Annotated in this window: 40 protein-coding genes and 1 pseudogene; 29 read left to right on the forward strand and 12 right to left on the reverse strand. The window is 65.3% G+C overall.

The window, feature by feature from the left end:
• Positions 1-252 precede the first annotated feature (252 nt).
• The gene (locus V5E28_RS40140) at positions 253-1,464 is read left to right on the forward strand and encodes a hypothetical protein (protein ID WP_336215000.1); all 1,212 of its coding nucleotides are present in this window, start codon (positions 253-255) and stop codon (positions 1,462-1,464) included.
• Here V5E28_RS40140 and V5E28_RS40145 read toward each other — a convergent pair.
• The 5 genes from V5E28_RS40145 to V5E28_RS40165 all read right to left on the reverse strand — a co-directional run bounded on the left by V5E28_RS40145 (position 1,391) and on the right by V5E28_RS40165 (position 7,019).
• Positions 1,391-2,245 carry a hypothetical protein gene (locus V5E28_RS40145; RefSeq protein WP_336215001.1) on the reverse strand — a complete coding sequence of 285 codons (855 nt, stop codon included), beginning with the start codon at positions 2,243-2,245 and terminating at the stop codon, positions 1,391-1,393. The genes V5E28_RS40140 and V5E28_RS40145 overlap by 74 nt on opposite strands.
• Before the next feature lie 95 nt (positions 2,246-2,340).
• A complete protein-coding gene (locus V5E28_RS40150) occupies positions 2,341-3,888 on the reverse strand; it encodes a CBS domain-containing protein (RefSeq protein WP_336215003.1) in 1,548 nt (515 codons plus the stop codon).
• 309 nt (positions 3,889-4,197) lie between these two features.
• A complete protein-coding gene (locus tag V5E28_RS40155; protein ID WP_336215004.1) occupies positions 4,198-5,376 on the reverse strand; it encodes a hypothetical protein in 1,179 nt (392 codons plus the stop codon).
• A gap of 27 nt (positions 5,377-5,403) precedes the next feature.
• On the reverse strand, positions 5,404-6,837 hold the full coding sequence (locus V5E28_RS40160; RefSeq protein ID WP_336215006.1) for an N-6 DNA methylase: 1,434 nt from the start codon (positions 6,835-6,837) through the stop codon (positions 5,404-5,406).
• Entirely contained in the window at positions 6,834-7,019 is a 186-nt protein-coding gene (locus V5E28_RS40165) for a hypothetical protein (RefSeq protein WP_336215007.1), read from the reverse strand. Before V5E28_RS40165 ends, V5E28_RS40160 begins: the two co-directional genes overlap by 4 nt.
• 714 nt (positions 7,020-7,733) lie before the next feature.
• Here V5E28_RS40165 and V5E28_RS40170 point away from each other — a divergent pair.
• Positions 7,734-9,449, forward strand: coding sequence for an N-6 DNA methylase (locus V5E28_RS40170; RefSeq protein ID WP_336215009.1), 1,716 nt, complete (start codon positions 7,734-7,736; stop codon positions 9,447-9,449).
• A gap of 40 nt (positions 9,450-9,489) precedes the next feature.
• Here V5E28_RS40170 and tnpC read toward each other — a convergent pair whose 3' ends face one another.
• Positions 9,490-10,947 (reverse strand): IS66 family transposase, encoded by a 1,458-nt coding sequence (gene tnpC / locus V5E28_RS40175; RefSeq protein ID WP_336215011.1) that lies wholly within the window; start codon positions 10,945-10,947, stop codon positions 9,490-9,492.
• Between the two features lie 69 nt (positions 10,948-11,016).
• Between tnpC and V5E28_RS40180 the strand changes: the two genes are divergently transcribed.
• Both V5E28_RS40180 and V5E28_RS40185 read left to right on the forward strand, forming a co-directional pair.
• A complete protein-coding gene (locus tag V5E28_RS40180; RefSeq protein WP_336215012.1) occupies positions 11,017-12,642 on the forward strand; it encodes a type ISP restriction/modification enzyme in 1,626 nt (541 codons plus the stop codon).
• Positions 12,643-12,977: 335 nt separating this feature from the next.
• Entirely contained in the window at positions 12,978-14,258 is a 1,281-nt protein-coding gene (locus tag V5E28_RS40185) for a tyrosine-type recombinase/integrase (protein WP_336215014.1), read from the forward strand.
• A 196-nt stretch (positions 14,259-14,454) separates the two neighbouring features.
• Here the strand turns inward: V5E28_RS40185 and V5E28_RS40190 are convergent, their stop codons facing one another.
• Entirely contained in the window at positions 14,455-15,546 is a 1,092-nt protein-coding gene (locus V5E28_RS40190; RefSeq protein ID WP_336215015.1) for a quinone-dependent dihydroorotate dehydrogenase, read from the reverse strand.
• Between the two features lie 194 nt (positions 15,547-15,740).
• Here V5E28_RS40190 and V5E28_RS40195 point away from each other — a divergent pair, with 194 nt between their 5' ends.
• Genes V5E28_RS40195 through V5E28_RS40205 form a run of 3 tightly spaced genes read left to right on the forward strand, consistent with a single transcriptional unit; the run spans position 15,741 to position 18,345 of the window.
• Complete coding sequence (locus V5E28_RS40195; protein ID WP_336215016.1) at positions 15,741-16,481, forward strand: TauD/TfdA family dioxygenase; 741 nt, start codon at positions 15,741-15,743, stop codon at positions 16,479-16,481.
• Entirely contained in the window at positions 16,478-17,467 is a 990-nt protein-coding gene (locus V5E28_RS40200) for a hypothetical protein (RefSeq protein ID WP_336215018.1), read from the forward strand. The genes V5E28_RS40195 and V5E28_RS40200 overlap by 4 nt, the downstream gene beginning before the upstream one ends.
• Entirely contained in the window at positions 17,464-18,345 is an 882-nt protein-coding gene (locus V5E28_RS40205; RefSeq protein ID WP_336215019.1) for a class I SAM-dependent methyltransferase, read from the forward strand. Before V5E28_RS40200 ends, V5E28_RS40205 begins: the two co-directional genes overlap by 4 nt.
• A gap of 457 nt (positions 18,346-18,802) precedes the next feature.
• On the opposite strand, the gene V5E28_RS40210 is transcribed toward V5E28_RS40205, so the two are convergent.
• Entirely contained in the window at positions 18,803-19,000 is a 198-nt protein-coding gene (locus V5E28_RS40210) for a hypothetical protein (RefSeq protein WP_336215020.1), read from the reverse strand.
• Between the two features lie 176 nt (positions 19,001-19,176).
• Between V5E28_RS40210 and V5E28_RS40215 the strand changes: the two genes are divergently transcribed.
• The 3 genes from V5E28_RS40215 to V5E28_RS40225 all read left to right on the forward strand — a co-directional run bounded on the left by V5E28_RS40215 (position 19,177) and on the right by V5E28_RS40225 (position 24,079).
• Positions 19,177-19,932: an AbiTii domain-containing protein gene (locus V5E28_RS40215; protein ID WP_336215022.1), complete on the forward strand. Its 756-nt coding sequence runs from the start codon at positions 19,177-19,179 to the stop codon at positions 19,930-19,932.
• Between the two features lie 393 nt (positions 19,933-20,325).
• On the forward strand, positions 20,326-23,475 hold the full coding sequence (locus V5E28_RS40220; RefSeq protein WP_336215024.1) for a DEAD/DEAH box helicase: 3,150 nt from the start codon (positions 20,326-20,328) through the stop codon (positions 23,473-23,475).
• A 25-nt stretch (positions 23,476-23,500) separates the two neighbouring features.
• Positions 23,501-24,079, forward strand: a complete 579-nt coding sequence (locus V5E28_RS40225) for a restriction endonuclease (protein ID WP_336215025.1) — start codon at positions 23,501-23,503, stop codon at positions 24,077-24,079.
• 147 nt (positions 24,080-24,226) lie between these two features.
• Here the strand turns inward: V5E28_RS40225 and V5E28_RS40230 are convergent, their stop codons facing one another.
• The gene (locus V5E28_RS40230; RefSeq protein WP_336215026.1) at positions 24,227-25,978 is read right to left on the reverse strand and encodes a DUF6119 family protein; all 1,752 of its coding nucleotides are present in this window, start codon (positions 25,976-25,978) and stop codon (positions 24,227-24,229) included.
• Between the two features lie 445 nt (positions 25,979-26,423).
• Between V5E28_RS40230 and V5E28_RS40235 the strand changes: the two genes are divergently transcribed.
• From V5E28_RS40235 to V5E28_RS40260, 6 genes and pseudogenes are all read left to right on the forward strand, one after another.
• Positions 26,424-28,205, forward strand: coding sequence for an N-6 DNA methylase (locus tag V5E28_RS40235; protein ID WP_336215028.1), 1,782 nt, complete (start codon positions 26,424-26,426; stop codon positions 28,203-28,205).
• Positions 28,206-28,228: 23 nt separating this feature from the next.
• Positions 28,229-30,175, forward strand: coding sequence for a type I restriction-modification system subunit M (locus V5E28_RS40240; RefSeq protein ID WP_336215030.1), 1,947 nt, complete (start codon positions 28,229-28,231; stop codon positions 30,173-30,175).
• Positions 30,172-31,416 (forward strand): restriction endonuclease subunit S, encoded by a 1,245-nt coding sequence (locus tag V5E28_RS40245; protein ID WP_336215031.1) that lies wholly within the window; start codon positions 30,172-30,174, stop codon positions 31,414-31,416. The genes V5E28_RS40240 and V5E28_RS40245 overlap by 4 nt, the downstream gene beginning before the upstream one ends.
• Positions 31,417-31,418: 2 nt before the next feature.
• Positions 31,419-34,559: a type I restriction endonuclease subunit R gene (locus V5E28_RS40250; RefSeq protein ID WP_336215033.1), complete on the forward strand. Its 3,141-nt coding sequence runs from the start codon at positions 31,419-31,421 to the stop codon at positions 34,557-34,559.
• 32 nt (positions 34,560-34,591) lie between these two features.
• Positions 34,592-36,214 carry a serine/threonine-protein kinase gene (locus V5E28_RS40255; protein WP_336215035.1) on the forward strand — a complete coding sequence of 541 codons (1,623 nt, stop codon included), beginning with the start codon at positions 34,592-34,594 and terminating at the stop codon, positions 36,212-36,214.
• Between the two features lie 185 nt (positions 36,215-36,399).
• Positions 36,400-37,204: pseudogene (locus tag V5E28_RS40260) on the forward strand (transposase family protein).
• Here V5E28_RS40260 and V5E28_RS40265 read toward each other — a convergent pair.
• Positions 37,205-39,217 (reverse strand): ATP-binding protein, encoded by a 2,013-nt coding sequence (locus V5E28_RS40265; RefSeq protein WP_336215037.1) that lies wholly within the window; start codon positions 39,215-39,217, stop codon positions 37,205-37,207.
• A gap of 529 nt (positions 39,218-39,746) precedes the next feature.
• Between V5E28_RS40265 and V5E28_RS49780 the strand changes: the two genes are divergently transcribed.
• Together V5E28_RS49780 and V5E28_RS40270 are read left to right on the forward strand one after the other, a co-directional pair.
• Entirely contained in the window at positions 39,747-40,055 is a 309-nt protein-coding gene (locus tag V5E28_RS49780; RefSeq protein WP_442945940.1) for an integrase core domain-containing protein, read from the forward strand.
• 183 nt (positions 40,056-40,238) lie between these two features.
• Entirely contained in the window at positions 40,239-40,622 is a 384-nt protein-coding gene (locus V5E28_RS40270) for an SSI family serine proteinase inhibitor (protein ID WP_336215038.1), read from the forward strand.
• Between the two features lie 80 nt (positions 40,623-40,702).
• Here the strand turns inward: V5E28_RS40270 and V5E28_RS40275 are convergent, their stop codons facing one another.
• Positions 40,703-42,133: an XRE family transcriptional regulator gene (locus V5E28_RS40275; RefSeq protein ID WP_336215040.1), complete on the reverse strand. Its 1,431-nt coding sequence runs from the start codon at positions 42,131-42,133 to the stop codon at positions 40,703-40,705.
• A 294-nt stretch (positions 42,134-42,427) separates the two neighbouring features.
• Between V5E28_RS40275 and V5E28_RS40280 the strand changes: the two genes are divergently transcribed.
• The 10 genes from V5E28_RS40280 (at position 42,428) to V5E28_RS40325 (ending at position 54,861) form a co-directional block, all read left to right on the forward strand.
• Entirely contained in the window at positions 42,428-42,706 is a 279-nt protein-coding gene (locus V5E28_RS40280) for a hypothetical protein (protein ID WP_336215042.1), read from the forward strand.
• Positions 42,660-43,235, forward strand: coding sequence for a DUF6879 family protein (locus V5E28_RS40285; RefSeq protein ID WP_336215043.1), 576 nt, complete (start codon positions 42,660-42,662; stop codon positions 43,233-43,235). Before V5E28_RS40280 ends, V5E28_RS40285 begins: the two co-directional genes overlap by 47 nt.
• Positions 43,236-43,261: 26 nt before the next feature.
• Complete coding sequence (locus tag V5E28_RS40290; RefSeq protein WP_336215045.1) at positions 43,262-44,107, forward strand: DUF5753 domain-containing protein; 846 nt, start codon at positions 43,262-43,264, stop codon at positions 44,105-44,107.
• A 97-nt stretch (positions 44,108-44,204) separates the two neighbouring features.
• Positions 44,205-44,636 carry a hypothetical protein gene (locus V5E28_RS40295; RefSeq protein WP_336215046.1) on the forward strand — a complete coding sequence of 144 codons (432 nt, stop codon included), beginning with the start codon at positions 44,205-44,207 and terminating at the stop codon, positions 44,634-44,636.
• Between the two features lie 103 nt (positions 44,637-44,739).
• Entirely contained in the window at positions 44,740-44,913 is a 174-nt protein-coding gene (locus V5E28_RS40300) for an FxLD family lanthipeptide (RefSeq protein WP_336215048.1), read from the forward strand.
• Positions 44,914-44,980: 67 nt separating this feature from the next.
• A complete protein-coding gene (locus V5E28_RS40305; protein WP_336215049.1) occupies positions 44,981-48,079 on the forward strand; it encodes a lantibiotic dehydratase in 3,099 nt (1,032 codons plus the stop codon).
• A complete protein-coding gene (locus V5E28_RS40310) occupies positions 48,076-49,332 on the forward strand; it encodes a lanthionine synthetase C family protein (RefSeq protein ID WP_336215050.1) in 1,257 nt (418 codons plus the stop codon). The genes V5E28_RS40305 and V5E28_RS40310 overlap by 4 nt, the downstream gene beginning before the upstream one ends.
• A 24-nt stretch (positions 49,333-49,356) precedes the next feature.
• Positions 49,357-51,606, forward strand: a complete 2,250-nt coding sequence (gene fxlM / locus V5E28_RS40315) for a methyltransferase, FxLD system (protein WP_336215051.1) — start codon at positions 49,357-49,359, stop codon at positions 51,604-51,606.
• Position 51,607: 1 nt separating this feature from the next.
• Positions 51,608-52,723, forward strand: a complete 1,116-nt coding sequence (locus V5E28_RS40320; protein ID WP_336215052.1) for a hypothetical protein — start codon at positions 51,608-51,610, stop codon at positions 52,721-52,723.
• Positions 52,724-53,760: 1,037 nt separating this feature from the next.
• Positions 53,761-54,861, forward strand: coding sequence for an AfsR/SARP family transcriptional regulator (locus tag V5E28_RS40325; protein ID WP_336215053.1), 1,101 nt, complete (start codon positions 53,761-53,763; stop codon positions 54,859-54,861).
• A gap of 30 nt (positions 54,862-54,891) precedes the next feature.
• Here V5E28_RS40325 and V5E28_RS40330 read toward each other — a convergent pair whose 3' ends face one another.
• The gene (locus V5E28_RS40330; RefSeq protein WP_336215055.1) at positions 54,892-55,278 is read right to left on the reverse strand and encodes a hypothetical protein; all 387 of its coding nucleotides are present in this window, start codon (positions 55,276-55,278) and stop codon (positions 54,892-54,894) included.
• A gap of 273 nt (positions 55,279-55,551) precedes the next feature.
• Here V5E28_RS40330 and V5E28_RS40335 point away from each other — a divergent pair, with 273 nt between their 5' ends.
• Positions 55,552-56,343, forward strand: a complete 792-nt coding sequence (locus V5E28_RS40335; protein WP_336215056.1) for an ATP-binding protein — start codon at positions 55,552-55,554, stop codon at positions 56,341-56,343.
• The last annotated feature ends 1,328 nt before the right edge of the window (positions 56,344-57,671 follow it).

Below are 57,671 nucleotides of genomic sequence, written 5' to 3' on the forward strand. Positions count from 1 at the left end.
CGCCGCCTCGCGGAGGGCGAATCGGTCACCGCCAAGGACAGTGATCTAGCTCGTACCGTGTATGCACTCCGGGACAGGGGACTGGTTTCGACCCCACGGAGAGACGGGGTCTGGATCGCCGAGGTAACCGAGGCAGGACGCTTCTACCTCGAGCATGGCTACTACGAGGGCGCTGCGGCTCTGACATCTCCCCCCGTGAGTTCCAAGGGAGGAAGACGAACTGCCGATCTAAGGTTGCCATCACCTCACGCTTTGGCGGCTGAACTGATCAGGCGCTTGCAGGACGAAGGGGGGACGCTGCATGTCCGTGACCCGGACGAGGCCACCAGGGCGCTTCATCGACGGGCCTTGGACGCGGCCAAGCGCCAAGGATTGATCCCTGAAGGCTTCCGCCTCCTACATACCGGTCGCGACCGCGGGGATCTCATCCTCCGGCTGGAGGATGCCGCCCATCCCGACGAGACGGACTGGAATCGCATCCGATTGAGTGCCCGCGACCTGATCACCGACCCTCACGAGCTTGCGGACTGGCTTAGGGAAGATCGTCGTTCGATCGACGTCACCGACGCGACGATCGGCCGCGCGCTGGAAGTGGTACGCGCCTTAGCAGAGGACCTGTTGAAGCGGGGCCATTGCATCGGCATATCCAGGCGGGGCAAACCACGCGGCCTCCAAGCGCACGCGCGTGGGCACCAGTACGCGCTGAACATCAAGGAGGAACTCGACCGCGTTCCTCACGTGTACACCGACGAGGAACTCCGGAGCCGAAAGCTCTACACCTGGCAACGGGTCACGCCCGAGTGCGACGAGGTCCCTTCGGGCCGGCTCAGGCTCGAGCTGGGGGAGGGGCGCGGTCTGCAGTGCTGGGCGGACGATAAGCGTTCACGTCTGGAGGACAAGATACGAGCGGCCGTCAAGGAGATTGAGCGGCGCGCTGAGGCTGACCAGCAGGCGCGCCTGGCGCGAGAGAAGGCTGAGCGGGAACGCGCTGAGAAGTGGCGACGCCAGGAGGAGGAACGGCACCGACGGGAGGCGGAGCGGCAAGCAGCGCGCGATAAGGAACGTGCGCAGGCTGCGGACCAGGCAAGGGAGGAGCATAGGCGGCGAGTCTTCGGCCAGGCGCTGGAGGGATGGGCCTGCGCCGCGGAGATCCGCGAATTCTGTCTGGGGCTGGAAGCACTTGCGGCGATTCTGCCTGCACAGGAGGCAACGATTGCGCAGTGGGTGACGTGGGCGCGAGCACAGGCAGATCACATGGATCCCCTGCACACGCCGAGCGTGCTGACCGAGGCGAACTTCGACATCGAACCGACGCCGGAGGCCCTGCACCGCTACCTACGGGAGGAGAGTCGAGGCGAACGAGAATCACGACCAGAAGAACCCGTCGGCGTCAGGTACGACGATCTCTATCCATCAGCATGGCGATGGGGACGCCCAGGTCGCTCTCAATGGTGGCGGCGGTAGCCGCGGCCCCGCGCTTGCGTAATGCCTCGACCGCCCGGTCCAGGAGCTTGCCAAGCCGCACAACTTCGTTGCGCAAGGCGATCAGCTCATCGAACCGCCCAACGGCTTCCTGCCCGCACCACTGCCGCACCAAGGCGTGCACAGGTTCGCGCTCGCGCAGCCGTACGTTGCGTTCCTCGCGGGCGTCCTCCCAGGATGGCCGGTAGGGGTACCCGTAGAGGATCTCCGAACGCAGTTCTGCTTCTTCCCGGTGGATCGCTTCTATGATCCCTTCGGAGAATGTCGTAGCGATCGTCGGCATCAGCCGCCGTGCTGCTCGCCAAGGGCTGATCAGCGTCCCATGGCGATCACGAAAGGCGAGAGGGTCGTCGGCTAGTTCTTCGACGGTGAGTCCCAGGCGATCAGCTACCCCAGCAGGCTTGTCGATCCGCAGGACCCCCGTCTCGGTCTTGCTTCGTCCGAGGATCACCCGTCGGCCAAGCCCGCAGGCCTTCACGACGAGCAACGCGGCTTCGTACTCCACCGTGTCGCCGGCAGCGGACGATACTTCTCTGACGGCCAAAAGGCGCCGCTCGTCGTTGAGCCGCGGTTCGATGTCGGTCCAGCGGTCGAGCAGAGAGGTGTAGGAGACCCATTCCTGTAGCCCGGCGTCGTCGCCGTCCAGCCGGCGGATCCTGATTGAGTCGTCGCTATCCCGAATCTTCACGATCGTGACGCGGTGCACGGGATCGGCCAGTGCCCTCGGCCGCTCGCGATAAGCCCACTCTTCCCCAATCTCCATGACTGACATTAACCCGGAGTTTGTGACCGTGTGGATACTTCACGTGACATTCGCCAGATGGGCGCGCTGAGCTGTGATCCTCCGTGCGTACCTGTTCATGGTCTGGGATCAACCGTGCGTAGCAGGCTGAGTAGTCCTTCGATGGTCCCGTACTGATCATGAGAGAGCGGATCCGGGGTGAAGTGCATCAGGTCGTTGCGGATCTCTCGGACTTCGTCCAGGTGCGCAAGGAAGAGTTGGTGATCGAGCTGCCACTGCAGAAGAGACCAACGTTGTGGGTCCTTGAGAAGGAAGATGTAGTCACCGAAGGTGAGATCGGCGGCTCGGTGCACCTTTGATTTGCGGTGTGGTTGTACGGCGTCTCTGAGGTCGTCCACGGTGAAGACCTCGTCGGTGACCCGCCGGAGCCTGTTCTCGGCTTCTTCGATGAGGACGAAGGGACGGGCGAGGCTCCCGAACTGGCCGGTGAGGTCGGCGGCGGTGAGGATACCTGTAACGTGCAGGCGATCGGCGTCGCGCACGAAGATGAAGCCGTCGGCGTAGATGGCCTCGATCTGATCGAGTAGAAGCGCGTCATGGTCTACGACCCGGGCCGAGACAGTAGCGGCTTGGAGGGAAGGCTGGTTTGCAGCGATGTGAGCGCGGCCGATGGACTCCCAGCTGATCGCTCCGTGGTAGGTGCCGTCGGAGTCGATCACAGCGATCTGGGAGAACCGGCGTTGCACCATCAGAGTTTTGGCGTAGGTCAGGGTGGCCGTGCTGGGTACGGAGACTAGCGGCGTGGGCAGGCTGCCCAGGCGCAGGCTCATATGCTCGGGTTCTGAGACGTCCTCGGTGTTGGTGGTGTCGTCGACGGTGGTGGCGCCTGAGCCGGGTTCGGTGCCGAGGGGAATGAGGGCGATCTCGTCGCTGACCGTGCCTTCGGTGAAGGGCGGGCGGGTGGTCAGTCCTTTGTTGGCCAGATCGGCTTTGATGGTGGCGATGACGGGGCCGGTACGTCGCCGTTGACCCCAGTGCTCCAGCAGACTGCGGATGGTCATCTGGCGTGGACTGGCGGGGTCGCGAGAGGCCGCGTCTTCGAGGAGTTCGTCTGCGCTGGTGACTTCTTCCTCGCCTGCCAAGCCGGGATCGACGCCGGTGTCGGCGATGTCGGCGATCCGGCTGGCGGCGTTGTTGCGCGTCAGTCCGCAGACGGTGAGCAACGAGCTCAGGCTGGCGCGCAGGTCGGGTCGGATGGCTGTTAAGGGCACGTCCCAGCGGAGCCAGTCGACCGTGCGCACCTGTTGGAAGTCTTCCGGCTCGTGCGCTCGGTACTCATAAGAGCCGGTGACTTTGCCGATGGCGATGTGGCCGGCGGGCGATTTCAGGGGCATGACCACCAGGTCTCCGGCACGGATCTCGGTGGTGAATCGCCAGAGTTGCCCAGTCCAGTTGGAGATAACGTTTAGAGCCGCCGTGGGGAATGCCAGGCGTAGAGCCTGGGCCAGCTGTTCTCGATTCGGGTAGCGGCTGAGGTCTCCGGCCTCATGCCAGCCTACGATGACCAGCCCTTCGCGCAGCGCCCGCGCTTCGCGTTGCCCTTCCCGGCCACCGCGAATCATCCACGCGCGTGGCTCGGCAACCAGTCGGACGTCTTCGCACATACATTGCCCTTTCTAGACCAGAACATTCGGAACCTGTCATACGGATGACGATGAAACAAGGGGGAAGGCGGATCATCCTGAATTGTTAGCTTTGGTTGCTCAACGGACGAGCAGCCGCTTGAGAGCCGGCGCGATAATCGCAGGCCGAGCCCGAAAGCATCCGCAGTAGCGCTCCTGGAAGCCTGTTTGTCATCGATAATTAGCCTCGAATTTGAGGTCTCATCGCCACGCTCATCGAAACTGCTTTCCGATGTCCCATCCTGAGCGATTCTCACTCGCTCACTTGTTCCTCTTCGTCGGGGTTGGAAGCTACGAGTCGCCAGCTGGCCAGTCGCTTGGGGGAGTCATGCCATGCCATGCCGCTCTGGCGAGGGAGCCCAGGGTGCGATTCTCCGCGGTCACCAGCTTCGCCCGCTCATGGAGCGGTCCGGCAAGGCGCCCGAACGACTCTCGCACCGCTTGATCAGGCCATCGGACAGGTGCCTGCTCAAAGATCCCCCTGCTAAGCTCACGCGCCTGCCTGCCCTGGGCCGTCAGCACGAGCTCAGAAGCCCTGGTCCGCAGATCGTGCAGGAGCCACATGCGATCAGACTCGTAGAACGGACTGACAGCGAGCATGCCGCGGCTGGGAATCACTGGAACAAGGGTCTCGACAGTCTGTACTCCGCCGGGTGTCGAGGCGACCAAGAGGGTTCCCGGCTGAACGATGTGCTCCGGTGACGCAGCGATCATGCGAGCGACCTGGTCCAGGTGGGGGGAGGTGCTCTGCAGGACCTCAGCCGATGTAACCCAGCCCACTGCTGGTGAGTGGTCATCTCGTGTCGGGCGGGCCAAGCCGGTGCTCACTTTCGCCACGTCGGCAAGGGTCGCTCGATCCCAGCTGAGATCCGTAGCGAGTATGTCGGCGAAGTAGGCGTCGGCCAGCTTCACCGCTCCCTCCGCGATCTGCTCGTTGACGGCCTTCTTCTCGTCGATGACGCGCAGCAGGTCATGAATCCGGCTGCGGTCGGCCGTGGGCGGCATGGGTACGGGGAGATCTCTAAGCGCTGCCACGCTGAGCGAAGCCCGAGCCGTACCCGCGGAATGTTCGAGGCACCAGGCTCGTGCGGCAGGACTCCTCAGCCAAAAGGACACCCACGAGCCGATGCCGTCGTGGCGTCCCTGTTCGGTGCAGGTGACGACGCCAACAGAGCGAGCCGCATTCCAGTCGTGTTCTCCCGGTGTGACGACGGCTGCATCGCCGACCCGGCCGACCAGGACGATCGCAACGTCCCCGACATGGAGCCACGACCGGGTGCACGCCGCGTGTTCCTTCTGACTGATGAAGGCGGGCTGGTGAACCCGGATGCGCCCGTCGCTGATGTGCCCCGCCTGCAACAGCGGAACTTCGCCCTTCAGGTTCGGCCCGGCCCGGTCGACGCCGTAGGTGATCGAGGCAACCCCCGGCAGAGCGCCGAGTCGGTACCAGACGCATCCCTGCTCGTCCACGACTCTTCTGTCCATGTCGGCTTCCGCTCAGCCCTTCTCCAGAAGTTCGCGTAGCTGCCGTTCGAGCTGGGTGGCCTGGTCGAAATGCCCGTACAACTCACGCGTGAGCGTCTCGATCTCCGTGGATTGAGGCTGGGATGCGATGGCCTTGACGTAGCGGGTCGGCAGCAGGTCATGGTTCCGGGCGGCTATCTCCTCCAGCGTGACGGAACGGCACCAGCCCGCCTGGTCCTCATAGGCCTCGGCACTGATTCCACGCCAGGCCGACACCGTACGATGGATCCGATCCGCTCCGGCCCGGGACAGCATGTGCTGCCGGCCAGCGAAGCGTTCGGCCGTACGACCGGCATCGATGAACAAGACGTGTTCCTGGCGAGGATTACGCCCCCAATGCGGGCTCGCGCTCTTGTCCTTGCTCAGTAGCCAGACACACGCGGCTGTCTTGGTGTGTCGAAAGATCTTGCCGGGCAGCGCCACGATCGCGGCCACCACGTCGTCCTCCAGTAACCGCTGACGGATCAACCGCTCACCGACACGTGAGCCGGTCGCCGCGCCGGCGGCGAGCAACACGCCTGCTCGTCCCGTAGCGTTGAGTGTCTCCAGGATGCGCTGCAGCCAGGCGAAATTGGCGTTCCCCTTGGGCGGGGGGCCATAGGCCCACCGGTGGTTACGGAGCTTGTCGTTGTAGTCCCAGTTGGACATGTTGAACGGCGGATTGGCGAGCACTACGTCGAACGAGGAGGGCGTGAGGCCGCTATGCAAGGTGTCCACAGGGCCGACGCCGATCTCCGCATCGAGGCCGTGCAGGACCAAACGCATCGTGGCAATGTGGCGGGCTTCGTTATTGACGTCCAGACCATACAGCGCAGGCTGGTGTCCTGCGGCGGGCCCTGCCATTACATGCTGCGCCGCTGCGAGGAGGGATCCTCCCGATCCACACACCGGATCGAGAATCCGATCCGTTTCCAGCGGCGCGAGCATACTTGCCATGAGCTCGGTGATCGCGCGGGCTGTGTAGTACTCGCCGCGTACCCCATGCCGAGTGGAAAACCGCTCCAAACAGTCCTCGAACAGGTCATGAGATTCATCCACGGAATCCAGCGCCAAAACGAGCGCCCCCAACTGCCGGTCCGCCGCAGGGGACGGGCTGAGCGAGACGATGTCCTCCGTCGAGCGGGAACGTCCCTGCAGGTTCTCTTCCGGTAGCCGTACCTCCGAAAGCAGTTGAGCCAGCGGCTGTCCCGCACCTTGGCCGACTGCACGGGCAACCAGAGTCTCCCACGTCGGCCAGGACGAAGCCGGGTCCGCCTCCTGCAGCGTCCTCAAGCCGTGCAGGAAGAACACACGCAGCGCCAGATGGTACGCGATCAACGGGGAGACGAGCCCGGCCAGCCCGTCGACCGCGTCCCACACCTTGGCCAGCCGGTGGCCCTCGGCCACAGCAGCCCGCGCGCCGCTCACACGACCCCCAGTGCGTTCGCCACGATCAGCCCCAGCGTCATCGTGGTGGCGAACGCTACGGCTCCGCCCTGGATCGCCGCGGGAACCCGGTCACCACCGATGCTCCGCAGGATACCGGCGGCCAGCGCCACGATGATCGAGAACAGTCCGATCACGATCACAACCCAGACCTTGTCGTCCACCCGAACCCGTCTCCTTCGAACGATGTCGAGGGCTATGAAGCTAGAGACGTAGCCGTATGGCGAGCAACAGCACGCCGTTTGGGAATTCCGACGCGTTACTGGGGAAGGCCGCGCCGAGTGGTTCTACAAGTGAGTTCTGCACCAAGTTCGAACGAGTTCCGGTGTCAGTTGGCGCTCTTTGAGGTTCATGGTCATGAGCGAGTTCAGGTACCGCCGAGGGTCCTCGCAGGGCTTCAAACGGCAGCGACACAGGGTGATGCCCTTACGACCTCGCTATCTGACGCTCGGACACGAGGAGCATCTCGGCGACGTCGCCGCGAGCACGGCATGAACGTCGACCTTGACGTGATCCGCGCGTGGTGGTTGCGCAGGGTCCAGGGTTGGAGTCCCTGGCAGCGCACAAAGTCAGTGCAGGCAGGATCTCGTTGCTGGAGATCGGGCCTGCACTGTGCTGGAGCCGGGTGGGGCCATGCTGAGGCGAGCCGGGGCGGGATAGGCATAGGCATACAAGGATGGCGGCGCGTCGATGACGAGGGGTCCTTGGCCGACTCACGCGGCCACGATCACGGTCACGGCTGCCTATGGGTCCGGCGCCGCCGGGAGCGCTTCGGGCGGCAGGCGCACGCTCAACAGCGTAGTTTCCGTTTTGTATCTTGATGGATTCTGGTGGGGCGGTCACAGTGAGTGGGTGCTGGTCATCGACCGGAGGTGCACGTGGCCCGAGTCCCCAAGCTCGACACCAGAGCCACCGCGTACGCGATCGTAGCTAGGTTCGGCCGGACGGTGGCGGAGAAACGGGGGCTGGGCGGCGCGGAGGAGGACCAGTTCCGTGGGCCGTTGGAGACCCTGTTGCGCGACCTTGGCGCGTTGATCGGTGTCGAGGCGATCCCCTACGGCGAGGTGCGGTTGAAGCATCTACGGGCGCGACCGGACTACGCGGTGAACATCGGACAGGTCCGCGTCGGTTATGTTGAGTTGAAGAGACCGGGCAAGGGGGTGCCAGGTGCGCCCGAGTGGCGCCCCGACAAGCGGGATCTCGAGCAGTGGGGCAAGCTCTCCGCGCTCCCCAATGTGGTGTACTCGGACGGGGTCACCTGGGCGCAGTACTCGTTCGGCGAGCGGATCTCACCGATTGTCAGGTTGGCGAACACCGTCGCGGAGTTGCGGCGTCCGGCGGCGTCGGCTGTCGCCGAACTGGTAGGCATCGTCCGGCGGTTCATGCTCTGGGAGCCGGAGTCTCCTCGGACGCTCGGCTCCCTCGTGAAGATTATCGGCGGGTTGTGTGGCCTGCTGAAGGACGAGGTGTACGCCGCAATCACCGACCCGTTGAAGAAGCGCTCCCAGATGCGGCTGGCATTGTTGGCCGACGACTGGCGGAAGCTGCTGTTCCCTGGGCTCGACCATGAGCGCTTCGCCGACGCCTTCGCCCAGACCGTCACGTTTGCGCTGCTACTGGCCCGCTCGGATGGTATCGACCTGGTCGGTGAGCCCTACCAGGAGATTGCTCGGAAGCTGGGCAAACGGCACTTGTTGATGGGGCAGGCGTTTGCGGTGCTCACCAGCGGGGCTGACGACGAGCTCAACACCATCGAGACCCTCCGCCGTGTGATCAGCGTTGCCGACCTGGAGACGCTCGACGTCAGCCCTGCGGACGCCTACGCCTACCTCTACGAACGTTTCCTCGCCAGCTACGACCCCGCCCTCCGCAAGGAGACCGGCTCCTACTACACGCCAGTCGGCGTCGCCCGCGATCTTGTCCGGTTTGTGGACGAGGTGCTTCGTGAGCATCTTGGTAAGGAGTGGGGGTTCGCCGACGACAACGTGGTGGTCGTCGACCCGGCGATGGGAACCGGCACCTTCTTGGTCGAGGTCATCGGCTGTGTCGCGGACCGGGTCGCCGACAAGCTCGGGGTCGGGTCCCGGGAGGATTACGTCAACGACCTGGTCACCGACCGGCTGATCGGGTTCGAGATCCAGGTTGCCCCATACGCGGTGGCTGAGCTGCGTATCCATGGATCGTTCCAGAGCCGGTTCGCGGTGGAGACTCCAACTGAGGCTCTGCGGTTTCTCACCGACGCGTTAGCCGACCCGAACCATGTGCAGCCAACGCTGGGCGCACCATACCGGGTGATGGAGGAGGCGCGGGACAAGGCGAACGACATCAAGCGCAGAGTCCCCGTGATGGTGGTGATCGGAAACCCTCCGCATGTGGAGAACGCAAAGGGTCGGGCCGAATGGATCGAACGCCAGCGCAGAGGAATGCCCCAGCTCGGGACCCGGGTTGATCGCCCCTCGCTTGACGAGTTCCGAGCCGACGGCCTGGGTCGCTATGAATCGGATCTGCATGGAATGCCGTGGTATTTCCTGCGTTGGGCAGCCTGGAAGGTGTTCGAAGCCGAACACCGCATGCCGGAAGGCGTGGTGGCGTAAGCAATCAGAAGGATCTGTGACGCTGCGTGATACGAGCTGATCAGGCGTCGAGTGCGACGGGCGGCATCCACAGGTTGCCGGTGAAGGCGCGGTGGATCGCGTCGAAGGCCGACAGGCCGTGCTTGCGGGCACTGTCGAGGTAGGAGCGGACGGTCAGCCAGGCGGCGGCACTCGCCTCGGACTGATGGCAGCCCGAGATCTTCACCTGGGTCTTCACCGGCCGCAGCGCCCGCTCCGCGGTGTTGTTCGTGAACGGCACCCAGCCGGGGAAATCGGCGAAACGCAGCACATCAGCGGCCCGTCGCTGGAGACGTTCCAGCAGGTTACGGGCCGGGGACTGCTTGCGTCCGGGCGCGCGGGGATGCAACGACAGTCCGACGAGGATGCCGTGGTGGAAGGACTTCAGGTAGATCTCGGCCCGCTCGGGCGGAATCTCGATCAGCCCGTCCGCCCGCGCTTTGGCAGCCTGCTTGTTCAACGCGGCCAGCGCCCAGCGGATCTGCTCGGGCCACCGCTGGCCGGGATGGTCTTCGGCCACTGCCGTCAAGTCTCTGACCAGGTGTGATCCGCAAAGTTGATGCCGGGCGCCGGGGTAGCCGTTGTAGAGCCATAGCGCGTCGTGGACCAGCACGCCCCGGAACTCGGGCAGAACCCCGAGGGCGTTGGCCCCGTCGCGGGAGCGATCGCCCAGCCCGAGCAGGGTCAGCGTGGTCGTGCAGGCCACGTGCAACCAGCGGCGTGTCGACCCGATCCGGGTGGTGGTCTCATCGACATGCAGGACATGGGTGAGTGTCAACAGCGCGCGGATCAGCTTGACGCTGCCGGCGACCAAGGTGGCGGCCTCGGCCAGAATCGAACTCACCCAGCCGGGCGACACTCGCGCTCCGGTGACGTCGGCGATCAACTGCGCGCAGCGCTCCACCGGAATGTGCTGGAAGACCAGCAGGTAAGCGGCCAGTGCGCGGAGATTCGGCCCGTACGACGACGGCGATCCCGCCACCTGCTCGGGCAGAACCGCCGTGGTCACCCGGCCGCAGCCGCCACACCGGCACCGATGCGCGCGATACTCGGTCACCGTCACGGTGACCAGGGGAATGTCACGGACCTGACGCCGCGCGAAGCCGACGCTGTCGGCCGCCGACAACGTCTTTCCGCAACCGCCACACGCGTCCGGGACATGCTCTTCGACCTGGTCCGGCGTCTCGACCATGGCCAGGCCCGCGCCGGGCGCGCCCGGCTGGCGGCCCCGCTTCTTCCCACTCTTGACCGGCGGTTTCTTCTCCGGCCGGACGAAGGTGTCGCTGGACGGCGGTAACGAGGAGTTCCCCGAGTTGCGGCCCAGCCTGCGCTCCAACTCGGCGACACGCGCGGTCAGCCGGTCGACCGTCTCCTCCAGCCGTGCGATCGTCTCGCGTTGGGCCTCGATCGTGGCCATCTGTCGGACCACCAGCGCCGCGAGCTCGTCATATGACGGGCGGCGATCCAGGGTCTTCGACACACGAAGATCATCCCATTGCAGGGACCCCGCTCACGCCATCATGATCTTGATCTGCTGAATGCTTACGTGGTGGCGTTCATCGTCCCCTCCAGTGTGATCAAGGGCGCTGCTTTCAGGGGGCTGCGCCAATACCTGCGACGCACATGTGACCTGGGATGGATCATCGAGCTCACTCCGGAAGGAAACCGTCCCCCGATCGCGACCCGGCTCCTCGGGCCCGACGTCGGGCGCCAACTCAGCATTCTGATCTTCGCCAGGACGGCGCATTCGGCCCCGGAAAGCCCGGCGATGGTCCGCTATCTGGAGTTACATGGAACGCGCGAAGAAAAGACGACCGCGCTAGCGCATTTGACGACGACAGGATCGCACTGGCACAGCTGCGGCACCGGATGGCAGGACTCCTTCCTCCCTGCCGCCGACCCGCAATGGGCGGAGTTCTCCTTGCTCGGTGACCTGATGCCATGGCGGTCGAGGGGCATCACCCCCGGACGCACATGGGTTTATGCGCCCAGCGCGGAAGTTCTGCGAACCCGATGGCGGACGTTCCTTGCCGCCTCGACTGAGGAGCGCCGCGATCTCTTCCGTGAAAAGGAGAATCGCACGCTGCAAAGTGAAGTCGATGCGCTGCCGGGTTTTCCGCCAGTCCCATGCTCGCTGGCAGAGGAGATAGGACCGTGTCATGAGCCGATCCAGGTCGCCTACCGCTCGTTCGACCGGCAGTGGCTCATACCCGACAACCGACTGCTCGCCCGTGCGCGTCCGCCACTCTGGCAGGTTCGCTCCGACCACCAGATCTACGTTTCCGAGCAGGACGCACACGAGATCGCCGACGGCCCAGCGCTGGTCTTCTCCGGGCTCATTCCCGACCTGCATCACTTCAACGGCTGGGGCGGCGGCGGCGTGCGTCCTCTCTGGCACGATGACCAGGGCAGTGTCCCCAATATGACCCGGGACATGCTCGAACATCTCCGCATTCGGCTGGGTATTCCCGTCAGCGCAGACGACGTGCTCGCATACATCGCGGCGATCACCGCGCACCCCGAATACACCCGTCGATTCCGGAAGCATCTTCGGCAACCAGGCGTACGTGTCCCGCTCACCGCGGATTCGATGTTGTGGACTCGTGCGGTAACGATCGGACGTGAGATCCTCTGGCTCCATACCTACGGAACTCGCTACGTCGATCCCGTTGCAGGACGGGGACACTCAGAGCGTGCCCTTGTCGAACGGTTCGGTGTTAGGTGCCTGGCCGCCGTCAGGGCACTTCCTGAGCGGCTCGCCGAGCACCTCGACTACGACCCCAGAGCACAAACACTCACCGTGGGCAGTGGAACATTCGCCCCCGTACGTCAAGAGGTCATCGACTACACGGTTTCCGGCCGGCGCATCCTGTGGCGGTGGTTGAACGACCGGACAAGCCAGCCGCGAAATAAGCGTCGGACATCCAGCCTCGACGACATCACGCAGGCCTCATGGAACCGTGAGTTGACACTCGAATTCCTAGCGCTCCTGTCCGTTCTTACCGGATGTGTCCTGATGCACCCCGAGCAGGACCAGGTACTGACCGACGTGTGCAGGGGGCCGCTGATCGGCCAAGCCGACCTTGCCGCCGCTGGCGTGCTCCCAGTCCCGGAATCAGCGAAGAAGCCACCGAAGCCGACACGGGCCGGGACGCTTCCTCTCCCCGACAGCTGATCTTAATCAGCGGGCCCGGGTTCGATTCTCTGGCTGCGTACCGGCTCTGTTCAGGCCCGATCCCCGTCTGCGGAATCGGGCCTGAACTGTGCTAGCGCCGAGGCGAGGCCTGCCTGGGGCGGGTGATACGGACGGTGGCGCGGCGGGGATGAAGCAGGCCAGGTTGCCCGGCGTTGGGGCCGGACGAGTCGGTGGCGGTTGCTGCCGGGAACTGCCCGCCCGGCGCTCAGCGGTGGGAGGACGAATTTCGACACTCCGCAGGGATGCGAAATATCGCCCGAACGACGTCATGTCCTCCTGATTCGCCCGTCATTACAGATGAGGAGGAGGGCAAGATGGATGAGCCAGTGGTGTACAAGCGGTGTGGTTGCTCAGCTCAGGACAGGGCGTGCCCCGATCTGGCTGACGAAGGTCACGGTTCGTGGTACTTCTCGATCCAAGTACTGGGTCCGAACGGACGCAAGGGACGGGTGCGGCGGGGCGGCTTCCACAGCGCAGAACACGCCATGCACGCTGCCCGCGAACTCGCCGCCGCGGACGTCCTCGGTGCGGTGAGTGCAGCGTGCACCATGGCGCAGTGGCTGCGCCACTGGCTGACCACCCTCCAGCCCATTCGCGAGCGCACGAGGCAGGGTTACGCCGATCATGTGCGGATCCACCTGATCCCCGGCTTGGGCCGGATCCTGCTGGCGGAACTTGGCCCAGTAGATCTGCGACGCTTCTTCGCGGGCCTGGCTCAGAGGCGCAATCGGTACGGCAAGGTGCTGTCGCCGTCCACCGTGCAGCGGGTCCACGCCACCTTGCGGGCGGCACTCAACGAAGCGATCCGCGAAGGTCTGATCGACACGAACCCGGCACGCCGGTTGCGTCTGCCGCGCACCCGGCGTCCCCATGCCCAGGTCTGGACTCGGAGCCGGCAGGCCACGGGGCAGCGTCCAGCGGTGGCAGTGTGGACGACCGAGCACCTGACGGAGTTCTTGGACTATGTCCGCGCGGACACGTTGTATCCGTTGTGGTGGCTGGCCGCGTTGCGCGGCCTGCGCCGCGGTGAGCTCGCCGGGCTGCGGTGGGCGGACATCAGCCTGGAGACCCGTGAACTGACCGTTGTCCAGCAGCTCATCCACATCAACGGCCAGCTGCGAGTCGTCCCGCCCAAGAGCGAGGCGAGCCAGCGCACGATCGCCTTGGATACCGAAGCGGTCCGTCTCCTACGCCGCCATCAGCAACGCCAGCACTTGCAGGGCCTCGACACTGCCGGCTGGGTGTTCACCCGCGCCGACGGCCAGCCGATACGCCCGGACTACCTGACCTACCGGTTCCGGTACTTGGTGGCAGCCAGCGGCCTGCCGCCAGTACGGCTGCACGACCTACGACACGGCGCCGCCAGCACAGCATTGGCAGCGCATGTGGATCTGCGTACAGTTCAGGGTCAACTCGGGCACGCCAGTATCGTGCTGACCTCCGACACCTACACCTCCGTCCTTCCCGAACTCCATCACGAGGCGGCGGAAGCCACGGCACGCCTGGTACTCACCACAGCACGAAGAACAGGTCACCGACTACGAAAGCGGACGCTGCAGCTCCAACGTCGCCCCTCGAACCGGCCGCCACGCTGAGCGCAATGCCAGAAAAGTCTCGTGCTGTCTGTTTGGCCCAGACGTGACCCAGCTATGACCCACCTCTTGATTCTTTGATCAGGAGGTGAGTGAACCTGCAGGTCAGACTGGTAGGGCGCCCGGGGCTCGAACCCGGAACCTACGGATTAAAAGCGCCAGCGCTATGAGCGAGTTTTGGCACCGGACACGCGGCCAATTAGTCGGCGTCGACGCCTATCGCCTCGCTAACGTGGGCGAAACCAGCTTGCCGGACGAGCAGCGCCAGCCCATCGGTGATCCTCTGCGGCCAGAGCGGACCGCCGTAGACAAAGCCCGTGTACGCCTGTACCAACGTTGCGCCAGCACGGATCCGACACCAGGCGTCTTCAGCAGTCTCGACGCCGCCCACCGAGATGAGAACGATCTGATCGCCGGCCCGGCTGCGCAGGCGGCGCAGGACCTCAAGCGAACGCCGCTTGAGCGGTCGTCCCGACAGGCCACCAGCGCCGATCTTCTTGACACTGTGCGAATCGCTGACTAGCCCGCCCCTTGAGACCGTGGTGTTTACAGCGATGATTCCGTCGAGGCCGGTGTCGAGCGCCAGATCAGCCAACTCGTCGATGTCTTCGTCTCTAAGATCCGGTGAGATCTTCACCAATAGCGGTATCCGCCGACCTGCACGGCGGTCGAGGGCGCCGCGGACGCCAACGATCAGCGGCCGCAGGCGCTCAACGGCCTGGAGGTCCCGCAGACCTGGAGTATTCGGCGAACTGACATTGACGCTGACGTAGTTCGCGACGTCGGCCACATACTGGGCGCATACGATGTAGTCAGCAAGCGCCTCGGCGTTGGCGACGGCCGTTGTCTTGCCGATGTTCACACCGACCACCGGCTCGCATCGCTGACGTGCCCGCAGTCGGGCCGCGGCGGCCGATGCGCCGTCGTTGCTAGTGCCGATCCGGTTGACGAGGGCGCGGTCGCGGGCAAGGTGGAACACGCGCGGTTTGCGGTTGCCGGGCTGGGGAAAAGCGGTCACCGTACCCACCTCGATGAAGCCGAACCCCAGAGCGGCGAGCGCGTCGACCGCCTGCGCTTGCTTGTCGAAGCCGGCGGCGAGCCCGATCGGACTTGGAAAATGCATGCCAAGTGCCTCGACCGCGAGCACGGCGTCGGGCTTGGCCAGCAGGCGCCGAAGCATCCTCGAGACCCCCGGAACTGCTACGCTGAATCGGAGGACATATAGAGCCATCAGGTGCGCGGCTTCGGCCGGGAGATGTCGCAACAAATGCCCGAATAGCAAATGATACATGGGCTCTCAATTCGATCCATTTTCGGTCATCGCGATCACTAGTCCACCTCTCTGCCTGGATGGGTACGCGATCACATGATCGATGGTTGTGGAGGTCAGGTTCTACGATCGGTTTGCAACACCGGTTCCGACACAGCAAGGTCGAAACGGGATGAGAAGAACATCATCTGCTGCTTTCGTGGCCAGGGGGTTTGATGGTCATCTACATTAACTATGCGGTGACCGTGCCCTGGGAGGCATTCACTGCGGAAATCCGATCAAAAGTACGGTTCCATCCAATCCTGGTGATCCGCGGACTACCCGGCGAGGGTGGAGCCCACACCCTGGCTCGGTTGGCCAAATCGCTAGGTCGGGTGGACAGTACCGACGTGACAGCGCCAGATGAAGGGAACCGTCTCGTGCACGCCGTCCAGGCGCGTGACGAGCCGATCCGCGACGATCATGGGTTTCCGATCCTCTCCACAACGAACGCTGACTTTCCTTGCCACACCGATGACTACTTCGAAGCAAATCCAAGCGATCTGGTCATCCTCCAATGCGTTCACCAGGCGAGCGCAGGGGGCGACTCATTGGCGGCGACGGTCGACGACATCATCGCGCACTTGGACAGCGCTACGCTAGATCTCCTGGCCAGGCCACTATTTCCCAGTCACTTCGGACTGGTTCCCATTCTCCAGGAGCATGCCACCGAATGGCGCATTCGATACAATCGGGTTGAAATCGAACGTTCCGCCCAACGTCTAACGGTACCCGTGCAACTGGAATGCGTCGGTGCGCTGGACCGACTCGATCGCGCGATCGAGCAGGTAAAGACACGAATTGCGCTGACGCCCGGCGATTGCCTGATCCTCGACAACCATAGAGTCGTGCACGGACGTACAGCCTTCGAGCGGGGTAGCAAGCGACTATTTAGAAGAGTAAAGGTCTACACATGAAAGGCGGTCGCTGGGTCGCCACCGAAGCTGTCATAGCGGCCTCGTCGATGAGTATCGGATGGCTCATTCCGGATGGGTTGAGTCTGGCAGCCCAGCTCTTGGGCCAGCCTCCTCTAGTCGTCACCCCAGTTGTTCGGCTTCTGTCCGCAATGGTTACATTCATGTTTGCGGTCAGCCTTCAGTTGATGTTGTTCATGCGTTCCCAGATCCGCGCCTTGCAGGCAGGGATTCCAGAGACCGTGGCGACCGCTCTCGGCCAGGCCACGGGACCAGCCCTGGACAGCTCGCTGCTGCGCGTACTGCTGGACAATCTCAACGGCAGTCAGGCCAGTCTGCCCGGCACGTACGCACTGCTGAGATCGGTAACCGGCGTCCTTACACGCGGCCATGTGCACCTGCGAGACGCCTACGCGATGGTGATTGAACGCGCCTTGACAGGCGCGGAGCGCGAGATCGAGAAACTCGAAAGCGGCGGACTAGAAGCGGATATTCTCGATCACCTGGAAGTTACACAGCGACTGTGTGAAGGTGCGCAAACCTACCTCCAGATTCAGCGGCGAGCCTTCATGGTGCCCGAGGAGTGGACGCAGGAATGGATGAGATTCCTGACCAGTCTGCCAGCCCGGGGTGCGACATGCGAGTACATCGTGCTACTCGACCGGACCACACTCATCCAGGAGCGGGCCCGACTGGAGAGCATGAACCGGTACTTGACCCGGTCGGGATGGTCGTTTAAGTACTGCGACTTGCGCGACGTTAGCGACTCATTCGGCGGTGTTCTGCCCACCGAGTGGAACACTGAGGTAATCGACGAACGAGTCATCAAACTGCATGAGATGCCTCGCGGGCAGTACCACGGTGGCGCAAGACTTCGCATGCTGGTGTACGTGTTCGGGCAGAAGGCGGACATGCAACGCTACATCCAGTGTGTCCGCCGATCCGCCCGCCGCTTCACCCCCGCTCTCTTCACCAGCGGAACCCCATGAACAGACCGCCAGCACGCGCGGCGATCGAGGTGATGCGCGGCTACTACGACGCGATCGCGGGTTCCCGCAGCATGTTCGCCTTCCTCAGCCCGGTTCGGCTCCACGGATGGGTCGCCGACGCGGCTGCGTGGGCAGGCCAAGCTGCGCACGTTGCCGAAATCGGTGTGGGCCAGGGTGAACTTGCCGCTCGTGCCGTCGCGCAATCACAGGGGATTCAGACATACGATGCAATCGACATCTCTGCGGCCATGTTGGAAGCTACACGACAGCGGATGTCTCCGTTGCGGATTTCCACGACGGTTCGGTTCCATCAACTCGACATCGCCGACACAGCCGCTTGCCGCACGCTCGGACTTGACAGGTTCACGCGGATGATGGCTATCAACGTGATCCAGGATGTCGATGCCATCAGCGCCCTGGCCAACATCCGCCGGATGCTTCAACCAGGCGGACTACTTCGTGCGACCGTCATACGACGAGAGACTCAGGACCGGTTCTGGCTGGATGACGACGCCTACGATTCCACCACCGGTCAGCTGTACACATCGTCCACAATGCATGACCTGCTTGGATTGCCTCCTCTGGGGCTGCGCCACAGCGGTCACGCCGAGAAGGCGTTCTACCGGGTGCAGCAGTTCTACACCGAGGTGGAGACCCGCGAGCTATTCAATGCAGCGGGCTTGACAATCGTGAGCATGTCGGTGATCGAGTTCCCGGTGGAGTTCGTGCGGCAACGGTGGTCATCATCACTCCATCGCATCGCGTTAACGAGCAGGCAGGAATCACTGTTGGAGGAGTGGGGCGGCTACCCGGATGCGTATGACGTTGTCGCGATGAGGCCGCGCGTCGGACCGGAACGCGCCACGCCAGTCGGGTGAACCCTGCCTGCCGGCCACCGGCGGCATCGCGCGGGTGTGACCGTTCGATGGAAATGTAGGGCTCCGAATAGCTTGCGGAACAATGTTTCCGCAAGCCGCGATCTGGCCTGGGTGGAAAGAGGCCGACGACCCCTCTCAAGGCCGATGGCGCTCCGACGCGCCGCTCGATCAGGCTCAAGCGGGGCCACCAGGCGCGGCATGGGGTCGAGATCGTGGCGCCGTACTCGCGGTTAACTGACAGCCGGGCTGGCCTGGTGATCTTCTGCGGCTGTCCCGCTCGACATTGGCCGCAGCGCCGGAACCGCGGCGGATCTCGTTCAGCACTTCGATGACCGCACGCACCCCATACAGCGTGCGGCTTGTACTGCGTCAAAATGTAGCCATGGCGGCTCTGATCTGAGGTTTGACGTGGTCCGTCCCTACAGACAAGATCGCGTCTTGTGCTTGTTCGCCTGCTCTATCTGATCATGCTCCGGGTGTTCGGCTGGCTGGTGTTGTTCGGCCGCAGCCAGGCGTCGAAGGACGCGGAAATCATGGTGTTGCGCACGAGGTGGCGGTGCTGCGGCGTCAGGTCGGACGACCGAAGCCAGATTGGGTCGATCGGGCCGTTCTCGCGGCGTGGGCCCGATGGTCGCCGGCGCTGCTGCGTGTTCATCGTCTGGTCACCCCGGCAGCGTTGCTGGCATGGCATCGCCGTCTGCTACGGCGGGCATGGACCTTGCGCCTGCCGAAAATTACATCCGCCCAGGTCATGACTATGTGAGGACTTCGCGTGGTGGCGCGAGCTCCGGCCGCCCAGAAGACGGTACGCGTGCGGCATGATGATCGGCCGTGCTCTTTCGCCTGGCCTACCTCACCGTCACGAACGCGTTCGCCGCGCTGCGGTCGCTGCCCATGGGCGATCGGGGCAAGGACGTGGAGATACTCGCCCTGCGCCACCAGATCACCGTCCTTGAACGCCAACTCGGCGCCGACGCCAGAGTGAGCTTCGCCCTCGAGGACTGGGCCTTTCTCGCCGCTCTCCTGACCGCGCTGACCCGCGAGTTGGTGAAGAGGCGTCCTGTTCTACAACCGGCACCGAGCCCATTAAGCCCTGGCTCAAGCCGCCCCGCTGCGTACTGTCCCGGACCCGATCACGGATCCGACGCGAATCACCTTGCCCGAAAGTCGAACGAACATGTCGATCTAGGCCCTCCGGGCGCGTCCGGGCTGGTGGTGTATATCAACGCCCAGCAGGCTGGGACTGGACTTCATGTCGAATCTCTCTACTGGCGGGTCAGTACGACTCAGATCCGCGGAATCCTTCAGCACGTCCGCAACATCCTGATTGAGCTTGTCGCCGAATTGCTGGCCACAACGCCGGGCGACCAAGACATTCCTTCTGCCGAAGCTGCCGATCAGGCCATCAACGTGTTCCTGCATGGCGGTGAACGTCATAAGGTGAATGTTACGGTGGCTCAGTCCGAGAACGGTGTTGCCACAGCTACGTTTTCTGGACCTGCGGACGAGTCGTGCCCGCCCGGTGGCGCAAGCGCGGCATCATCGTCGGGCTTTCCACCGTGGCCGCAGCCTTACTTGCTGCTGTGACCTGGCTCGGATGGAAGCCCTGGGAATGAGGAGATACCAGCGAACACAGACCCCTGCTCTTACCTCAGCGCGTCTGATTCGGCGGGCGGGGACGGGACGACCGGAACCCGAACCGGTGCACAGCGTCACGTATCGGACTCGCCACCCTTTCGGCCAGGAGTTGGGAGCCCTGCCAATTCGGCAGCGGCACCAGCGGGTAGCCCGCGATCTCACCCTTTGTGCCCACCGCTGCCCATCCCCACGATATTGATCTCGCCTGCACCTGCTAAGCTGTTTTGCTGCCGCTCGACTCGGGTGTCACCCGACTGGTTGGGAATCGGCACCATAGGGCGCGGCCGAGCACAGCTTCTGCCGGAAATCGGCACAAATTACTTTTACATCGTGAGGCGTTGAATGCCGAGCAACCCGGCCGCCACTTCGGCGCGGCAGTTTCATGGTCTGTTCATAGGTATCAACCGCTACCGGTCCAAGTTGGTGCGGCGGCTGGCCTCGGCGGCACGTGACGCGAAGGCGCTGCACGCCGTCTTCTCCGACAACCTTGGCGACACCAACACCACGTTGCTGACGGACCGGGACGCTACTCGCGACGCTGTCGTGGCCGCCCTCCTGGAGCTTCAGACCCGCAGCACGCCCGAGGATGTCGTAGTCATCTCGTTCTCCGGGCACGGCAGTACGACCCACGAGCTGGTCACTCACGACGCCGACCCGGGCAACCTGTCCTCGACGTCGTTGCCGCTTGACCAGTTCACGGAGCTGGTGAGCGCGATCCCGGCCCGGCAGCTGGTTATGGTCCTGGACTGCTGCTTCGCCGGAGGCGCGGGTGCCAAGGTTCTCAACGCCCCGTTGGTGCCGCGTGGCGGCGTGACTGGTTTGCCGGAGTCGACGGATGCACGGCTGGAGCGGATGGCAGGGACCGGGCGGCTGATCCTCGCTGCGGCGACTGGCGAGCAGGAAGCGTGGGAGGACCCGCACCTGGGGCACGGGCTGCTCACGTACCACTTGCTGCGGGCCTTGCTGGGCGCGGCGGCCGGAGATGGCGGGCAGGTTCGCCTCTACGACCTGCTCGCGTTCGTGACTCGTGAGGTCAAGGCGAAGGCATCCGGAACGGTGGCCGCCGAGCAGGATCCGAGCCTGCGGGGTCAGATGGACGGGGAGCTGCGGTGGCCGGTCTTCACCGACACCGGCCCGCTCTACTCGGCGCAGTTCCCGTCGTCCGTGCTCGTTCCGGTCACCCGTGACCTCGCGAGCCTGCGCGGTCACGGTATCCCGCAGGTGGTGCTGGACGCCTGGGCGGCGCGCATCGACGAGCTCAATGACCTTCAGGTCGACACGATTAATCAGGGGCGGCTGCTCTCCGGGGCGAACGTCCTGGTGACGGCTCCTACGTCCTCGGGCAAGACCCTGATCGGGGAACTCGCCGCTATCCGCGCCGCCCAGATGGGCGGTCGGTCGGTGTTCCTGCTGCCGACCCGCGCGCTGGTCAACGAGCAGTACGCGAGGTTCTCGCGCACCTACGGTTCGGCCGGGTTGCAGACCATCCGGGCCACCGGGGAAACCGCCGACGACGTGCCGGCGCTCCTGCAGGGGCAGTTCGACCTGGCCGTGCTGACCTACGAGAAGTTCGCGGGTCTAGCTCTGGGCAACCCGCACTTGCTTAAGCTGCTCTCCGTCATTGTGATCGATGAGGTCCAGACGATCGTCGACCCTGGCCGTGGCGCCTACCTTGAGTTCCTCCTCACTGTGCTGAAGGCGCGCCGTCCCGAAGGTGTCATACCACAGGTCATCGCGCTGTCCGCGGTGCTCGGCGATCTCGGCGGTCTCGACAGCTGGCTCGACGCGAACGTCATCGCCCGGACCGGGCGGCCCATCCCGCTGCTCGAAGGGGTGCTCGGTCCCGATGGGACCTACCGACACGTGGACGCTGACGGTGAGGAGGCATCCGAGCAGCTCATCACGCCGACCGGATGGACGCAGCGCAACCAAGACCTGATCATTCCGCTGGTGCGCAAGCTGGTGGGCCAGGGGCAACAGATCATCATCTTCCGGAGCACTCGGGGATTGACCCGCGGCTGCGCGCGTTATCTTGCGCGGAGCCTCGGCCTGCCCGAGGCGAAGGCGACGCTGGAGAGCCTGGCAGGGGCCGACGCCAGTGCCGTACTGGCGGACCTGCGGCAATGCCTCGCCGGCGGGGTCGCCTTCCACATCTCGGACCTGGCCCGGGACGAAAAGATCGCCATCGAGGACCAGTTCCGTGCCCCGGACAGCGGTATCCGGGTGCTGGTATGTACGACGACTCTGGCCCAGGGCGTCAACCTTCCCGCCGAGACCGTGGTCATCGTGGAGCTGGACCACCCGACCGGGCCGACCCAGACAGCTCCGTATTCGGTCGCCGAGTACAAGAACATCGCCGGACGGGCTGGCCGGCTGGGGCTGACCGACGGGGGCCGCGCCGTCTTGATCGCGGGCGGCGGCATCGACGGCGACCGCCGCTGGCGGGACTACGTGCTCGGCAAGCCCGAGGATCTGCGGTCTCAGCTACTGGACCCGGGGCAGGATGCCGCGACGTTGTTGTTGCGCGTCGTAGCGGCCGCCTCACGGCGGGAGGGTGTGACGGGCCTGAGCGAGGCCGACGTCATCGCGTATCTGTCCAACAGCTTCGCCGCGCACCAACAGCGGCTTGCGGGCGCGCCGGATCCGCTCCCCGCCGCCACCGTGTCCGCCGTCCTGGACGATCTTGTCAGTGCCGGGCTGCTGTCATCCGGCCCGTCCGGGATCGAGCTGACCGAGCTCGGGACCTACGTCTCGCAGAGCGGTCTGCGGGTGTCGTCTGCCGCGCGGGTTGCCCGTGCGCTGCGGGCTGTGCACCCTGCCGCGCTGAATCGCGTCACCATCATCGCCGCGGCCCAGCTGACCGACGAGGTGGCCACTGCTCGTCCTCCAGTCAATGGAAGAGGATGGCAGAAGGAGCAGGCGACCTATGTCGGCGAGTTACAGCGCCACGGCCTTGCTGGCCCTGTGCTTGCAGCTTTGCCCGGTCTGGAACGCAAGACGGCCGCCGAGCGGGCGAAACGGGCGGTGGCCTGCATGATGTGGATGGCCGGCGTTCCGATCGGCCACATTGAGCGGCAGCTCATGGTGCACCTGCCGTCGAAGGACGCCGCCGGCGTCACCCGGGCTTCCGCAGACCGTACGCAAAGCGTCGTCGGCACCGTCATCGATATCGCCCGGTGCCTGCATCCCGATGCCCGTCTTGACGACCTTGCTGGCCTTCTACCGGTCCAGCTCGAATTCGGCATCCCGTCCGAGTTGGTGCCGCTGGCCCAGCGTGCTGGTGCCGCGCTGGACCGGACGGATTACCTGCGGCTCGCCTCCCGGCCGCTCACCGATCCGGCTGCGATCCTCGATGCCGACGATGACGTCCTGCTGTCGTGCCTCAACGGCAACAACAGCAAAATCGCGGCGCTGCGGCAAGCCGCTCGCGCTGCGCTTGACGGCGACGACAGCACCGACTTCGCCGACCTGCTGCCGACCTCCACCGACTAACTCCTCACCGAGAGCGAGCAACATCATGAGCGACGATTCCCCGACTGCGACTGCCGCGGCGGGCGAGGAAGATCACTGGCCGTCGTTCGACATCACGCCCAAGGCATACGAGGAAGCGGTCGCTGCGATCGCCAAGTCGATGAACATGGAGCTGGTCGGCTGGGAGGTCAAGCACCTCGATCAAGTCGAAGGGCTGGACGGGATCTACATCATGGACGTCACGGCGCGCTTCCAGCTGGCTGGCATGGACTTCCTTATCCTGTTCGAGTGCAAGCGTCACAAGAACCCCGTCAAACGGTCTGACGTCCAGGTGCTGCTCACTAAACTCCAATCCACCGGCGCCCAGAAGGGCGTCGTGGTGGCCGCCACCGGATTCCAGAGCGGAGCCCTCGAATTCGCCAAGGCCCACGGCATCGCTTGCGTCCGCCTGGTCGACAACGCCTGGACGTACATCACGCGTCACACCGCAACGATGACCCCGCTCGTGCTCACCGGCGCGTACTCCGGCTACGCGGTGACGCCCGACGGCGACGGAGACTACGATTTCACCCTGCTCACCGGTAGCGCCGACAACACACGCTCGGCGCTGATCACCCCGGCCTAGGCAAGGGCTCCAGGGGCTATGTCATTTTCTGACGACATCGTCGACACTTCGCGGACCCGATCCCGTCTGCAGTGAGGGCTCAGGGAATACCACCATGCAGCTTGACCTCATCGGATGATTGATCGGCACCCGCTGGGTTGGTGACCGTCAGGAAGACGGGTCTGCTTCTTCCCCCAGCGTGACCATCCCGGTGACCGAGGTCCGGGAGATGGGGACGATCTCCACGCGCACGCCCATCCCCTCCAGAGCGGTCACCGCGTGCAGCAGCGAGACCTTCGCGAATGCGAACAGGGAGTCCGGGGTCAGCGGCACCCCGTCCTTGAGCAGGATGCCGTAGACGAGGGTCAGCGACCTGAACGTCCTGTCCAGGGGATGGCCCGGGGCGAGCTCGTCGACCTTGGCAAGGAACTTCTCCTGGGCCTCGGTATCGAAGCGCAGGGTTTCCATGGCGACCCGGCCCTGCGCGAAGAGATGGTTCAGCTCGGCGGTCGCTTCGGCCTTCTTCACGCAAATGAACTGGCCGGCGGGCCCGAGGGCGTCGCAGATCTCGAGCCCGCCTCCGCGCAGACGTGCCGTGTGCACGGTGTTCTTGTCGAGCAGCACGTATCCGTCCCGGGCGGCGACCTGCTTGTTGTACCAGTCCTCGTCGTTCTCCTTGGGGTTGCTGCCCTTGGGCCAGGGCGGCATCGTGACCTTGGTGGGACGGGCGAGGAGCTCAGCGATCCGCTGCTCAATGACGACGAGGTACTCCGCGCCGATCTCGTACCAGCGCCGCTGCCAGTAGAAGTAGTGGAAGCTCCCCTCGGACACTTCGGCGGTGAGCCAGTGGTCGGCGGGGACCTTGCTGCTGATCAGCTCGTGACCCTCAGTGTCGGCGAACATCTGGATGCGCCCGTCACGCAAAGCCTGCAGGCGGCTCCCCGGCTGCCGGAGTCGGACGGCTTCGACGAACTGGTCGATCTCAAGCTCGGTGTGGTACCGGGAACGGCCCCCGAGCGTCACCTTGAAGGATTCCGCGAAGTCGTACCGGTCCCGGCAGACGCTGGGCACAGCGAGCGCGAGGAGGGCACGCTCGTCCCCGCCAAGCATGGCATCCAGGCGCTCGTCGAGGCGCTGGACCTGCTCGGACTTCGGGAGGAGCGGCCGGACCTGGGCGATGAACTCGAACTCCGGCAGCGGGCTGGGCAGGGCGCAGACCTCCTCGATCCGCTGGAGATCGTGGATCAGCGAGGCGGGTGTGCTACCGAGGGGCAGTTTGACCGAACGGTCATTGCCCGTGATGTGCGCGGGCCGGGTGCGGTCCTTGGTGAAGGTGAGCGGGACGTTGGCGATCTGGCCGGCGATCTGGCTGACGATCTCTCCGAACTGCTCGATGCCGAAGCCCCGAATGTTCTCCCCGCCGGTGGCGGAGTTTTCGTCGGTCCGGCCCCGCGCGTCCATGACCTGGCGACGGACCTTGGTGATGCGCTCGGCATCCAGGCAGCGGATGGCGAGCTCGATGCCGAATCCGGGATCGATCCGGGCCGGGTCGATCATCAGGTGGCCCATGCCATACGTGAGGCCGTAGATCGCCTGCTCGGTGCGGACCAGGAGGAGGGCGAGGGTCGTCTGATTCTCCTCGGCGACGGGGTGCCCGCTCAGGGCGCTGAGCGGGTCGCACCAATCGGCTGGGCCGGGGGCGATCGTGCCAGTGACGAGGAGACCAGAGAGGCCCTCGTGGTCGACCTTGCGGGCCTGAAAGCCTTCGCGTTCCAGGTATCGGGGGAGGACGAATGAGCGGAGGTCCATGTGTGTGGTCGGGTCTGCAGCGCGCAGGCGGTAGAGGGAGGTCTTGCGGGTGGTCGGCGGGGTCGTGGCCTTCACGGCGGCGACCGGGGCGTTGTGGTTCTCAGCGCTCATGTCAGTCCTCGTCTGAGGTAGAGGGACCCGGGTGGTCCGGACAGCTGGGAAGTGCGGTGCGCCTTGGCCGGGCGTTAGTGCGATGCGACGCGCACACCTGTTCTGGGTGCGTTGTCGGCGTGGCGGAGCCCCCTGCACGGACGGACCAGGCCCAGACAGGGCCGTGTTCTCTCCGGTGCGATTCGGCGCTTCTTGTACGGGGGCCTGCGCTCCCCGGAAGGCTGAGAGCAGGTGTTCACAGCCACGGATCGGCTGACTGAGGACGCCTCTGGGTGCCCGGTGGGCCGGACACCATCGCGCTCATCATCCGTGGCTCACGGCGGTTGATATGACGACTGTCACTCTTGCAGGTGTTAACGTACCACGCCTTGTTGGCATTCATGCCAGCGCTCACGAGTGCTAACAACATCTTGGATTGGTCAGTGTTGCGGTATATGGTTACCCCATGGGTCTTGGCGAGCACGATGAGGTGACGGCGGCGGCGATCGCGCGGCTGGCCGGCGTCAGCCGTGCCGCCGTGGCGAACTGGCGCAGGCGCTATCCGGAGTTCCCTAAGCCGGTGGGCGGCAGCGAACACAGCCCGACGTTCTCCCTGGACGAGGTCGAGGTATGGCTGAAGGCAACGGGGAAGGGTGACCAGCTGTCGACGGCTGGGCGGACCGAGACCGGGACGCAGCGCGTCGACGGCCCTGTTACGTTCCCGAGCGGCTCGCTCTACGCGTGGGAGAGCAGCGATCTCGATCGCCTGCCAGAGCGGGGGCCGGAGCGCGGCATCGCTGACCTGACCTCGGGTGAGCTGCTGGCCAGGGTGATGGCGTCGCTGCTGCCGCGTTCGACGGCTTCGGCCGGGTCGTCCGGTGGCTGGGACGCGGACGTGCCCGTCGTGCTGGATCCCGCTTGCTCAGAGGCGACACTGCTGCTGGCCGTCGCCGACCGCTTCGGCACCGAGGTCAGGCTGGCCGGGCAGGAGATCCAGCTGTCCGCTACCGAGGTGGCCGTTCAGAGGTTGAGTAACAACCCCCTCGGCACGTTGTACGAGATCCACACCGGCGACTCCCTGCTGGATAACCGGCTTGACGGGTATCTGGGCGCGGCGGCGGCCGTCGTCTGCGAGCCGCCCTTCGACCTACCGCAGTGGCCCTCGGCCGAGCTGGCGACCGACCCGCGCTGGGAGTTCGGCACCCCAGCCCCCCGCGACGGGGAACTGGCCTGGGTCCAGCACTGCTACGCGCACCTCAGGCCGCGCGGCGTGGCCGTCGTCGCGGTGACGCCGCGTACCTGCGTGCAGCCGTCAGGGCAGCATATCCGCGCGGCGTTGGTGCGCTCGGGCGCGCTGCGCGACGTGATCGCGCTGCCGAAGGGGATGGGCTCCGCTCCTGACACCGACGTTTACCTCTGGGTCCTGCAGCGGCCCTACGGAGCTCCCGACCATCGAGAAGTCCGGATGGTCGACCTGTCGAAACTGGGCGATGCCGCCGACGTCCCGCACGAGTTCGCCGCTTGGGAGCGCCTGTTCGGCGTCGCCGACCCGACGGTCTCCCGCGTACCGCGCCTGGAACTCCTCGACGGCGATGCGAACCTCTTGCCGTCCCGCCATGTCACCACGCGGGGCGAGGCGAGCCTGGATGACTTCGCTCGCGTCACCGACCGGCTGCATGCCCTCCATCTGCGAGCGGTCCAGGGCCTGCCGCGTTTCACCGCGCCGACGGCGCCGACTCGCCACTCGTCCGTCACCCTCGGCGAGCTGGAACGTGCTGGGGTGCTGACCATCAGGTCCCGTGACGACACCCCGCGTGCCGGGGACGTGCTACTGCGGACTCTCGGCCGCCCGCCGGTCGTCGCGACCGGCACCGCCGAGGACGACACCGGGGTCGCACAGATCATCGAGATCGACCCCGGCCGGTTGGACGCGCACTTCCTGGCGACCTTCCTGCGGGCCGACGCGGGGGCGCTCCCGGTGGCCAATACCCTGGGCGCGCTCAACCGCGATGACCTTCGTCGCTGCCGTGTCCCTCGGCTGCCCCTGGCCGAGCAGCGGCGTTACGGCGATGCATTCCGCCATCTGCGGGAGCTGGAGGACGTGCTCGCGGCCCTGGAGAGAGCAAGCGCGCACGTGATTGAACAGACCGTGTACGGATTGATCGCCGGCGTTCTGGCACCTGAGTTCACGCTGATGAAGAACACTGATGACACGAGTGCCGCTGATGAGGAGAAAAGAGAGCTGTGACCTCGGGACCCAGTCATACCAAGATGGCGGCTGACATCTGGTCGGTGGCCGATCTGCTGCGCGGCGACTACAAGCGCCACGAGTACGGCGGGGTGATCCTGCCGTTCACACTGCTGCGCCGCCTCGACGCGGTGATGGCCCCGACCCGGCAAGCCGTACGCGACCGCGACGCCGCACTCACCGTCCAGAACAAGCAGAAGCTACTGGAGCTCGCGGCGAAGCTGCCGTTCTACAACACCTCGCAGCAGGACTTCTCGACTATCGCGGGCGACCCGCAGAACGTCGCGAAGAACCTGCGTGACTACATCAACGGATTCTCCCCGAACGTCCGGACGATCCTGAGTCGGTTCGACCTGGACAACGAGATCACCCGCTTGGCGGGCGCGAAGATCCTCTACGCGGTAGTCGGGAAGTTCGCCACGATGCGCGACCTCGACCGGCTCAGCAACCACGATATGGGCTACGTCTTCGAGCACCTGATTCGGAAGTTCGCCGAAGACTCCAACGAGACCGCCGGTGAGCACTTCACTCCGCGCGAGGTCATCAAGTTGATGGTCAACCTGCTGATCGCCCCGGACAAGGACGCCCTCGCCGCGGATGGCCAGGTCATCAACATCCTCGACCCGGCCTGCGGCACCGGCGGAATGCTGGCCGCCGCAGAGGAGCACATCAAGTCACTCAACCCGGACGCCACGGTCTACCTCTTCGGCCAGGAGCTCAACGCGGAGTCGTGGGCGATCTGTGAGGCAGACATGCTCATGCGCGAGCAGCGCGGCACCATCCACTTCGGCAACTCCTTCAGCGAGGACGGCCACCGAGGCCGGAAGTTCGACTACATGCTGGCCAACCCGCCCTTCGGCGTGGAATGGAAGAAGGCCAAGGACGCAGTCGAGGACGAGGCCACGCTCGGTCACGCGGGCCGCTTCGGCGCGGGGCTACCGCGCATCAACGACGGTTCATTTCTCTTCCTGCAGCACATGCTCGACAAGATGGACCCGGTAGAGGGCAAGGGCTCGCGCCTAGCGATCGTCTTCAACGGCTCCCCGCTCTTCACCGGCGCTGCCGAGTCCGGCGAGTCGAAGATCCGCCAGTGGATCCTGGAGAACGACTGGCTGGAGGGCATCGTCGCCCTGCCGGACCAGCTCTTCTACAACACCGGCATCTCCACCTACTTCTGGATCCTCTCCAACCGGAAGACTGAGAAACTGCGCGGCAAAGTGATCCTGCTCGACGCTCGCGACCAGTGGGAGAAGATGCGCAAGTCCCTCGGGGACAAGCGCAAGCAGATCAGCGACGACCAGATCAAGCACATCACCGAGATGTATGTCGACGCGGTGAAGGTCGCGGCGGACGCCGAGCACCCCGACCACGCCAAGGTAAAGATCTTCCGCACCCGTGACTTCGGCTACCACCGCATCACTGTGGAGCGCCCGCTCAAGCTCCGCTTCGAGGTCACCGAGGACACCCTGGTAGCGCTTGGCAGCGCGAAAGCCCTCACCAAGTGGGACGCACGCGACGCGCTGGTTAAGGTGCTGCGCGACGTGGTCGGCTCGGTCTGGTGGACGAAGAAAGACGCAACGAATGCCCTGCACCGGGCCGTCGTCGACGGCGGAGCCCAGTGGCCCAGCACCGCCGCACTGAAGAAGGCGATTTGGGGGGCCCTCGCGGTCTCCGACCCTGAGGGGGAGGTTCAGAAGGATAAGGACGGAACAGTCCTGCCCGACCCGGACCTGCGGGACTACGAGAACATCCCGCTTGACGAAGACATCGAAGATTACTTCGCCAGGGAGGTCGCCCCACACGTCCCCGACGCCTGGATCGACCACGACAAGACGAAGGTCGGCTACGAGATCCCATTCACCCGGCACTTCTACGTTTACACACCGCCTCGGCCGCTAGCCGAGATCGACGCCGAGCTGCGCGAACTGGAGACCCAGATCCAGAAGCTCTTGGGAGAGGTGACGGGATGAGTTGGACGGCGACGCGGCTGAAACATCTCTGTGTTGACGCAGGGCAATATGGCCTCAATATCTCTGCGCAGGACTACACGCCCAGCGGACACCGTCTCATTCGTACATCGGACATCGATGAGAACGGGGGTCTGCGTCCGCGGGAAAATGCTGTTTTCGTCGATACATCGTTGGATGGCCGTCATGAGTTGAAGAGTGGTGACCTCCTGCTGTCACGTAGCGGCACGCTCGGGCGTGCGATGCTCTTGAGGGACCTTGAAGAGCCGAGCACCTACGCGGGGTACCTTGTGCGTTTCCGGCCTCGCCCGAGTACAGAACCGCGGTTTATGGCTTATCTGGCAGCATCACATACCTTTCAAGCTGCCATCGAGGCGGATGCGGTTACATCAACGATTCAGAACTTCAATGCCGAGCGTTATGCGAACATTGCGGTTTCGCTCCCATCGCTTGATGAGCAGCGTCGCATTGCCGACTTCCTCGACGCCGAGACGGCCCGGATCGATCAGCTCATCTCTTTGAGGTCACTGCAACTAGGCCAACTCGACGAGCGTGAAACTTCATGGCGTAGTGAAATTTTCCTAGGAAGCGAATCCGGGGTGTGGGTGCGCGTGAAGCACCTCTTGCGCGCCAAACCTCGCTACGGGGTTCTTGTTCCGGAACTGGTAGATGAGGGAGTCCCGTTCATCCGGGTCAATAACCTCGCTGGTTCATCGACTAGAGATAGCTTGGCTTCGATTCCGCAGAAGCTTTCTGATCAATATCCGCGCACCGTAACCGTGCTCGGGGACGTTCTGCTTAGTGTCGTGGGCACTCTCGGGAAAGTGGCAGTCGTAACCGAAGATCTGGTTGGTGCCAATACGGCACGTGCGGTCGCCGTCCTTCGACTCGACCCGAAACACGAACCATCGTTGTTTGCTGCATGGATCGGCACAGCTGGGTTCAGACAGCAGGCATTGCTTGCAACTGGTGCAGATAGTGCTCAGCCGACTCTAGGGATGGAAGATCTCGCAAACTTTTCCGTGAGATGGCCAGTAGATGAGTCGGAACAAAAGAAAATGGCAGCTGCCGCCATGGATCGTCAAATAGAGGCATCTGAGACGATCAATGCCCTTGGCCGGCAGCTTGCTCTCCTCGCCGAGCGTCGCCAGGCGCTCATCACCGCTGCTGTGACCGGCCAAGTCGATGTCACGACCGCGCGTGGAGCCGACATGTCTGGTCTCTCCCCGGCTGGAGGTGTGTAGGCATGACGCCTGGGGTGCACGGCGAGCGGACGTTCGAGGATCGGGTCGAGGGGGAACTGCTCGACCGTGGTTGGTCGCGGGCGCGGGGGACGTTCAATGTCGACTTGGGGCTCGACACCGGGGAGATGTTCCGGTTCATCGAGTCGACGCAGGGCAAGAAATGGGACCGCCTTGTCGGGTTCTACGGGGGTGACCAGACGGCGGCGCAGCGGCAGTTCGCGCAGCGGGTGGCTGCCGAGGTGGACGCGCGCGGGGTGCTGGACGTGCTGCGGCAAGGGGTGCGGGACCGGGGTGTGCAGATCGATCTGGCGTACTTCCGGCCGGGCCACACCCTGGCCGCCGACGCCCTCGCGGAGTACAACGCGAACGTGCTGACGGTTGCCCGGCAGGTGCATTACAGCGTGCGTCACCCGAAGCGCTCGATCGATATGGCGCTCTTCGTCAACGGGCTGCCGACAGCAACGGTCGAGTTGAAGAACCCGAACACTGGGCAGAACGCCGATCACGCCATCGCGCAGTACCGGCGCGACCGGGACCCGAACGACGTGTTCCTCTCCAAGCGGGCGCTGGTCCACTTCGCAGTGGACCCCGACCGGGCCTTCATCGCCACGCGGCTACGCGGGGCCGACACGCAGTTCCTGCCGTTCAACATCGGCTCCAACGGACCTGGTCGGTCCGGCAGGGCGGGGAACCCGGCGGCCAAGCCAGGGTCGTACAGCGTGGACTACCTGTGGGAGGAGATCTGGCAGCGCCGCAACTGGCTGGAGATCCTGCACCGGTTCGTGCACATCCAGGTGCCGGACCGGAAGGGCGTGAAGGAGAACCCGCACAACTCGCCGAAGGTGTTTCCGCGCTACCACCAGTGGCACGCGGTGCAGAAGATGGTCGACCACGCGCGGGAGAACGGGGCCGGGCATCATTACCTGATCCAGCACTCGGCGGGCTCGGGAAAGTCGAACACGATCGCCTGGCTGTCACACCGGCTCTCTAATCTCTTCGACTCGGGCAACCAGTCGGTGTTTGACAAGATCATCGTGATCACCGACCGCGTGGTGCTCGACCGGCAGCTGCAGAGAACCATCTTCCAGTTCGACCATACGCCCGGTGTCGTCAAGAAGATCGATGTGGATTCAACGCAGCTCGCGGCGGCGCTCAGTGACGCCACCTCGAAGATCGTCATCAGTACTCTGCAGATGTATCCCTTCCTGCTAAAGAAGATCGTCGACATGGGGCTATCGGGCAAGCGATACGCCGTCATCATCGACGAGGCACACTCCTCGCAGGGCGGAGAATCCGCGATCCAGCTCAAGCAGGCGCTCGGAGCGAATGCGACGCCGCGGGAGGAGGATGAGGACGACGCGACGTACATGACGCGGGTGCGCGGCAGGCAGCCGAACCTGTCGTACTTCGCGTTCACCGCCACGCCGAAGTCTCCGACGCTGAAGCTGTTCGGGACCTTCGACCCCGAGCGGGCGAACCCCCGCACCGGTGAGGTCGGGATGTACGTCCCCTTCCACATCTACTCGATGCGGCAGGCCATCGACGAGGGCTACATCCTGGACGTGCTAGCCAACTACATCACGTACGACACGAAGTGGCGGCTGCGGAACGCGGCCGTCGAACAGAACGAGTCGCAGATCGCCAACCCGGAGGTCGACGCCAGCAAGGCGAAGGCGCGACTGGTCCGTCTCGCGGAACTGCACCCCAAGTCGCTGGAGCAGAAGGCCCGGCTTATCGTCGACGACTTCCGGGAGAACCTCGCCGGGCGGCTCGGCGGGCGTGCCCGGGCCATGGTGGTCACCAGCGGGCGGCAGCACGCGCTCGATTTGTACCAGGCGATCCGCAACTACGTCTCCCTACGCGGATACACCGACTGCGGCACCCTCGTCGCGTTCTCCGGGCAGCTGAAGGACGACGCCGGCCTGGAGTTCACTGAGTCGCAGCTCAACGGCTTCCCCGAGGGGCAACTGCCGGAGCGATTCGCCTACACCAAAGCCGACGACCCACAGGCCACCGCGCGCAACCAGGACGAGTACCGCCTGCTGGTCGTTGCGGACAAGTACCAGACCGGGTTCGACCAGCCGTTGCTGTGCGGGATGTACGTCGACAAGCCGCTGACTGGGGTCACCGCGGTGCAGACGCTCTCGCGGCTGAACCGGATCCACCCGCTGAAGTCGCAGGACGACGTGCATGTCCTGGACTTCGTCAACCAGGCCGCCGACATTCAGGCCGCGTTCTCGGACTGGTTCGAGACGACGATCACCGAGCCCAGTGACCCGAACCTGCTCTACACCAAGCAGCGCGAGGTAATGGAATACGAGCTGCTGGTCGCCTCGGAGATGGAGGCGTTCATCCGGGTCCTAGCGGCAGCCGGACCGGGCCGGCTGCCCGAGGCAGCCGAGCGGAAGCTCCACGCCGAGCTGCACGAGTACCTCAAGCCCGCGCTGGAACGCTTCGGCGCGCTGGACACCGACGACGAGCGGGAAGGTTTCCGGGGTGCGCTCCAGGACTACGTGCGCGCCTACAGCCTCATCGCGCAGATCGTTGACTGGGGTGACCGGGACCTCGAACGCCTCTACCAGTACGGCCGGATCCTGCTGCTCCGGCTGCCTGGACGACCCTCGACCTCCATCGACATCGGCGACGCGGACCTGAGCCATTTCCGGCTGGAGCACACCGGGCGCCACAACGTGTCGCTGTCGGCGGTCGGCGATCGGGCCGTGCGGGGCCACGCCGCTGACGGCGGCGGCTACCGGGAGCCGGAGGTGAAGCCGCTGTCAGAGGTGATCGAGGAGTTGAACGACCGGTTCGGCCTCGGCCTGGGCACTGCCGACCAGATCCTGATCTATCAGCAGGTCGTCGGCCTGGTCGAGGACACTGGGATGCAGCAGATCGCGCTGATGAACGACGAGGCCCGGTTCGGACAGGTTGCCGACGACCGACTCGACGACATCGTCGCGGAGAACGCCGAACGTAACACTGCCTTCATGAAGTTGTATTTCGATAACAACGAGTTCCAGAAGGCGATTAAAGAGGCTGCCCGAAAGCGCGCTTACCGGATCATCACTGAGCCCGCACGGGATGAGGCGCTGGCCAAGCTCCGCGCGGAGATGCAGCGGGAAACCGGCGGCCTGGCCGGTTAGGAGTTCAGATCTCGAGATAGAGGTGATGGGGCGTGGAGGACGGGGCCGGCCAACCGGTCGAGAGACGGCTGTTGGCGGGGCGCTACCGCGTGGATGGGTCGCTCGGTAAGGGCGGCATGAGCGAGGTCTTCCACGGCTACGACGAGCGGCTGGACCGGCGGGTCGCGATCAAGATGCTCCGGACCTCCTCGCCGGAGGCGATCCCGGCCGGGCCGGACAGCCCGGAGGCGGCGGAGATCCTTGACGCCCTGGACCGGGACCGTAGGCGGTTTCTGCGGGAGATCCGCACCACCGCTCAGCTAGAGCACCCTGGCATTCCGGCGGTCTATGACACGGGTGTCGAGACGGCCCCCGCCGGTAGCACGCAGCTGTGGCTCGTCATGCAGCTGCTGCGCGGTTCGACGCTGGAGTCGCTGCTGGACAGAGCGGACTACGTCGCCGCGCCGCCGAGCGTGTCCTGGGCAGCGTCGATAGCCGCCCAGATCACGGCGGTCTTAGCGGACGTGCACAGGGTCGACATCGTCCACCGAGACATCAAGCCCGCCAATGTGATGCTCGTGGACGGCGGTCTGGTTAAGGTGCTGGACTTCGGCATCGCGATCCTGCGCGGTGTGGGGGCGCTGCCGAGGCTCACCCAGGTGGATCGGACCGTCGGCACCCCGCCGTACATGTCGCCGGAGCAGTGCATCGGGCAGGCCGTGGCTTCTGCCTCGGATGTCTACTCGCTCGGCTGCCTGCTGTTCGAGCTGCTTACCGGTGACGTGCCGTTCCACGGGACGACCGACAGGCCCATGCGCTTCCATCATCTTCAGACGGTGGCACCGTCGGTGCGGGCGCTCCGCCCGGACGTCCCGGCGGAGCTCGATGCGCTGGTGGGGTCGATGATGGCGAAGCAGCCAGCGCTTCGGCCCTCCGCAGAGGCCGTCTACGAGGAACTCCTCCCTTTCGCGATGGTGCCCGGCGGATCGACCGACGTGGCGGGGAACTTCGACGAGAGCCGTGACCCGACCCGTCCGTTCCGGCGGCCGCTACTGGCTCCGGTCAAGCGTCAGGAGCAGGGTGTCGGCCGGGGAAAGCTCACCGAAGACGAATTCGAGGAGTTGCGGGCCAACGTCCGGGTGCTCTTGGACAACGACCATCCATCCGAGGCAATCCGCCTCCTGGAGGATGGCGTCGCCCGCGCCGAGGACTCGTTCCTGGAATTGCGGCTGCGGCACTTCCTGGCTGCGGCGCATTTCTACGCCGGGGAGTACACCCGGGCGGCGTCGCTGTTCGACGTCGTCGGACGTGACTACCGCAAGCGGCTTTCCCAGAACGACTTCTACGTCCTCGACTGCTCGTATCATGCGGGTCACGCCTACGCCGAGATCGGCAAGCCGGACAAGGCCCTGCCGCATCTGCGCTTCTACGTGGGCAACGCCGTCAACGCCAACCCCGTGGCGGACGACACTGCAGAGCGGATCCGAGAATCACGCTTCGTCATCGCGCAGATGCTCGCTTCGTCCGGATACCCGGACGAAGCGATAGCGGAGTTCGAAGCCGTCCGCCCGCTGCTGGCGGAGGCGTTCGGCGCGGGCTCGACCCAAATACGGAATCTTGACAAGCAGATCGACCGACTGAGATCCATCCAAGGAGGGCTGCCCTTCCTTGAATAATGTTCTTAGTGGACTAAGCGATCATGTGGTGCTCGCTTGGGGATCAGCGAACCTTTTTCAAGCTCCTTGGTGGGTGCCCTGGTCACAGCATGCTCGCGATGCCGGTGTTCGGCCGGTGACATGAAGAAGCTCCTGGTAGGCGGGTTGATCACCACAACCCACACCGTCGCAACCAGGAGCTTCAGGTGCTGTTCCACCGTGCCGCCGTCGATTTGTCGCCTCAGACCTTGAACTACGTCGCCGGGGTGATCCGGCGGCACCGTAAGTCCATGAGGTCGGTCTGGCGTCGGCTCAACCCCTGCCGGCAGGCGCTGCTGGTGTTGGTCTACCCCCGTAAGGGGGAGACGTTCACCGAGATCGGAGCCGGGTTCGGCGTGTCGACGGCGACCGCGTGGCGGTATGTGGAGGAGACGGTGGCGCTGCTGTCGGCCCGCTCGCCCAAGCTCACGGCGGCGTTGCGCAAGGCGAAGCGGGACGGACTGCACTATCTGGTCCTGGACGGCACGCTGATCACACCGACCGGGTCAAGGCCGACCGGCCCTACTTCTCCGGCAAGCACCGCGTGCACGGGTGAACGTGCAGGTCATCGCGTTTCCGGATGGGACCATCCTGTGGACCTCCAGAGCGCTACCCGGCAAGGCCCACGATCTGAGCGCCGCCCGGATCTGGGGCATCCTGCGCGCGCTGGAGCAGACCGGGATCATGACCCTGGCCGACAAGGCGTATCAGGGAGCCGAGGATCCGGTCCGCACCCTGTACAAGAGCAAGAATAAACCCGAGTCCCAGAAGCAGGCCAACCGCGCCCACGCCAAGCTCCGCGGACCCGGCGAACGAGCGAGCGCCCAGCTGAAGAGCTGGAAGATCCTCCGCAAGCTACGCTGCAGCCCGTCTAAGGCCGGCCACCTGTGTAAGGCCATCGCCGTCCTTCAAACCACCGCGTCGCCCAAGCCGCCTGAGGATGAAAAAGGGTCACTGTGGCGCCATTCTTGATTAGTGAGGCAGCTCGTCGACCTGCGGTTCAAGGGGGAAATCGGCATCCACCTCGATGCGTGGCGCTGGCACATGTGGCGTCGTTAGCAAGTCGGGAAGATACTGGCCATGAGCTCGCTGCAGGTATTGGATGCCGGTGTCATTAGTGCTCTGGTAGTCAAGTGCCTGGCGGACGAAGGCCAACCGATGCCGGGCGTCCTGGATCACTTCGGCCCACGTAACGGCGCGAACCACGAAGCCATCCCCCTCGACCACGATGCCTGGATCCCGGCCCTTCTGGTTCGCCATCTTCTCGACGGCCGGCTTGAGGGTGTCGCCGACGATCCAGAACTCCCATCTGCAGTCGATACGGGCGAAGCGGGAGTCGTCGGTGACAGCGCTGGCATAGTTCTGGATCTGTGAGTATTGCTCCATGCCGACATGCACGTTGGGACGCTTCAGTTCGATCACGATGTGCTCGCGATGGTTGCGGCGCTGCTCGACGATACGGCTCAGCATCATGTCGACGATGACTCGGCGGCCGTCTTCGTCCAGTACTTCGGAGGCGTCCACCTCAGCTGGCGTTAGTTCGTCTCTCCCCAACAAGTGAATGTGGTCACGTAGTGCCGTTTTGAGCGTCACGTCGTCGGCCGTGAGTGCGTACTCCTCACGGAAGACCCAGGTCTCGGCGGCCAGGATTCGATGAAGCTGCTTCCGCTCCAGAAAGTGCTTTTTCAGATCGCGGTCAAAGACGATCTGTTCCAGCCCTGTGAGGAAGTCCAACCGATCGGTGATGTGTCGAGCGGCGGTGATGATGGCGCTGAGCGAGGTGTGTTCGATCAGCTCGGTGAGCTCGGTGAGCCGATCTGGAGGCAAGTCCAGGACCTCGCGCAGGATTTCATGGATAAACCGCGGGCTCTTCTCGATTGCTTCTCGCAGGAGCCGGAGCGATAGTTTGCGAGATCGGGCATCGGTCGTTTCTACCGCTGGCGCAGCAGCTACTGCGACGAGGTCAAACAAGTTCCGTTCGGCACGCTCGATGATTGTTCGAGGCTCATTGGCGAAGGGGTAAGTTTGCTCATCCTTCCAGCTCTTCAGCAGGATGCTGCCGCGCTCGTTAGCCCGCTCTTTGAAGTATTTCTTCAGTTCGTCCTTGGCTGCGTCGACGATCGAGGCCATGGGCTCTTGCCCGAGTTCTGCCAGCGCGAGATCTGCGATTGAGTCTCGGAACCCGTTCCAGGTGATGTACGCGGTGAACTCGAACCCCGGAGCTTGAATACCAGGAGGGAGTTGAAAGAGGGACGTTCCTGACGTATCACACAGGTGCAAGGAGCGCTTGACGGGCTGATTCCATTCGATCACGGTCAGGGCGATGCCGGTCAAGCCAGCGACTTCGAGCTCGGTCTCGTGGAGATTTACCTGGAGACGTGCTGGATCGAGAAGTTGTCCTTGCCAGAGAACCTTGACGGGGTACTGCTTCAGATAGAGGGCGAGTGTCGTTGTCAGCTCATCGACAGCCGCTTCCCGGACCAAGGTCTTCTGGGCTGTGTCCGTGAGATTGGTGACCACCACACGCGTACCCGTGCTGGCGTCGGGTGCCGGGATGGGCGAACCCACGTGGAACTCTCGAAGCGCACTGCGGCGTCCGGTGATCTCGAGGTGCATGCGCTGACCTTGAATGTCGTCGGCGACGGTATTCCACTGCACCATCTCACCGATGCCGTAGGCCGCCCATCGCCCCTGTCCATTGCGTCCATGCAGTAGCCGACCGCCGTCGGTCTGCGTCACCGTCTTTTTCCACGAGCCGCCGAGGTGGCTGAAGTACTTCTGCACCTGGTATTGGGTGATCCCTGAGCCATCGTCAGTGATCATGACGCTCTCGATCCCGCCAAGCTCGTTGGTCGCGAGTTCCACGGCAACGGTGGAGGCGTCCGCATCGAGACTGTTCCAGACCAGCTCCGCCACTCCGGAGATTGGGGACTTAATCAGTCTCTCAAGGTGATCCTGCTCAACGATAACGATCAGCTGCTCCACCCCGTGAGTCTTTCACGATTGGAACCCTAATCCGTGGGAGACAGCCCTAATCGGCTGAGAATCCCCAGACGGGTTCGAGACAAGGACGACCCGCCGCTTTCAATCGCAAAGCGATCCGAAAGCCGCTTGGAGAGATGGGAAATGACGAGAGTGGAGCCGAGGTTGGGCGGTATCCCGGGTGGGACGGTCATCGTGGCGCGTGCCTGGCCGAGGGGTTCGACGGTGTGCTCAGGTGGGCAGTCTGCTGAGCAGGAAGAAGATCAACCAGCGGGCCAACCCGGAAGCAGTTCCTGGTGGCCCAGGCCGAGCACATCGTCGCGGTCGGCTTCCTTGCGTGGGCACCATCAACCTCAAACGCCTCCACGTCCACCTGCTCGGCGTTACCGCCCACCCCGCAGGCCCAGGAACCACCCGGACCGCCCGCAACTTCCTCATGGGCACCGACACGAGGACATGAAGTTCCTGATCAACGACCGTGCCGGCTAGTTCACAGATGCCTTCGACACGGTATTCGACACGGTAATCGCCGATCCCGGCTTGCGCGTCCGTAAGAGTCCGCCACAAGCCCCGAAAGCGAACACACCCCGAAAGGATCATCGGCACCCTGCGCCGTGAACTTCTCGACCGAACACTTGTCCTGAACGAGCGCCACTTGTGCCGAAGCCTCACCCGACGCTGGGAGTACTGCAACACATCCCGGCCGCACCGCAGCCTCGGACAGATATGCCCATCTCAAGCCGAAGCCGGACCGCCGTCCCCAGTCGACCTTGCCAGCCACCGAGTCCACCGCCGAACCATCCTTGACGGCCTCATCAACGAGTGCCAGATCGCCAGCTGACATCATCAAGAACCTGCAGGTCAGATACCGAATCCTATTAATGAGCCCTACGGGATCAGCCTGCAACAAGCCCGCTTATCTACGATCAGTCACATAATCCTTACCGAAGGAACGCCAGACACGGGACGGTAGCTAAAGGTAACTTTACAACTACTTAGGGTTTCCTGTGAGTCTGGAGTGTGCATGCGCCTGTCCTCTGCTGCCGCCTGTGCCGGTTTTGCTGCTGGTCTCGTCTTCGCCGTGCTGCCGGCCTATGCGTCCTCGAAGCCGAATGTGCTCTTCCTGGCTGTTTCGTCCCACGGAAACACCTCGCTCAGCGCGATAGCGATTCAATGCCCGGATCGGGCTGACCAGCATCCATATGGCGAGATCACCTGCGCCATCGTCGATGCTGTGGATGGGGACTTCGACCGTCTCCCCGGTAACCCGCGCTCCTGCACCAAGGAGTATGACCCGGTCACCGCGACCATGAACGGCTTGTGGCGGAACCGGCCCATCGGGTGGCAAAAGACCTACTCCAACGCCTGCATGCTCGACGCCAGGACAGGACCCATCTTCCGCTTCTGAAGCTCCTCTCTACGCCGCTGACCTCGTTTGCGGTGACGACCGGAGCTCTCGCCGACCCCCGGGAATGCACACCCAGACGCCTACGCTGTTGCGGCTTCGCCTTGAGGGTCGATGTGGTCGGGCAAAGACCGTACGCGCTCGGTGAGATCGGAAACGTCGCTCGCATTGACGTTCGCCAACGAGTGGCTCAGAGCGGTCAGGCGCGTGCGTGCGGTGGCCCGGAGCCTGTGCGCCGGAACCCGGCGAAGGACATCCAGTGCTCGCTGGGCAGCGTCGGAAGGGTGACGAGGTGCCTCGGCTTGGGCCAGCACCAGCGTGGCTGCGGCCCATCCTGGAGTGTCGGGTCGGCAGGCTTCGACGGATGCGCTCGCCTGGGCGGCTGCTTCGTCGAATCGACCGAGCCTGAGGTGGGACTCGGCCGCGTGAAGACGGAATTCGGCGGTGTCGAACCCGAAGCGGCCAGGTGATTCGCCCGGTGCGGTTTCGAGCGCCCGAGAGGCTTCAGCCAGGGCGGCGTTCGCGTCGTCGGATTGGCCTTGGGCGGCCAAGGCTGGCAACTTCGCCCAGGCTAGGAGCTGCGCCCGCTGGAGATCGTCCACCGCAAGGGTCGCCCCCTGTTCAGCCAGGAGCAGGGCGTCTTCAGGGTTGCCGTGTGCGCGCGTGGTCATGCTCTGCGCCCCGTACGCCCAGGCGGTCAGACGTTGATCACCTGTACTGCTGCCGAGGTGAGTGGCCGTCAGCAGATGCGTTCGCGCGCCTGAATGATCTCCCAAGTGGAACGCCAGGTTGCCGAGCAAGGCGGACATCCACCCCAGCAGGCGGCGCAGCTCGACGCCACCGGATTGCCCGGAGACGGCTGCCATGGGACTCATGAGTAGGCTACGGGCGGCGTGGACCTCGCTGAACAGGATGGCCGGCGGGTGCTTGGAGTAGTTCAGCGCGTAGTAGGTGACGGCGGCTTCGGCCACCTCCACCACTACGGCCCCGCCCTCGGGGTATTCGAGGACGGCAAGGTGGAGAGACTCGCGGACGGCAGGTAGCCCGGCGGCTGTGCTCATCGTTTCCACCTCATATGGGGGTACGCCCCAAGCGGTCGGAGTCTTATGAGGCTGACCGTACCCGAGATCAACATGGCCATTGGCGAGGTTGTTGCAGCCGCAGATCGTGAGCCCAAGCTGCATCGGGTTGGCCCCGTACGCGCGGGCGAGCATGGTCGCGTATTCGCCTCCCGGCCTGTCCTGTCCATGCTCGAATCGGCAGAGCTGCTGCTGGGACAGGCCAGGCGGCAGCAGCCCATCGGAGATGTACTGCTCGGCGACCTGCTGAACCGCTTCGGTGCGCGTCCACCCCAATGCCAACCGCCACGCCTCCAGAGCGGACACTTCCGGGATGGCCGAACACATCGCGGTGACGATGCGCTCGACCGGAAAGCGGTCCATCTGGCCCCGCTGGCGGATCCGCGCCGCTTCGCGCTGGATCTCGGTACGCCGCGCTCGAGTGACCGCTGGCATTTCCCGTGCCTCCGAGGTGCGCTACCTGTCTGGGACTGCACCGTAACTCAGAGACACGAGCGTGGACAGCCACAACCTCCAGCATTGACCCCTGCCCGCAATGACGCCCGCCGCCAAGCGCAATGACGTGGCCGCCGTACGCGCGGACCATCGGGGTGGGGCCAGGAGACGACAGCTCACGGCGGAGGAGAACCCGGCGGTTCGGACGACCCCCTTGATCCCCGGCATGGGGACGGGTGAAGCTGAGAGCTGCCCTGGTCACGTTTGGTCACACATCCGACAGCGGAGGGCACGATGCGGCTAAGTTTCGTAGGGATCACTCCTAACACCCCGGTGAACGAGTGCCCGGCGGTGTACGTCGATGAGGACACCGGGGAGTTCTGGTTCCAGGGCGAAACAGTGACGGACCCCGTCGCGCTCGCCGAGGTGGCGGCCCACAGTCCCATCGGCGCGCACGAGTCCGTCGTCAAGCTCCCGCCGATCATGGCGTCGATCATTCTGGAGGCCGTCAGTGGCAGATACGAACGTGGTCGCCAAGGACCAGGTCGGCACGGGGTCGCCGGTGCCGCCTAACCGCGCCACGTCACCGGCGTCGGTGCCGCAGTCGTTCATCGACCTGATGCGAGGGTGCACCTCGTCGGCGGTGCATCTGGAGATGCGGGATGCGTACACGCCTGCCGACCCTGACTACCTGCGATGGCGGGGCGGCGACATGTTCGACCCCCTCGAACGGTGGCCCGAATGGGGCGAACTGGTCGGTGGAATGGCCGCTCGTGGGGTGGTCGTACGGCGCGCGAGGATCGTCTCTGAGCCCGTGACCGACTACATCCGGTACGAGCACGCGTTGACGGCACGCCTCAACATCGGCTCCGGCGAGTTGGTGCGGTGGCTTCCTCGCAGGCATGCCTCGGATCTGTGCCTGCCCGGTAACGACTTCTGGCTGTTTGACGACAGGGCGGTGCTGTTCAACCACTTCGCTGGGGACGGTTCGTCCGGGGACAAGGAACTCCGCGGCGAACCCAGCGTGATCAAGCTGTGCGCTGCGGCCTTCGAGGCTGTGTGGGAACGCGCGATACCTCATGAAGACTATGAGCTGAAGTAATCCGACGTCGCCCCCAACCTGCGTATATGTCCACGTCATCCAGCGCTCAGCAGGCAAGGCAGGCCCTTGCCAGAGAACTCCGCGAACTCCGTGAGGAAGCCGGCCTGACGGCGGTCGCGCTCGCGGCCGCCGCCGGGTGGGACAGGACGAAGATCTCCCAGATTGAGCATGCGCGGAGATCCCCATCCGTCCAGGACATCCGCACGTGGTGCCAGATCTGCGACGCGGAACAGAAGGCGGCCGATCTCGTCGCCGCCTTGCATGCCGTCGAAGGCATGTGGATCGAGTGGCGCCGGATGGAACGCGCCGGGCTCCGCCGACCGCAGGAGGCGGTACGCCCCCTCTTCGAGCGCACCAGGATGTTCCGCGCCTACTCCTCCTGGGTGGTCCCCGGCCTGATCCAGACCGAGGCGACGACGCGCGTCCTGCTCCAGGCCGTCGCCCGGCGACGCGGAATCGTCGACGACGTGGACGCGGCCGTCGCGGTCCGAATGGAGCGCCAACGCATCTTGCGCCGCGGCGGCCGGACGTTCGCCTTCTTGATCGAAGAGTCCGTGCTGAGAACCGGCGTGGGCGGGCCAGCGGTCGTCGCCGCCCAACTCTCTCATCTGCGTGAGATCTCTACGCTGCCCTCCGTTTCGCTCGGAGTGATCCCCAGCGGGCCCGATCGTGATGGCTCGCGTCCCGTTGAAGACTTCTGGATCTTCGACAGCGAGCAGGTCAGCGTCGAGCTGGTGTCGGGCTATCTGACGATCACTCAGCCGCATGAGATCGCGATGTACGCCCAGGTCTTCGCGACGATGGCCGAGACGGCGGTCTATGGGGCGCGTGCGCGGCAGCTCATCGAGGCCGCTGCCGAGACGCTCCCGTAGGTCCCTTGTCACATACCGTCACACCGCTGGGGGTGGCGAGAGGGGCGAGCCTAATGTGCCGGTGACGGGCCAACACCCCATCGGCAGGAAGACTCCCATGGTTTCAGTCGAGCACCTCCAGGACATCGCTGAGATGTCCCAAGCGCAGGCCCTCCCCGCCAACCCGCCGTCCGCGACGCTGAGCACCGCGTGTCTGCCAGGCGACGGCGCGGGATCGGCCATGGCGATGGCCTGCGAGCTGCAGACCACGCTGGAGCACTTGAACGTCCCCTCCCACGTCCTAGGCGGCAAGAACAGGGCGGCCGTCTCGCTGTGGCCCTACCTCGTTGCCATGACCGACGGGCAGAGGATCTGGTGGCAGGCTCCCCACCCCAGCGCGCGCGGAAGCGCCCTGTGGACGATGGCCTGGACTCCCGCTACAGCAGCTCCGCGACTGCTGGCCCACTATCGCGAGTGCCGGAAGCGGCCCTTGCCGGAACCGCTCGCCGAGCTCGTCCTGCTTACCGTGGCCGGCGGCGACTGCCCATGACCGCGGCTGCGCGGCTTCTGCCGGCCCGCGTCACTCCCCAAGCTCGTGGCCTGGAGACGTTCGAGGCCACGGGAGCCAACCACCCCTATGAGAAAGGAAGATCATGACCACTCAGACCCCGGTCCTGACGAGCTCCAGCGCGGACCTCGAGGACCTGTTCACATTGGACATCACCTTCATCGAACACGGGCCGAACGCGAACACGGTGATCGCCATGACGGACGACAACTGCGGCACCACCTGCCCGAGCGCCTGCACCACGTCCTCCGGCGCCTAACCGCCCCTGACGCAGGCCGAGTCTGCGATCACATCCGCTCCGCCGCCATGACCAGAAAGACTCCGTGATGCCACCCGGCAAGAACCGATACGGGTACCGGCGTGTTGAGGCCGCGCTGCTGCGCGCCGCCACGCAGCCGGGTGAATCGGCGCTACCGCTCTGGCCGACGCCGCAGGACTCGGCCAGGGCCGGTGCTGAACGGTGGGCTGCATGGCTGCGTCTGGCCTGGGCCGACTCGCGGGTCGCTGATTCCGTTGAGGTCGCGAGCCCGGCTCTTGCCTCCCGGATCGAGGCTGTGGTCGGCGGCGCGGTAGTGGACGAGCGCCGGGCGTGGCGGATGGCGCTCGCGCTCGCCCGCTACGTACTACGGGCCGGATCGCGCGCGACCCCGTACGGCATGTTCGCGGGCGTTATCCCTGCCAGGTTCGCGACCGTGCCCGACGTACGGTTCGGCCAGCAGCATCGCGGCCGGCTGCGGCCGGATGCCCGCTGGCTGGATGAGGTGATCGCACTCCTGGAGCAAGACCCGGTGCTGCTGCCCCGCCTTCCTGTCGTCACCAACACCCTGGGCCGAGTCGTCGGCGACCAGCTGCGCATTCCTGCTTCGGCAGCCGACGGCTCAGCCCCGGCCGAGGTCTGCCTGCGGCTGACCCGCGCAGTGACCTTCGCCTTGGCCGCCGCGGCGTCACCGGTGCGGTTCGCAGATCTTGCCGCGAAACTGACGGCGGAGTTCCAGGGCGCGTCCCCGAAAAAGACCCACGCGCTGCTCGCCGACCTGGTGAAGCAGCGGGCACTGATCAGCGCCTTGCGAGCACCCGCAACGGTGCCCGACCCGCTCGGATATCTTCTCGATCAGCTCGACACGCTCGGCGTGGACACCCTGCCGCAATTGCAGGCGTTGGACGAAATCCACGCACATATGGAGGATGCAGGCAAGGCGCCGGTGTTCTCCGGCCCGAGTCGGACGTGGCGCGCGGTCGTGGCCGACAGGATGCGCGGTCTTGCGCCGGTGATCGGCGCACCGCTGGCCGTCGACGTACGGCTGGATGGCCAAGTTGTGCTGCCGGAAGCGGTCGCTCGTGAAGTGGAGATCGCGGCCGGGGCGCTGGCGCGCCTGGCCGCCTATCCGCAAGGGAGCCCGGCCTGGCGTGAGTACGTCGAACGGTTCGCGAGTCGGTACGGGCCTGGAACGCTGGTCCCGGTCGCCGAACTCGTGGATCCGCTCGTCGGGCTGGGCTACCCGAACGGATACTCCACCTCTGCGCCCGAGCCTCCGCCGGCCCACACGCCGCGCGATGAGCATCTCCTCGCCCTGGCCCAACGCGCTGCGCTCGACCGCGTCACCGAGGTCCCTCTGACCGACGCGATGATCACCGATCTGCAGGCCGCCGCAAACGGGCAGCAGGTACGGTTGCCGCCCCATCTGGAGCTCAACGTCCAGGTGTTCGCCGAATCGCACGACGCTCTGTCCACGGGAAGGTTCATCGTGCGGGTCCTCGGCGTCTCCCGCGCCGCTGCCACCATGACCGGACGCTTCATCCCCCTTCTGGAGCCGGACGATCAGGCGCGGATGATCACCGCCTTCACGCACCTGCCCACCGTCACCGCCGAGGCCACCACCGCACAGTTGTCGTTCGCTCCGCAACGCCTGCGGGCCGATCACGTGGTGCGGTCCCCTCGCATGCTGTCGTCGGTCATCAGCTTGGGCGAATACCCGGACCAGGCCGCTCACCCGATCCCGGCAGATGATCTGGCGGTCGGTTGCGGAGAGGATCACCGGCTGTTTCTCGCTTCGCTGTCGCGCGGCTGCGTAGTCGAAACGCTGGCACCGACCTCCTTGAATTACCGGACCGCCGTACACACTCCGCCGCTGGGCCGGTTCCTGGCCGAGATCGCCCGCGCCGGCGTCGCCCAGGTCACCGGGTTCGACTGGGGTGCGGCCAGCGTGCTGCCGTTCCTGCCCGCGCTGCGCTACGGCCGCATTGTCATGATCCCCGCCCGCTGGAGGCTTGCCTGCACGGAGCTGCCGGGCCCACGAGCGCCCCTACCCGAGTGGATTCAGGCGCTGCACGCGTGGCGGGAGCGGCGGTACGTTCCCTCGCGCGCCCTGCTCGCTGAAGGAGACCAACACCTTCTCCTCGACCTCGATCAGGATGGTCCGGCCGAACTGCTACGTGACCACCTGGACCGGATCGGGCGAGCAACCTTGATCGAAGCCCCCGAGCCCAGCGACCTGGGATGGATCGACGGGCGAGCCCACAGCCTCGTTGTCCCGCTGATCTCCACTCAACCTCCCGCGCCGCCACGGCACGTGCATGCCTCCGCCCTGATCCACACTCGAAGCCACGGAACCATGCCCGCAACCCGTCCATGCCTGGATACCGAGCTGTCGGTCGACCCGGAGGCACAAACCCACGTCCTCCTCCACATACCTGAACTGATGGCATCCCTCGTCTCCGGCGCGCTGTGGTGGTTCGACCGCATCAACGCCCCGGAACCGCGCCTACGGCTGCACATCACGCTGCCCGAGGAAGCGGCCTTCGGGACGGCCGCCGAGGCGCTCGGCTCCTGGGCGAACGGGCTTCGCGCTCAAGGGCTGCTGCGCGAGCTTCAGCTGACGGGTTACACCCCACACACCGGACAGTGGGGGAGCGGGGAGGTGCTGGCGACGGCGGAGCGCGTGTTCCACACCGACTCTCGCGTGGTCCTCTCCCAGCTCACCACACCTCACTCGGTGAACGCGGCGGTGCTCGGCGCGGCGAACATCGCCGCACTCGCCACCGGATTCTTCGGTACGCCCAGCCGCGCGATGCACTGGCTCGCCGAGCATGCCAGGCCGGAACCCGCTCCGCCACCAGTGACCCGCGCCGTGCACGCTGAATCGATCCGCTTGGCCGATCCGGCTGACGACTTCGCCGCCCTGCACACCGCGCTCGACACCACGCCGGCCGCCCAGCAGGCATGGCGAGAACGCGCCCAAGCACTGGCCACCTACCGGCGAACGGCAATCCAAGACGCAGGCAGCGACCTGGACGCGAGTCTCGCCGCGATCCTTCACGCACACGCTGTGCGCGCCAGGGGCGTCGGTGACGTCCATCACCGCACCAGTTTGCGCCTGGCACGCACCGCCGCCCTCGCCTACCTGCACGCCGAAGGAGAAGCGTGACCCCCACCGCCCCAGCCATCACGCCGCCCGCGCTCTCCCCGACCGCCGAAGAGATCGCGGACCGCCTCGCCGATAAGCTCGCCGTGCCGCCACACCTCGGTGGCCACCTGCCCAACTGGTGGCCACAGTCCCTCGCACACGGCGGCGCCGGCATCGCGCTGCTGCATATCGAGCGCGCGGCAACAGGCCGCGGACCTCAGAGCCAAGCGCAGCACTGGCTGCGGTTCGTCACCACCGGCGAGCTCAGCATCGGCTCCAACGCCGCGCTCTACTACGGAGCCCCCGCCGTGGAGTTCGTCATGCACGCCGCCGCCCCGCACTTTCCTGGCCTGGCCACGCACAACCTGCCCACCCTGGAGAAGGCCACCAACCGCGTCATCGACCACCGCCTGGAGGCAGCCCGGCACCGCCTGAACCGGCGGCAGCGGCCGTCGCTGGCGGAGTTCGACGGCATCCGGGGCCTGGCTGGGCTCGGCGCCCTCCTGCTCTGCCGGGCCGATCCCGCCACCGGCCCGCTCGAAAAGGTGCTGGCCCACCTGGTGGCGTTGACCGAACCCGTTGCGGACGGCGACGAACTGCTGCCCGGCTGGTGGAGCGACGTGGGGCCCGACGGCACGATTTCTCCCGAGTATCCAGGCGGTCACGCCAACACTGGCATGGCGCACGGGATTGCTGGAGTGCTGGCTGTTCTCGCTCTCGCCCATCGCGGGGGATTCACGGTCACCGGGCACGCCAGCGCCATCGCGCGGATCCTGGCATGGCTAGACCTGTGGCAGCACCACAGGCGGGTCGGCCCGTGGTGGCCGTACTGGATCACCCGACAGCAACTGCACGTCAAAGGGGCGATCGAGGAGCAACCCCGGCGCCCCTCCTGGTGCTACGGAACCCTGGGCGTGGCCCGCGCCCAGCAACTGGCCGCGCTCGCACTCGGCGACCCACGACGCCAAGCAGAAGCTGAGCTCGCCGGCGCCGCGGCCTTGAGCGATCCCGAGCAACTGCGCCTGATCGAAGACACCTCCCTGTGCCATGGGCACGCCGGTGTGATCCACATCGCTGGGCTCATGGCCGCTGATTCGTCCACCCCGAACCCGCTCACCAGCACGATCGCTCCCTTGATCGAGGCACTCACGCATCGCCTCACCGGCCAGCGCGATCCGGGCTGGATGGAGGGCAAGGCGGGCACCGCCCTGGCTCTGCACGCTCTGTCCGTACGGCCGAGCACGGGCTGGGATCGCGCCCTGCTGGTCGTCTAACCCCACACGTCGGGAGCACTATTCATGCCTTCGCAGCTTGATCTTCGTACCGTTGGACCGGCCGTACTCGCTGTCCTGGCCGGGGAGCCCTCCGATGCCGTCGCCGGTCGCTTCCAGCTCGCCGACCCCGACCTCAGTCACGCGGTTGAGGCGTACAGAACCGCCGGCGATGCGGCGCTGCTACGGATGGCCGAGCGGCCTGCCTGGCTGCAGGCCACCCTCACCGGCGTGAACCGGAGCCCCACCCGCCACGGGCTTTCGCTGGTCGCGCTCGCCCGGCTCGCACTCGAGCTGACCAGAGCTGAGGGGGACGGCGTGATCAACGGCTACCACTTCCTGTACAAACAGGGCGGTCTTCGACTGCGTGTCACCCCCAACGATGAAACAGCCGAACAGAGCCTGGCCACCGTCTTGGACGGCATGGCCGCCGATGACCAGATCAGCGGATGGGTACGCGGGATTTACGAGCCGGAAGAGTACGCCTTCGGTGGCTCAGCAGCCATGGACGTGGCCCACGCGCTGTTCTGCGCCGACTCCCGCGCCGCCTTGGCCGCTGTCGGCCACACCACCGACCGCTGCGGACCCGGTCCTCGCGAACTCGCGATCCTGCTGGCCAGCGCTCTCCTGCGGGCCGCGGGCCTGGACTGGTATGAACAAGGCGCGGTCTGGGCCTTGGTCGCGAAACACCGCCCGCCACCGCCATCGGCGTCGACCGCGCAGCTGGCCGAGGCGCTGACCGCGATGCGCCGCCTGATGACCGCCACGCCTGCCGTCCATCGAGTCGGCGAAGGCTGGCCTGCCCGGCTGGCCGCTTTCGAGACCGCAGGTCGCGACCTCGCCCGACTCGCCCGCACCGGTCAACTCCAGCGAGGACTGCGCGCTGTCCTCGCCCATCACCTGATCTTCGCCTTCAACCGGGCAGGGCTGTCCGCCGAGCAGCAGTCCGCCCTTTCCCACCTCGCGAAAGAAGTGATCATGCACGAACCGACCGTGTCCACCCCTGCCGCCAGCGACGCCGAGACTAGCCTCGCTCAGATGGGCAGCCCCATCTCTGAGGAAGAAGCCGCTCGGCTCCGCGCACAGCTGGTCACCGGTCTGCGCGAGCGCGGCACGATCCGCTCGGTGCATGTCGCCGACGCCGTCACCACCGTCCTGCGGCACAAGTTCGTCCCCGGTGTGCCGCTCGTGGACGCCTATGCCGACACAGCGCTGTACACCAAGCACGACGCAGGAACCGGCGAGGCGATCTCCGCCGCCTCCCAGCCCACTGTCGTCGCCATGATGCTGGAGCAATTCGACGCCCAACCTGGCGACAACGTACTGGAGGCAGGTGCCGGGACTGGCTACAACGCCGCCCTCATTGGCCACTTGGTCGGCCCGGACGGGCACGTCACCACGCTGGATGTGGACGATGACCTCATCCAGGACACTCAGGCGAACCTCCAAGCCGCTGGTGTCCACAACGTCACCGCCCTTCTGAAGGATGGCGCGCTCGGCCACCCGGAAACAGCCCCCTACCAGCGGATCATCGCAACCGTGGGCGCCGGCGACATCCCTCCCGCCTGGCTCGACCAGCTCGCCCCAGACGGCCTGCTGCTCGTACCGCTACGCATCAGCGGCGGCGTCTCCCGCTCGATCGCCTTCGTCCGCGAGCACGGCGAGGGACCCGAGCACTGGCGCGCTGTCTCCCACGAGATGTGCACCTTTATGCCGCTACGAGGCATCGCCGACGACACCCGCCGCATCCTCCCCCTCACCGATGACCGCCAGGTCAGCCTCCACACCCACCGCGACCAGAACGCCGACCCGGACGCACTGGCCACCGTCCTGAAGCAGCCACCCACCGAGGTCTACTCAGGGGCGATCTTCCGCAAGGGTGACCCGTGGGAGTTCACCTACCTTTACCTGGCCTGCGTACTGCCGGGCGGCATCGTTCGCATGCCCATGGGAGGCCCGGCACTGGAGACGGAGCTGTTGCGGCCCCAGTTCCCGTGGGGTGCGATGGCGGCCGTAGACGGTGACTCACTCGCCTACTTCACCCTGCGCGCCGGACATGACGAGGAGGGCCCCTACTGGGAAGGGGGCCTCATCGGCCATGGCCCCCGAGGCGGCGAGCTGGCAGATCAGGTCGCCGAGCACCTGCGCGTGTGGGACCGCGACTACCGCGACGCCAAGCCGACGATCCGCATGGCCCGAGACGAGCACCGAACCTCTCTGACCGGCCAGTTCATCATCGACAAGCCCAACATCCGACTGGCGATCGACTGGGCTTGAAATGGATCTGCAGGCGATAGCCCGCCGATTCCCGCTGGTCTCTCGCTCGCGACCTCCGGGCCTCACCCTCCAGGCCCGCGTCGCCGAGCTGCGGAAGATCGCTCAGGAATCGGCCCGGCTCGACGACCATGAGCGCGTGACCAGGGCCAGCGAGGTGTGCAACAAGGCGGCGCTAATCGCTTCAGACTGTGCACTACCCGAGCTCGCCCGCGAGCTGTGCTGGCGGCAGTACGACGCGTTCACCTGGGCCGGTTCCCTCCCCGTGTGGGCGGCGAAGTTGGCCCTGCAGCCCGTGTTGAACATCGCCCGTCAGCTGATCCGTGAAGGTGATGGCGATGGCGCATACCGGATCCTCCACCAGCTCTTCTACGCCGCTCTGAACCGCACGGAGGCCAAGATCGCCGGTCGGCGAGTCGGCCTGCGGGAGGTGACCGGAACTCCCGGCGATCACGAAACGGTGACCAAGCTGCTGTGGGCGGCGCTGCTGGCCGATGGCGCCCGCGCGCTGGCCTTGGCCGGACGCTGGCAGGAAGCAGCCGAGCACGCGGCCAAGAACCGCGGCGTCGGCACCCGCCTACTCGATGGCCGCCAGGTCACCATTTTGGCGCTGGCGGACCGAGGCCAACTGGATCAGGCCATAGCCATGGTCCAGGACAGTATGACCGCAGAACCCTGGGAGGAGGCGGTAGCCAGCCTTCTGCGCGTTTACTGCCAGCGCGCGGCCGACGCCGACACGAAGGAGGATCTGGCGGCCATGATTCGTCGCGCTCTCAAACTCGTCGAGCACGCTGACCCCTCGACAACGGTCTTCCGCACCCGCATCGGCATCACGGCGCTCGACCTCGCCGGTTACTACGACAGTGCGCTCCTACAGCGCTTACGGCAGGCGGTCGTAGGCGAGTCGGCGTCCGACGCCTACGCCGGCCGAGAAGTCCTCGCGCATCCAGAGCTTCGCCCGATGATGACGGTCAAGCAGCGGCAAGGGCTGGAAGCACTGGTCCAGGAGTCCGGCCTCGGAGGCGGCTCAATGCCACACGACCTCCTGAGGGATCTCATGTCCTCGGTCACCATGGCTGAGAGACGGCTACAGCAGGTATACAGCGGCAGCCCTCGCTGACGGCCAGGGCGTGCAGGCCCCGTGCTCCGCAATGTGGCGGTGTCGGAGGGGAGTCGGCCTCGATGAGGGCCACCGTCACTCTCCTCCAGCGAGCCTCCCGCCTCGATGGAACGTGGCGAGCCCGGCAGGGGCTGCTGCCATCTCATGAATCCCGGTGTTGATCGTAAAACGGCATCGAGAGCGGAAGGAGCACGGGCGCATGTGCCGAATGGGCGCGTTGAAGTTCCGTCGCCTTGTCCATTTATGTGTATATGCGATGTCCGTCCGTTCAGCTTGATATCACATTTTCACCTAAGATCAAGCTTTGGTGTTTTGTATTTGATTCACATAGTCAAGATCGCAAGACTGGGGTGGTAGATCGGAAGTGGCATATACAACGCCCCCGGAGGTGCCTGATGGTTCGGGAGGGGTTTCCAGCAGCAGGCAGAGGTGGATATTTCGGGCCATTGGTTCGATCCACATGCATTGGAACTATCGTCGTCTCCGCGTTTCTGCTCGGCCAGTCCGGGGCGATGGCTGATACGGAGCCGTATTGTCCGCCGGTGTCGAAGCAAGCGTATGAGCTGTACGACATCGACAAGTGGTGTGCGTTGGTGAATCAGGATATCCGGCAGGGACGGCTCCCCGATTTGGTCGGACACCTGGAGCAGTCGCATTGGCACCGCTCGGCGACGCCGTCGGTCACGCCACGTACGAAGTCGAAGGTCCCGATGCCCACGGCCAGGCCATCGAAGCGTCCGAGCTGGGTTCAGGTCCGTGAGGAGTCGCGGCGGTGGCGAGTTGCTGAGGAGCCGAGGAGGCGGCCCTCAGCTGAGGAGCCGAGGCGGCCGGCGCGCCCGGTTGCTACCGAGGAACCGGCAGAGAGTCCGAGGCCGAAACGAGGCCGCGAACGGAAGCCTCGGCACAAGAAGCCGACTGTTAGGCCCACCGGACCCATGCAGCCCTCGCCGTCGGTGTCACCTGTCCCGTCTGCGGCCAGTAGTTCGAGCCCTGCGCCTGATCAGGTGGCGCTTGTCGAGCGGGAAAGGGAAGGGGACGTGGCCAACACGCGCTCGGTGACGGGTCCTTTGGTCGGTGCGTCGCTGTTCGGGCTCCTGGTCATGGCGATGAGCGCTGTGGTGATGCGTCAGCGTCGTGTACGGCTGGGGCCTGCGGTGGCGGTTGACGGCCTGCTGGCCGGAGGCGACGCCGGCCAAGGCCGTACCAGCGGGAGCGAGGAAGGGATTATCGCGGCGGGGACACCGCAACCGACCGGTTCGGCGCCATCCGGTGATGCGGTCTTGCCCGGTGCTGATGAGAAGGCGCTTGCTCCGCTCGGCGAGAACGGTGTCGAAAAGGTGGTTGAGCAGGCCGCCGCAGGTACGGCCGCCTCAACCCTGCTGGTGTCCACGTTCGTGGCCGGACCAGGGCGAGTGAAGGGTGAGGTGCTGGGACCGGTGCGGCTGTCGTTGGCGGGTAAGGCCGTGTCGTTCGGGCGGACAGAGGCGTGGGACCTATTCGCGTTGCTGTCGACATCGAAGGACGGGGTGCTGTCCAAGAGTCTGGTTGAGACGCTGTGGCCGGAGGACGGGGAGCGGAGCGCTCGCCGGCTGGAGTCGGCGATCCGGGATATCAACAGGGTGATGCGGGCCGCGACGGGTCTGTCGGCGGACGTGAGGTTCGTGGTGAAGGCCGAACAGCGGCGGCGCTTGTCGGCGGCGTACTTCGATGTGGACTTCTGGCGGTTCGAGGATGCCTATGTCCAGGCCAGTACTGCGACGGAGGAGTCGGTCCGGCTCTCTGCTCTGCGGGAGATGGTGGGCTTGTATCAGGGGCCGCTGCTCGCGCAGCGTGATGATCTGTGGTGTCTGCCGCTTCGTCAGGCGGCTCAGAGGCAGGCGGTCAACGCCGCGGAGCGGCTGGCCGAGCTGGAAAGGAAGAGCGATCCGGACAGGGCGCTGGATGTTCTGCGTCTGGCGGTGGACCGCATCGATGCGTACAGCGAGTTGCTGTGGTGCCTGATCATGACGATTCAGGGGGAGTTGGGACGCGTACCAGCGGTGCGCCGGTCGTATGAGCAGTTGACCGAGCGGTTGGCAGAGATCGATGCGCGACCGAGCAGCGAGGCGCGGCGGACGTACGAGAGGTTCATCGCGTAGGTGGGAGAAGCCGAGATCCTGCTGGTGGTCTCACTCGTCTGGGTGTCGGATGGCGTACTGGTCGTGGATGGGGTACGTGGCCAGGGCCTCGGCGGTGAGGAGTCGGCTGGGCTGGGTGCCGTAGATGCGGGCCAGCATGATCAAGGTGAAAGCGGATGGGCGTCGGCCTCCCGCTAGCTCGTAGTCGTACAGGCGTGCCTCGCGAAGGGTGGCACCCGCTGTGGCTTCAAGCCTGGCGTAGGCCGCGACGACTTCGGCTGCGGTGAGTCCGGCGGCATAGCGGTAGAGCCGTAGCGGGGCGACGGGGTAGTCGAGACTGATGACGACCGCGATCTGGTCGATCGTGAAGCCGTGCTCACGTAGAAGTCTGCCGCGGCGTCGGCAGTCGAGGAGGTCCTGATAGCCCTTGCCAGACACGCTGTCACGTCCTTCTCGGTGATCGGTGGCCACCCTGTAGGGGGTGGATGGACGGTAGGGCGGCTGCGGCAAGGGGCTCAAGCTGCTTGGGGTGATCGTTTGGCCCTTGGCGGGGTGGTCCATGTCCGGGCGGATGACGATTTCGCAGGTCGCGGTGGGGGTTTGGCGGGGGATGGCGACGTACAGGTTGGGGATGTGATTCGGGCAAAGAGGTGGGGGACGGTGCTGGCCGCTTCCGGGTAAGCCGGGATGCGTCACGAACGGTGGCCAGCGGTGAACCAGCACGAGAGCCAGTACGGAAAGCAGCGTCAGCAGGAGCAAGCGCACAGGGACGGCACCGGGCCTGGGCACGAGGACGAGGTCGTGTTCACGGGAGGGCAGGCGGACCGGTTTCCGGAGCTTGCGCCGGGTCTGGTGACGGGATGCGTGCGGTCACACCGGGAGTGGGGTGGGATGGCGTGGCGGCGGGCCTTCGCTGGTCGTGGGGACCAAGTCGCTCCGGCTCGTCATCTGGTTCATCAGCTTCTGTCCGACACCGCTTGTGCGGATGACGCTGCATGGGTGGTGACCGAGCTGATCAGCAACGCGCTGCGGCACACGCGCTCGGGGGTGGTGCGGGGCTTCTTCGTGGTGGAGGTGCTGCGCGGTCTGCACAGCGTACGGGTGGTGGTCTACGACCTGGGTGGGCGTTCGGTGCCGGATTTCGACCGTGCGCAGGAGGCGGCACGGCGGGCGGTTCCCACTCAGGCCGAGGACGGGCGTGGGCTGGCTGGGGTGGCCGAGTTGGCGGTCCGGGTGGGAATCGCGGGCGATGCGATCACCGGGCACGCCGTCTGGGCGGAGTTTGCCTTGTCCGGTGAGTCGTCAATGCCAGAGCCGGGAGAGGTCGTGCTGTCCGAGCCGTCTCGTAACGATGACGCGGGCGGCGCCTCCACCTGGCCGATCTCCGATGAGCTGCCGACGAATTCTCCTGCTGTGGATGTGCTGGCGAGTTCCATATCTGCCCGTGCGTGGGAGGAGGCAATTGTCCTGGACCCTCCGAGGGGCTGGCGGGAGGTCTGGTGAGGCAGGTGGCGGACCAGGGGTCCGCGTTCGGGCAGGAGCTCTGGGCACAGCGGGAGCTACAGGAGTTGCGGCGGCAGTGGCCGGACTGGGCCTTTCTTGTGGTGCATCACCGGTGGATCGCCGTACGTGGCAAGAAGGCCATGATCAGTAAGTCCGGGCCGGGGAAGTTGCGCACAGCACTCCTGCTGATGTCAGCTCCAAGTGCCGTTCCCACGTGCGGCGAGGCGACGAACCGGGTGCCGGTGATGGCGCGGGCGACCGGTTCAGGGATGGACGGTGCGGCGGTGGTGGGGCTGAGGGCCACGGTGATGGCCGCTCGATCCGTGCCGGGGGCCTTGCCCGCTCGGCGTACCAGGACGGGAACGTGGGCCGTTGTCGCTGATCCGGTGGAGAGGGCGTCCTGGTGGCCGCTGCGTTGGCCGTGGTCAGGTCGCCGAAGTGCTCGGTCTCAGCCGGAGCGTCATGCTGATCCGGCCGATTCTCCAACTGGCCGAGACAGACTTGAGCGGCGCGAGCCGTCACGGCGCCGAAGGCGTAGGCGGTCCAAGGCCTTGCCGGGAAACTGACGCGGATGGGTGTGACGGCCTTGACACCTGGCATGCAGGTGGGGGTCGATTCCCGGTGACGGTGCGCAAGTGGTGGCGGATAGGCACGCGCGAGGCGCAACCTATGCCACTCCTCTAGTCAAAGGTCTGCGGCGTGAAGGCCGTGCGGAATTTGGTGATTCCCCTGCCGGGGGAGTGGCGTTCGGTGAGCGCTGGGGTAGAAATTGCTGCCACTCGTCGTTGAGGTCGGTGGTGTTGCTCATGTCGCGGCCGGTGTTTCGGCTGAGAAGAGCTGTCCGGCGACGGGCGTCTTTGCACGTCAGACGGTTTTCGTACGATGCGTTGCGCACCCCGACTCGCCTAAGGGCGACACGCGAATATGTGCAGGCCCGTTCTCATGCGGCTCTATTCGTTTCTCGTTGTGCTTGCCCTTCGCTCGTTACTTTCCCTTTTCGCTTGGTTGGCCTGCCAAGTGCGCGGCTGGGCCGGCCGCCGGCTCCCCGCCACTGAACTGGGGGTTATGAGCAGAACCTCGTCCGTTGACCCAGACCAGTGCCGGATATGCCGCATTGGTCCGGGAGACGGTCGCCCAGTTCCGTGAACTGCTTCCTCGCTCCGACTACGAGAAGTGCTCGGCTCGCCCATATGAGAACTTCGAGCCCCTTGCGCGATGTCATTTGCCGCCTTCTCCCATGGCCCGAAAAGCGACTCTTGGCATATAGAAGCTCGCCTTCGCTATTGAACTGTCTTGCGACTTCAAGATGAAATTCGGTCGAAGCCGTA

Origin of the sequence: Nonomuraea sp. LPB2021202275-12-8 (assembly GCF_037044575.1) — a bacterium.
GTDB lineage: Bacteria > Actinomycetota > Actinomycetes > Streptosporangiales > Streptosporangiaceae > Nonomuraea.

What these genes read in the sequence shown, in the direction of transcription:
- V5E28_RS40145 (WP_336215001.1), bottom strand. Translation starts at nt 2,245, where the DNA reads ATGGAGATTGGGGAAGAGTGGGCTTATCGCGAGCGGCCGAGGGCACTG.
- V5E28_RS40150 (WP_336215003.1), bottom strand. Translation starts at nt 3,888, where the DNA reads ATGTGCGAAGACGTCCGACTGGTTGCCGAGCCACGCGCGTGGATGATT.
- V5E28_RS40185 (WP_336215014.1), top strand. Translation starts at nt 12,978, where the DNA reads ATGGATGAGCCAGTGGTGTACAAGCGGTGTGGTTGCTCAGCTCAGGAC.
- V5E28_RS40190 (WP_336215015.1), bottom strand. Translation starts at nt 15,546, where the DNA reads ATGTATCATTTGCTATTCGGGCATTTGTTGCGACATCTCCCGGCCGAA.
- V5E28_RS40195 (WP_336215016.1), top strand. Translation starts at nt 15,741, where the DNA reads ATGGTCATCTACATTAACTATGCGGTGACCGTGCCCTGGGAGGCATTC.
- V5E28_RS40200 (WP_336215018.1), top strand. Translation starts at nt 16,478, where the DNA reads ATGAAAGGCGGTCGCTGGGTCGCCACCGAAGCTGTCATAGCGGCCTCG.
- V5E28_RS40205 (WP_336215019.1), top strand. Translation starts at nt 17,464, where the DNA reads ATGAACAGACCGCCAGCACGCGCGGCGATCGAGGTGATGCGCGGCTAC.
- V5E28_RS40210 (WP_336215020.1), bottom strand. Translation starts at nt 19,000, where the DNA reads ATGAACACGCAGCAGCGCCGGCGACCATCGGGCCCACGCCGCGAGAAC.
- V5E28_RS40220 (WP_336215024.1), top strand. Translation starts at nt 20,326, where the DNA reads ATGCCGAGCAACCCGGCCGCCACTTCGGCGCGGCAGTTTCATGGTCTG.
- V5E28_RS40225 (WP_336215025.1), top strand. Translation starts at nt 23,501, where the DNA reads ATGAGCGACGATTCCCCGACTGCGACTGCCGCGGCGGGCGAGGAAGAT.
- V5E28_RS40230 (WP_336215026.1), bottom strand. Translation starts at nt 25,978, where the DNA reads ATGAGCGCTGAGAACCACAACGCCCCGGTCGCCGCCGTGAAGGCCACG.
- V5E28_RS40235 (WP_336215028.1), top strand. Translation starts at nt 26,424, where the DNA reads ATGGGTCTTGGCGAGCACGATGAGGTGACGGCGGCGGCGATCGCGCGG.
- V5E28_RS40240 (WP_336215030.1), top strand. Translation starts at nt 28,229, where the DNA reads ATGGCGGCTGACATCTGGTCGGTGGCCGATCTGCTGCGCGGCGACTAC.
- V5E28_RS40245 (WP_336215031.1), top strand. Translation starts at nt 30,172, where the DNA reads ATGAGTTGGACGGCGACGCGGCTGAAACATCTCTGTGTTGACGCAGGG.
- V5E28_RS40250 (WP_336215033.1), top strand. Translation starts at nt 31,419, where the DNA reads ATGACGCCTGGGGTGCACGGCGAGCGGACGTTCGAGGATCGGGTCGAG.
- V5E28_RS40270 (WP_336215038.1), top strand. Translation starts at nt 40,239, where the DNA reads ATGCGCCTGTCCTCTGCTGCCGCCTGTGCCGGTTTTGCTGCTGGTCTC.
- V5E28_RS40275 (WP_336215040.1), bottom strand. Translation starts at nt 42,133, where the DNA reads ATGCCAGCGGTCACTCGAGCGCGGCGTACCGAGATCCAGCGCGAAGCG.
- V5E28_RS40280 (WP_336215042.1), top strand. Translation starts at nt 42,428, where the DNA reads ATGCGGCTAAGTTTCGTAGGGATCACTCCTAACACCCCGGTGAACGAG.
- V5E28_RS40290 (WP_336215045.1), top strand. Translation starts at nt 43,262, where the DNA reads ATGTCCACGTCATCCAGCGCTCAGCAGGCAAGGCAGGCCCTTGCCAGA.
- V5E28_RS40295 (WP_336215046.1), top strand. Translation starts at nt 44,205, where the DNA reads ATGGTTTCAGTCGAGCACCTCCAGGACATCGCTGAGATGTCCCAAGCG.
- V5E28_RS40300 (WP_336215048.1), top strand. Translation starts at nt 44,740, where the DNA reads ATGACCACTCAGACCCCGGTCCTGACGAGCTCCAGCGCGGACCTCGAG.
- V5E28_RS40305 (WP_336215049.1), top strand. Translation starts at nt 44,981, where the DNA reads ATGCCACCCGGCAAGAACCGATACGGGTACCGGCGTGTTGAGGCCGCG.
- fxlM (WP_336215051.1), top strand. Translation starts at nt 49,357, where the DNA reads ATGCCTTCGCAGCTTGATCTTCGTACCGTTGGACCGGCCGTACTCGCT.
- V5E28_RS40320 (WP_336215052.1), top strand. Translation starts at nt 51,608, where the DNA reads ATGGATCTGCAGGCGATAGCCCGCCGATTCCCGCTGGTCTCTCGCTCG.